Below are 57,671 nucleotides of genomic sequence, written 5' to 3' on the forward strand. Positions count from 1 at the left end.
GTGCTGCGAAGAGGCCATTTCAGCCGAAGATAATCTTTAGCCTTATCGGCCTCTTCGCAGCACAAGGCTGCTCCTACAGGGGTGAAGCGACAGACTGCGTGATGGTGCCGAAATCAGACGGTGGCCAGCACAGCCATGGCCTTCTCCAGCGCCATGCGCGCGCGCTGTTCACCGCTTATGCCTTGCTCCAGCAGCTGCCGTGTGGGGATTTCCAGGCTCAGCGGCACGGTGGGCGGCAGGCCGCGCAGCAGGCTGACCAGGTCGGCATCGCCGTCACCGGGGAAGCGCCGCTCGTTTCGCGCCTGGCGCAGGATCTCGTCCATGTCGGCGGGTACCGGGCCGGCGACGTCGCACAGCTGGGCGTAGCGCATGCGCTGCGGCGCCAGTTGTGCCAGGTCGTCCAGCGAAGACCGGGAGCGATTGAAGTGGAAGGCATCCACCAGTACGCAGCCATTGCTGCGGTCGGCGTTGGCCACCACCCGCATGGCCTGGCTCAGGTCGCGCACATCGGTCCAGGGCATGAACTCCAGATGCGGGTAAATGCCATACCCCGCTGCCAGGTCACACAACGCGGCGAAGCGCTCGGTCAGACGGGCTTCATCCGGGTCGTTGCCGGCCACCAGCAGCTCTGTGCCACCTAGCTCGGCGCCTACCGCCAGAATCGGTTCGAAATCGGCCACGCAGGTTTCGGGCTTCAGGCGCAGTATTTCCAGGTCGAGCACCTTGATACCGGTGTCGCGCAGGCGCGCCTGGGTTTGCCGCCGCAGGTCGGCGTCGGCCACAAGCGGGAAGTGCTGCTCCTGCTCGGTGGCCGGCACCAGGCGCAGGCCAACGTGGCTGTAACCGGCGCGGGCAGCTGCCTCGACCATGTCCGGCGGGGACAGTTCGAGCACCGTCAGGGCGGCGAGGGAGAAAATTCGATCAGTCATTGTTCGTCACCCAAAATAAGTCAAGGTCGGCTTAGGCAATCTGCTCGGGGGCACAGGCCCGGCCGCTTTGCGCCGCCTGGCGGATGGCTTCGATCAGCGCCAGCGTGCGGCCACCGTCGGCAGCGTCGATCAGCGGCGCCTGCTCACCGCGGGCAACCCGCACGAAATGCTGCAACTGCAGGGTCAATGCCTCGCCATCAGGAATGGTTTCTTCGCTCTGCAGCAGCGGCGTGTGCCAGCCAGCCCCCACCTCGGCGTAGTGCCAGCGCTTGAGCTGGGGAATACTCAGCGCCCCTTGGGTGCCAGCCAGCAGGTAGCAAGGCTGGCCATCCTGGCGCGGGTAGATCGGGCTTTCGCCGGAGTCCAGCTCCCAGCTCCACGGCGCGGCCACCGCGTCGGAGCCGGTCAGGCTGCCCAATGCGCCGTTCGCGAACTGCAACAGCACCGCGGCGCTGTCTTCGTTGGCAAAACCGCGTACATCGTTACGGGTGAACGCCTGCACCTGCACCACCTCGCCGCACAGATGGCGCAGCAGGTCGAGGTCGTGGATCAGGTTGGTCAGCAAGAAGCCGGCCCCCGGCTCGCGACGCCATGGGGTGTCGAAGTAGCTGTCTGGCTTTTGCAGTTGCCACAGTGCGGTGACATTGATCAGCCGGCCCAGCTTGCCGTCGGCAATCACCTGGTGCGCCTTGGCGATCAGTGGATTGTGCCGCCGGTGATGGCCGACCAGCACTGGCACACCCCGGCTGCGCGAGGCCTCTACCAATGCACGAACTTCATCCAGGTGCACGCCCACCGGCTTCTCGACCAGCACTGGCACGCCGGCCTCGATGAAATCCAGCGCGGTAGCCACATGCAGGTTGTTCGGGTTGGCAACGATCACCGCCTCGGGGCGCACACGCTCCAGCATCTGCCGGTGGTCGGCAAAATAGGGCACGCCGCACTCGGCGGCAAAGGCCTCGGCCTGCGGGCCCGGGTCGGCCACCGCGCACAGTTGGGCTTGCGGCACGTTACGCAGGTGCTGATAGTGCTGGCGGCCCATGATGCCGGCGCCAATCAAGCCAATACGAAGGGGTGCATTCAACAGCCTGTCCTCTTGTCGTTGTTGTTGGGCAGATTCTGAAACCGCATTCCAGAATCAACACTCGATAATTTAGAACCAAGTTCAGCTTTTCAGAAGAACCGGTAGAACAGACTGTGCGGTAATCGACCAGTAATGTGCCTTCAGGCAAACAATTCGCTTGCCCGGCTGGCTGCGGACAGCTCCTGCGCCGCCGCCAGCAACAGCGGCGCCAGCTCTGCCAGGCGGCTTTGCGCCATCCGTGCGCTAGGCCCGGCGATGCTCAATACGCCAATCACCTCGTCCGTTTGCGGGCGACGCACCACCGCCGCCAGGGCCGAGGTACCGATGGCCGAGGTTTCCTCCACCCAGGCATATCCCTGCTCGCGGGCACGGTGCAGGTAGGCAAGCAGTTCCTCAGTGGAACGTGGTGCGTTGGGGCCGAACTGCGCAGGGTCGGCAATGCCCTGGCGCAACACCATCTGCAGCGCCTGTTCATCGTCCAGGCTGGCCAGCCAGGCATGCCCTGAAGCGGTGTAGAACAGTGGCGCATCGCGGCCCATGTCCGGGTCGTAGCGCAGCCCGGAGCGGGCGCCCTGGGACTTGGCGATCCAGGTCTGGCGGGTACCGTCGATCACGCCAAGGCGCACCAGTTCGCCGCTGTCCTGGGCCAGGCGGTCGAGAATCGGCTGGATGATGTCGGCACCGTTGCTGGACAGGTAACGAAAGCCCAGGGCCACCAGCTTGGCCGACAGCTGGTAACGGCTGTTGTCGCGGTTCTGTCGCACGTAGCCGAGCCGCACCAGCTCGGTGAGCATGCGGTGGGCCGCGCTTTTGGGGATGTCCAGGCGCTCGGCCAGGGTTTGCAAGGGCAGCCCCTGAGGTTCGCCGGTAAGGCTCTCTACAAGACTGAAGGCGCGTTCGATCTGACTACCAGCCATGACACAGTTCCCTGATTTTTTTGCGGATTCTAGAAGATGATTCCATATGAGCGGTAGAGCGCGCAGCCAGCCTCCCGTGAAATGTCCGGTTATCGCCCAGTAGTTGCCCTTCCAGGCTGCCAGGCCATTGCGGGCCGACCCACTGCGGATAAAAATATGGAACCTTGTTCTAATAACAAAACAGGAACGCCGCAATGCCTTCTGCTGCTCTCGATACCGAATACGATGTACTGGTCATAGGCTCTGGCGCCGCCGGGCTGGCTGCGGCCGTGACAGCTGCCTGGCACGGGCAGAAGGTGATCGTGCTTGAGAAGGAACCCGTGTTTGGCGGCGCCACCGCGTGGTCGGGCGGCTGGGCATGGGTGCCACGCAACCCGCTGGCCCAGCGGGCTGGCATTGTGGAAGACATCGAGCAGCCACGCACCTACCTGCGCAATGAACTGGGGGCGAATTACAACGCCGAGCGGGTGGATGCGTTCCTCGAAGCCTGCCCGCACATGGTGGCGTTCTTCGAAAAACACACAGCGCTGCAATTTGCCGACGGCAACGGCATCCCGGACATGCATGGCGACACACCCGGTGCGGCCCAGGGCGGCCACCAGGTAATTGCCGCGCCGTACGACGCCCGCCAGGTGGGCGCCTTGCTGCCGCGCCTGCGCAAGACCCTGCGCGAAACCTCATTCATGGGCATGCCGATCATGGCCGGCGCAGACCTGGCCGCCTTCCTCAACATGACCCGCTCGCCCAAGGCCTTGCTGCACGTGTGCAAGCGCTTTGGCCGCCACCTGTATCACCTGGCCCGGCATGGCCGGGCGATGCACCTGGTCAACGGCGTGGCATTGGTGGCGCGCCTGGCCAAGTCGGCACAAGACCTGGGCGTGCACCTGCAGGAGTCGGCGCCGGCCAAACGCCTGCTGGTCGAAGAAGGCCAGGTACGTGGGGTGCTGGTGGGCACACCGCAGGGCGACCGGCAGATCCGGGCCAAGGCCGTGGTACTCGCGGCGGGTGGATTCCCTAACGATAACGCCCGGCGCCGGCAGCTATTCCCGCGTGATGCCAGCGGCCACGACAACCTGGCCCTGCCGCCACAGGGTTGTTCCGGGGACGGGCTGCGCCTGGGCGAGTCGGCGGGTGGCGTGGTCGCTACCGACCTGAAATCGCCAGTGGCCTGGGCGCCGGTTTCGCAGGTGCCGCACCGTGATGGCAGCATCGGCCACTTCCCGCACATCATCGAGCGCGGCAAGCCCGGCATCATTGGCGTGCTGGCCAACGGCAAGCGCTTTGTCAACGAAGCGCATGGCTATTACGACTATGTGTCAGCCATGGTCGCAGCAGTGCCGCCGGATGAGGAAGTGTGCTCGTGGCTGGTTTGCGACCATCGCTTCCTGCGCCGCTATGGCCTGGGTTTCGCCCGCCCGGCACCGCTGCCGGTAGGGCCGCATGTGCGCAGCGGCTACCTCAAGCGCAGCGCCACGCTCGAACAACTCGCCCAGGCCTGTGGCATCGACCCGTCCGGGCTACGCGCCACGGTCGATGACTTCAACACCCACGCCCGCAACGGCCAGGACCCGGCGTTTGGCCGTGGTTCCACACCGTTCAACCGCAAGCAGGGCGACCCGCAGCACAAAGGGCCCAACCCTTGTGTAGCGCCCATCGAGCATGGGCCGTTCTATGCGGTGAAGGTGAAGCCTGGCTGCTTTGGCACCTTTGCCGGGCTGCGCACCGATGGCAGTGCCCGCGTGCTGGACGAGGCCGGGCAGCCGATCCCAGGGTTGTATGCTGCAGGTACCGACATGGCCAGCGTGTTTGGGGGCTGGTACCCGTCGGGTGGCATCAACCTGGGCCCGGCGCTGACCTTTGGTTATGTGGCCGGGCGGCACATTGCCGGGGTGCAAGGGTACGAGTGAGGTACGCCGAAAGGTTTGCAGCGCCTGTAAGATCGAGCGCCGCGCGGGCGGCGCTCGATCTTACAGGCGCTGAAACTGCTGCGGCGGACACCTGTCAGCCTTATCTGATGTTTTGTCGCCCGATGCTTGCATCAGGTGGCAGGCATTGCTGCGCTCGAAGCGGATATCTGCGCCAGCCAGTAAGGCACATCGACCTCGTCGATCTGCTCGGCGCGCAGGAAACGCACGGCATACTGGCGGTACACCCCGCTGCTCAAGAACAGGTGCAGCAGTTGCCCGTCGATGTGCCTGTCGCGGGCCATGAACACCAGGATTTTTACTGATTCGGACAGCGTCTTCGGTGGCTTGTACGGCCGGTCGGCTGCGGTCAGCGCTTCGAAGATGTCGGCAATCGCCATCACCCGTTCGGCAATGCCCAGGTCGTGCTCGCCCAGCCGGCGCGGGTAACCGCTGCCATCCATCTTCTCGTGGTGGTTGCCGGCAATGGCCGGTACCCTTTTCAGCTGGCGTGGAAACGGCAGCGCGCTGAGCATGATGATGGTCTGCACGATGTGCTCATTGATCTTGAAGCGTTCCTCGTCATTCAGCGTGCCGCGTCGAATCGACAGGTTGTACAGCTCGCCATGGTCGCTGGCATGGGCTGGCAGGCGCATGTCGAACCCCCAGTGGTTGCGCGGGTCGCCCTTGGCCACCGGTGGTTTGCGTTCACCCCAGGGCACGCGGTGCTCCGGCCGGTCGGCCAGCAGGGGTTCGTCTACCGGGAGTGCAGGTTGCGGCAAACCTGCAAAACGCTCCGCCTCGTCGCGGGAAATGCCCAGGCGGTTGTCGAAGTGGCGCTGCCAGCGGCGCTGGCCAATCTGCTGCAAACGCTCGATGTCGGCGTCCTGCATGAACTCGCCGCCGATGTTGGCCTGGGCGACGAAGGCGAACTCATTCTGCAGCCGATCCTGGCTTTGTACCAGGCTGGCTTGCAGCGCCCGCTGATCGGCACCGCTGGCCAGGCCCTGCCAGTACGCGAGCTCGGCATCGCGCCACAGCACTTCAAAGCGCATGCGCACCTCGTGAATGCGGTTGTGCAGGGTTTCCAGCTTTGTCGCCTTGTCCACCACATACTCGGGGCTGGTGACCTTGCCACAATCGTGCAGCCAGGCCGCCACGCGAAATTCATAGCGCTCGGCTTCGGTCATGTTGAAGCTGGCATAGGGACCGGTGTCGGCGGCTACTACCTGGTCCAGCAGCATCTGCGCCAGCTGCGGCACCCGCTCGCAATGGCCACCGGTATAAGGGCTTTTGGCGTCGATGGCGTCGGCCAGCAGCTTGATCATGGCATCCATCAGGCGTTGCTGGGCTTCGACCAGCTGGCGCGTCTCGATGGCCACAGCCACCACACCCGACAGCTCCTCGACAAACTGCCGGAACGGCTGGCCCAGCTGGTCGTCGTCCAGTTGCAGCACCAGGATGCCCAACAGCGCCTGGCTACGGTCTTTCAGCACCACAGCCAGGCTGCGCTCGTGCAGGCCGAGGGCTTGGTTAACGGCAGCGGGCAGCGTGGGCCGGGCAGCTTCATCCACGGCAAGCTCGGCCGGGTATTGCTCACCGCGGCAGGAGGCGGCCAGGCGCAGCAGCGCGTGCTCGGCGTCAAACAGGTACACCACACCAGCATCGGCCCCGGCGGCCTGCACCAGGTGGGTGAGTACGCCATCGAGCATGTGCTCGAGGTCGCGCTCGCGACTGAGCGCGAGGGTAATGGCCTGAAAGCTGCGGATGGTGCCAGACATGCGGCTCAGTACATGGCTCAGTTCGCGTACTTCGGTCACCCGCGACTTCACCCCCACTTCGCGGCTGAAGTCGAAGCCGGCCAAGCCTTGCACCTGGTCGGCCAGCACCTTCAACGGGCGACCGATGCGCCGCCCAAGTACCCCGCCAAGCACCAGCAGCACGGCCATCAGCGCAGCGGTCCAGAGCAACTGTTCGAACAGCACCTTGCGCGCACCGGCCAACAACTCATGGGCCGGCACGGCAATCAGCACCTGCAGGTCCTGCCCGGCCAGGTTGGTCAGCGGGATGCGCATGCCATACCAGGTCCGGCCCTGCACATGGTAGGGCTGTGCCCGGGTGCCTTGCTGCTGGTCAGCGTAAAGGTGTTGCAGGCTTGCAACGCCCAGTTCGCCGACACGCGACAGGCGCACGCCCTGCCCTTCATGCACGATTACCCGCTGCAGGTTCGGGTAGGCCACCACGCTGCCCTGGTCGTCGACCACAGCAATCTCGGTGCCGGGGGTGATGCGCAGCCCCTGGGTTTCGCTGGCCAGGTCGCTGACCGAAACATCCATGCCGATCACTGCACCACCGTCAACGCTGCGCTGCGCCATGGTCAGGCCGATCTCGCGGGTGGTGAAGAACACATAGGGCGGGGTTAGCGCGGTACCGGGCTGTGCGCTGGCTTCGGCGAACCACGGGCGCGTGCGTGGGTCGTAGCGGTATTCGGGTTTGGCCTGAGCCTGCAACAGGTTCAACGCCCTGTCGTAGTAGCGCCACTCGCCCTGTACCACCCCGCCTTCACCCCGGCTGACACTCTGCACCAGAAACGCCGTGCCCGCCGGCGCGGCAAAGCGCTGCAGCAGCTGTGGGTCCCGCAGCTGGCGCACCAGCAGGAAATCACCATTGGTGTAACCGATGTAGGCAGCACTGAGCATGCGGTTGGCATCCAGCGTCTCGACCAGCTGTGGCAGCCGTTCGAAGCGCTGTGCCTGGGTATGTGCAGCGGGGTTGTGGGCCAGCAGGCGGATACTGCTTTGTGCCGGGTCGATCAGGCGCCGGGCGCGTTCGTCGATGGTCTTGCCAACCTGCTGGGCGGCATCGCCGGCGGCGGCTACCAGGGTCTGGCGAATGCCGTAATAACCCTGCCAGGCCAGGGCGGCGCCGAGCAACAGCATGCCCAGCACGACGGCCAGCGCTACCAGCCATTGCAGCGAGATGCCACGCCCGGCTTTACCGGCAACACGGCCATTCGACACGCAGCCCATTCCAGGTACTCCATGTGTGGCAGTTTGAAGGAGCAGCCAGAACGATCATGCAGGCCAGGGCCATTCGCAGGCAGCGTGACGGGCCGAATGGTGGCAAGTAGCCCTGGTCCATCTTGGCAGCAGTGTAGAGCGCACGTGGGCTTTCTGCCGGGATGGCAAAAAAAAATTAACCTGGGCCAGTAAAAGCCGCACAGCCGTTACATAGGCTTCAAACCCGCTGTTCCAGCATGACCAACGCCCCGACAATCAGCGCCTGCATGCCCTCAAGCAACTCCACTTCCATCTCCGATTCTTCGCCAGCCCGGTCGGCCTCCAGCAGCGGCTCGCGCCCCGACACCGTGTACACCGTATCGGCCACGGCAAAGCAATGGAACGCCACCGTCGACAACAACCAGCGCGCCTGTTCCAGGCTCAGGCCGTAGGCCTGGGCGATGTGCGCCTGGTGGTCGTTGATCTTGTCGATCATCGCTTCTGTCGCTGCCAGCCTGCGGATCACATAGGGCGTCAGACCCGGGTGGGCCTTGACGAATGCCTGTACCGACATGGCAAAGCGCGTCAGGTAGGCCTGCAACCCTTCTACACAATCCCCGTCTGCCCTAGGGATTTGCCAGCGCTGAAAGATCTCCTCGGCCACCAGGCACTTGAGTGCTTCGATGTTCGGCACATGCTTGTACAGCGCCATGTGGCTTACCCCCAACGCAGCGGCCACGCCAACGAACGTGAGGTTGGGCAAGCCGATGGCGACGCTCACATCGGCAATCCGTTCACGGGTGATGGTGCGAGGGCGACCGCGTCCGGGGGTGCGTTGTGGTGGTTGCATCGGGTCCTCCAGGCATTGTGAAGACAGTCTTGTAGCTGTCTTGTCGGGTTTTCGCAAATTAGTTTATAGTCATGCAACTAATTCATTTGCAGCTTTCCAGGCCCGCTTCATGTCCGATTCATCAACGCCCCTTGACGATGCCGCCCCTTCAATAAACAACGCCCGCAGCCCGCTCGGCCGTGTGCTTTCCCCCATTCGCGGGCGGCTGGCGCTGTCGGCGGTGCTGGCTGCTGCGGGTTCGATGCTGGCTTTGGTACCGCTGGCAGGCATTGCGCACATCGCACATCTGGCGTTGAGCGAAACCGCCACATCGGGCGCCATTGGCCGGGCCATCGCAGCCAGCATCGCCAGCTTGTTCACTGGCATGGCCCTGATCACCGCAGCCGAAATGCTGGCGCACCAAGCCGACAACCACATCACCCATCACCTGCGTGTGGCGATCGGCCAGCGCCTGATGCAAGTGCCGCTCGGCTGGTTCAGCGAGCGGGCATCAAGCGAAGTGAAACGGGCCATGCAGGACGACATCGGCACACTGCACAGCCTTACCGCGCACTTTTTCACCACGCTGGGCCGCGCCGTGGGCGCCGTGCTGATCTCCGTGGCCTACCTGTTCGCCATGGACTGGCGCCTTGCCGTGGTCGTGCTGCTGCCCTTCCCGGCGTTCTTCCTGTTTCTGCACCGTGCCATCAAGGCCAGCGCAGCGCATATGGGTGATGTGGTTGCGGGCATGGGGCGCATCGACAACGCGGTGGTCGAGTTCGTCAATGGCATGCCGCTGGTCAAAGCATTCGGCGGGCGCGGCAACGCGCAGGACCGCTACCGTGCAGCGGTCGATACCTTTGCCGAAACTTTCACCGGTTTCACCCGCCCACTGGTTGCGGCGATGGCACGGGCCAATGCCTTGATCGCCCCGGTGACAGTACTGGGGGTGGTGCTGCTGGCAGGCATGCTGTTCGTGGCGTTGGGCTGGATCGAGCCGCTGCAGATCCTGCCTTTTGCCCTGGTCACACCCGGGTTGTGCGCGCCGCTGCAGCTGTTGCATTACATAACCCACGACCTCAATAACGCCGTGGCGGCGGCCCAACGGGTGCAGGCCCTGCTGGACACCCCGGTGCTGCCGGCCCCTGCCGCTGGCGCCCTGCCCAACGGCAGCGACATACGCGTGGAGCAACTGAGCCATGCCTACGCCCCCGGCAACAACGTGCTCGATGACGTCAGCTTCACCTTGGCCCCCGGCACCACCACCGCCATCGTCGGCCCCTCTGGCGCCGGCAAGTCGACCCTGGCGCGCCTGCTGCTGCGGTTCTTCGACCCCGATGCCGGGCGCATCACCCTGGGCGGCATCGACCTGCGGCAGATCGAGAGCCGCGAACTGTACCGGCGCATAGGTTTCGTGCTGCAGGAGGTGCGGCTGATCCACGCAAGCGTGGCCGACAACATCGCCCTGGGTAAACCGACTGCAACCCGCGAGCAAGTCGAAGCGGCTGCGCGCCTGGCCAACATTCACACACGCATCCTGCAACTGCCGCGTGGCTATGACTCGGTGGTGGGCGAAGACGCGCAATTGTCCGGGGGCGAACAGCAGCGCCTGAGCATTGCCCGCGCCGTGCTGCTCGACCCGCCCGTGCTGGTACTGGACGAGGCCACCGCAGCCGCCGACGCCGAGAGCGAGGCGGCGATCCAGGATGCCCTGTCGCGTTTCGCCCGGGGTCGCACCCTACTGATCATCGCCCACAGGCTGGACACGGTGATGCATGCCGACCAGATCCTGGTGCTGGACCAAGGCGCCCTGTGTGAACAAGGGCGCCACAGCGAATTGCTCACCCGCCAAGGCCTTTATGCACGGCTGTGGGCGCAGGGTGGTTATCAGAACACCGTGAAAAAGGCGCTGCCAGCATGCTGAAAACCTTCGTTCGACTGCTGGGCGAAAGCGCACCGGCATGGCGCCGTTACCTGCTGATGACCGTGCTGTACGGGGTATTCAGTGGCCTGACCATCAGTACCCTGGCGCCGCTCATGCTGCACCTGCTTAACAGCGAAATACGCGCTGCCAGTGCCTGGTTGGCCGTTCTCGCCGCCGGCATGACGCTGTGCTGGGCCTGGCGACGCCAGGTGGAACAGGCCGGCATAAGTTTGGCGGTAGCGGTGCTGCAAGGCGGCCGTCAGCACATTGGCGCCCAGGTGGCACAGCTGCCACTGGGTTGGTTCACCCCCGACAACACCGCACGGCTCGGGCATGTGATTACCCAGGGCATGATGGCCGTGGCCCAACTGCCGGCCCATGTGCTCACGCCCTTGATCAGTGGTAGCGTCACGCCGCTGGTGCTGTTGGTAGCGCTGTTCACCCTGCACCCACCGCTGGGGCTTGTCGCCCTGCTAGCGCTGCCGGCGCTGGCCGCGTTGCTGCTGTTCAGCGCACGCCTGGGGCGCCGCGCCGATCAGGCCTTTCACCAGTACTTCGCCGCCGCCAGCCAGCGTATGGTGGAGTTCGCCCAGGCACAGTCGGTGCTGCGGGCCTTCAGTGGGGAGGGTGGTGGCACACGGTTGCTGGCGCAAAGCCTGGAGCGTCAGCGCAGCAGCGGCATGGGCCTGATCATTCGTGCTTCGCTGTCAGCACTGCTCAACAGTTGGGCCGTGCAGGCTACATTTGCCGCGCTGTTGGTGACCGCCGGCCTGTGGTTCGGCGATCAGGCGGGTGGCCAGGCGCAGGACGCAGTGGCGGTGATCGTGGCACTGGTGCTGGTGTGCCGCTTCATCGATCCGCTGCAGGACGTGGCCAGCCATGTCGAGATCCTGCGCGGGGCCCATGGCCAGCTGCAGGAAATAGAACGGATCCTGGCAGCCAAGCCATTGCCAGAACCCGCCTCGCCCCAGCGGCCGGTGGGCGGCGCAATCAACCTGCAAGGGGTGAGCTTGCGCTACAACCCCACCGGGCCCGACGTGCTGCAAAACGTGAACCTGCACATCCCGGCAGGCAGCATGACCGCCGTCATCGGCGCCTCGGGCTCAGGCAAGACATCACTGATGCGCCTGATTGCACGGTTCTTCGATGCCACCGAAGGCAGTGTGCGCATTGGCGGTGTCGACGTGCGGCAAATGGCCCGCACCAGCCTGACCGACACGGTCAGCCAAGTACTGCAGGACACCTGGCTGTTCCAGGGCAGCATCGCCGACAACATCCGTATCGGCAAACCCGATGCCAGCGACGCCGAGGTACGGCAAGCGGCGCACATGGCCGGCTTGGCACACACCCTCGAACGGCTGCGCGGGGGCCTCGATACGCTCGTGGGCGAAGGGGGTGCGCGGCTTTCCGGTGGCGAACGCCAGCGTGTGAGCATTGCCCGTGCGCTGATCAGGCAAGCACCAGTACTGCTGGTGGACGAAGCCACCGCCGCTCTTGATGCCGAGAACCAGGCCGTGATTGCCCATACGCTGCACAGCCTGCATGGGCGTTGCACCTTGGTGGTCATCGCACACCAGCTCAGCACCGTGGCCATGGCCGACCATATCGTGGTGCTGGACGCCGGCCAGGTTGTCGAGCAAGGCACACCGGCCACTCTGCACGCCAATGGCGGGCACTATGCACGCATGCTCGAACAGCGCCGCGCCGCCAAAGGCTGGCGCATCGGGGCACCGAGGGTGGGACACGACTGATGCGTGTTGCATGGCTCATCCTGTTCCTGCTGTTGTGCGCCGCCTCACTGGCGCTCGGCGTTCGTGAGCTGGCCTGGTCTCAGTTGCTCACCCTGCAAGGCGACGCCTGGCTGACCTTGACCGCAAGCCGCCTGCCACGGCTGGCGGCCTTGATACTGGTGGGTGTCGGGCTGGCGGTATGCGGTGTGATACTGCAGCAGATCGTGCGCAACCGTTTCGTCGAGCCCGGCACCACCGGCGGGCTCGATGCCGCGCGCCTGGGCATCCTGCTGTCGCTGGGCCTGGCGCCCGCGGCCGGGGCAGTGCTGCGCATGCTGTTCGCACTGGCCGTGTGCTTTGCCGCCAGCCTGCTGTTCGTCGCCATCATTCGACGCATACGCGCCCGCAACGCGGTGCTGGTGCCGGTCATCGGCCTGATGTACGGCGGCGTGCTGAGTGCGCTGGCCGAGTTCTACGCCTACCGCTTCAACCTGCTGCAAAGCATGCAAGGCTGGTTGCTGGGTGATTTTTCCAAGGTGGTGCAGGGCCGCTACGAAATCCTCTACCTGATTGTACCGATCGTGTTACTCACCTACCTGTACGCACAGCGCTTCACCGTGCTGGGCATGGGCGAAGGCATGGCCACCAGCCTGGGCCTGAACTACACCACCAACGTGACGTTGGGCCTGCTGCTGGTAGCAGTGACGGTGTCGGCCAGCGTGATCATCGTCGGCGCCATCCCCTTCGTCGGCCTGGTGGTGCCCAATCTGATCGCCCTGCGCCATGGCGACAACCTGCGCCGCACCCTGCCACTGGTGGCGCTGGGCGGTGCGGCCTTGCTGCTGGTCTGCGACCTGCTCGGGCGGTTGCTGATCTACCCGTTCGAAGTGCCCATCGGCCTGACGGCAGGCGGCCTGGGTGGGCTGATCTTCCTCGGGCTGATCATCTGGAGGCAGAGATGAAAGGCCAACACTGCATGTGGCTGGCCGTGGTCGCCCTGGCCACGCTGTTCGTGTTCGTCAACGCCGGGGCGGATTTCGCCTACCTCATCCCCAAGCGCCTTGTGCGCCTGGCGGCCATGGTGATCGGTGGCGTGTGCGTGGCCTGCTCCGCCATCGCCTTCCAGACCCTTTCCGGCAATCGCATCCTCACCCCAGCGATCATGGGTTATGAGGCCGTTTACCTGCTGCTACAGGCGCTGCTGGTGCTGGGCATGGGCGTGCAGGGGCTGATCATGCTCGGCAGTGACGGCAATTTCCTGCTCTCGGTGCTACTGATGCTCGGCTACTCCTGGGCCCTGCACCGCTGGCTGTTTCGTGACGGCAAAAACAACGTGTACTTCCTGCTGCTGGTCGGCCTGGTGCTGACCATGGTCATGGCCACGTTCACCCAGTTCGTCCAGTTGAAAGTCAGCCCCGGCGAGTTCTCGATGCTACTGGGCTACACCCAGGCTTCGTTCAACCGGGCTGCGCCGCAGTTGCTGCTGTATTCGGCCCTGCTGGTGGCAAGCGTGTGTGTGCTGCTGGCCCGGGCCGTACCGGTGCTGGACGTGCTGGCACTCGGGCGCGACCAGGCCATTTCGCTGGGCGTGGACTACCGGCGCAACGTGCGCCTGGTGCTGGCGCTGATCGCCGCGCTGGTCGCGGTGTCGACCAGCCTGTTGGGGCCCACGGCATTCATGGGCGTGTTCGTCGCCAATATCACCTATGCGATGGCCGGTACCTTCCGCCACCGGGTCACCCTGGCCCTCGGCAGCGCCGTGGCCATTACCGTGTTCATTGCCGCCCAGTTGCTGGTCGAGCATGTCTTCAACTACAGGACCACCGTCGGCATCCTCGTGAACCTGGTGTGTGGCACCTACTTCCTCGTCCTGATGGTGCGCAACCGGGGAGCCGCATGATTACTGTCCACGATCTGCACAAAACCTATGGCAGCAAGGCGGTGTTGAGCGGGGTAAGCGCCAGCTTCCCGCGCGGGCAGTTAACCTCGCTGATCGGCCCCAATGGCGCCGGCAAGTCCACCTTGCTGATGATGCTGGCCCGGCTGCTGGCGCCTGCCAGCGGTGACATACGCCTGGACGGGCAAAGCATCGACAGCATCGCTATCGACGACTACGCCCGGCGCGTGGCCACCCTGCGCCAGTCGGTCGACTTCAACCTGCGCCTGACCGTCGACGAACTGGTCGCGTTCGGCCGCTTCCCGTACAGCCGTGGTGCGCTCACCGCTGCAGACCGTCGGGCCATCGACCAGGCCATTGCCTTTCTGTCCCTGGAGCCGCTGCGCCAGGCTTACCTCGATGAACTCAGCGGCGGCCAGCGGCAAATGGCCTTTCTGGCCATGACCATCGCCCAACAGACCGACTATCTGCTGCTGGACGAGCCGTTGAACAACCTCGACATGCGCCACGCCGTGAAGATCATGCGCGCCCTGCGCCGGCTGTGCGACGAGTTCGGCCGCACGGTGATTTTGGTGGTGCACGACATCAACTTCGCCGCCGCCTACTCCGACTGCATCGTCGCCATGCAGGGTGGCCGTGTGCATTGCAGCGGCAGCGTCGAGCAGGTTGTGACCGAGCAACAGCTGCACGCGCTATACGGGCTGGATTTCGACATCACCCACAGCGCGCTCGGTCGCCTGTGCAACTACTTCAACCCACCCGGAGAACAGCAATGAACCGCAACCACCCCGCCAGCGGCTGGCCATTGGCGCTACTGCTAGGCGTCACCCTCGCCCTGCACGGCTGCAATGAGCCCACGGCAGCCACAGCGGCACCGGCGAACACCACGCGTCATGGCGACTACACGCCGGTAACCGTGCAGCACAAGCTGGGCGCCACGTTGATCAGTCAACTGCCACAGCGCACGGTGGCACTGGACATGAACGAAGTGGACTTCCTCGACCAGTTGGGCGTGCCCGTGGCGGGCATGCCGAAGGACTTCGTGCCGGACTTTCTTGCACGCTACAAGGATGCCGGGGAAACGGCAGATGTCGGCTCGATCGTGCAGCCCAACCTGGAGCGGGTGCATGCGGCGCGGCCTGACCTGATCCTGATCACCTCGCTGCAGGCCAACCACTATGGCGAACTGAGCGAAATGGCGCCGACCCTGCACTTCGATGTGGACTATCGCGACAGCGAAACCGGGCATGTTGCCATGATCAAGCAGCACCTTGTCAGCCTGGGCCAGGTGTTCGGCAAGCAGGACCTGGCCCAGCGCCAGGTTGACGCCCTGGAGGCCAGGCTGGCCCAGGCGCGCAGCGTCACCCGTGACCGCCCGGAGCGGGCCCTGGTGGTGCTGCACAACAACGGCGCCTTCAGTGCCTTCGGCGTGCAGTCGCGCTACGGCTTTATCTTCAACGACCTGGGCGTAAAGCCGGCCACCACCACCCTGGATACCGGCCTGCATGGCCAGCCGATTTCCAGTGAGTTCATCCAGCAGGCCAACCCCGACATCCTCTATGTGGTGGATCGCACCGCCGTCATGGAGCACCGCCCGCTGATGACGGCTGAAACGCTGGGCAACCCGCTGCTGCGCCAGACCAACGCGTGGAAGCACGGCCGCGTGGTGTTCGTCGACCCGCAGGCCTGGTACGTCACGGCCGCCAGCCCGACCTCACTGGCCTTGATCGCGGCTGACGTGATCAGGGGCTATCAGGACTAGGCACTGCCTTTATGCAAATACCTGTCACTGCGTTAGCGCGTGATTCTCATTTGCCTTACGTCTTCGCTTTTTAAATGCAAAAACACAACCCGCCATCTGTCCCTCTGGAGCCATCGCGTGTCCATCCGTACCTTGCACACACTCTCGTCCCCTACCCTGGCATTGCCTGCGCTGCCGCGAACCCCGCTGGCACATGCCGTATTCATTGGCCTGGCCCTTGGTAGCTGCACACTGGCGCCAACCGCCGCACACGCCGACGCAGCCAACCCCCGCCCCCACGAGGCCGCTGAAGAAAAACCCGCCGCCCCGGAATTGCCTGCCACCCTGATCGACGCCCAGGCCAGCGCTGTCGATCCATTGCCACCGGTGTATGCCGGCGGCCAGGTGGCAACCGGCGGGCGCGTAGGCCTGCTGGGCAACAAAGACTTCATGGAAACGCCGTTCAGCACCGTCAGCTACACCGACACCTACATTCAGGATCTGCAAGCCCGGGACATCACCGACGTCATCGCCGCCACCGACCCGTCGGTGTTCAGCAACGGCCTGACCGGCACCTACAGCGAGAACTACTCGATCCGCGGCTTCCAGACCAGCGTCAGTGACATGACTGTCGATGGCCTGTTCGGCATGGCCCCCTACTACCGCGCCTCACCCGAAATGTACGAACGCATCGAAGTACTCAAAGGCCCGTCAGCGCTGCTTAACGGCATGCCGCCCGGCGGCTCGGTGGGCGGTGTCGTCAACCTGATTCCAAAGCGCGCTGGCGACACGCCGCTGACCCGGCTGACCGCCACCTACGCTTCCGATGCCCAGCTTGGCGGCCATGTCGACGTTGGCCGGCGCTTCGGTGAGGGCAACCAGTTTGGCGTGCGATTCAACGGCATGTACCGCGACGGCGACACTGCCATCGACGATCAACGCCAGCGCAACGTGCTGTCTTCTCTGGCCCTGGACTGGCGTGGCGAACGTGGCAAGCTGTCGCTCGACCTGTTCGATTCCGACGACCACATCAGCGGCCAGAACCGCGGCATGGGCCTGGCCGCTGGCGTACCAGTGCCCAAACCGCCAAAAAATGACACGCTGCTCAACCCCGACTGGGCCTATGTGGAAACCAAGGACAAAGGCGTCATCCTGCGCGGCGAGTACGAGCTGAACGAGCAGTTGCTGGCCTATGGCGCGGTCGGCACCAGCAAGACGGACTATCGCTACAGCGGCGCACTCACAGCCACGGTGAACAACAGCGCCGGTGATTTCACCACCGCGATGGGCCAGTTGCAGATGGAGATCCACAAGACCTCTGCCGAGGTCGGGCTGCGTGGCCATTTCGACACCTTCGGCATCGGCCACCAATGGTCGGTCAACGCCACCCAGTACAGCGACAAGCAAAAGGACTTCGGCCGCCGCGCCGCCGGCTCGAACTGGACGACCAATATCTACAACCCGGTCTGGGGCCCGAAAGTGTCAGAGGCCTGGCCACTGATTGCCCACACGGAAAACGACCTGAAAAGTTATGGCATCGCCGACACCCTGTCAGTGCTGGACGACCGCGTGCAACTGACCCTCGGCGTACGTCGCCAGGAAGTGGTCACCGACACTTACAACACCAATACCGGTGCGCGCAACAAACCAGGCTATGACACCCACGCCACCACCCCCGCCGGGGCCATCCTGTTCAAGCTGACCGATGAGCTGTCGCTGTACGCCAACTATATCGAAGGCCTGAGCAAAGGCGCGGCCGCACCGATTACCGCTGCCAACTATGGCGACGTGTTCGCGCCGTACAAATCAAAACAGAAGGAAATCGGCCTCAAGCTCGACCTGGGCACGTTCAGCCACACCTTGGCGCTGTATGAAATCAAGCGCCCGGGCAGCTACACCGACCCGGTCACCAACATCTTTTCGTTCGGTGGCGAGCAGCGTAACCGGGGCGTGGAATGGAGCTTCTTCGGTGCCCCTCTGCCCGACGTACGCCTGATGGGGGGCGTGGCGTATGTCGACCCCAAGCTGACCAAGACCGCAGGCGGTTCCAACAATGGCAAAACCGCCACGGCCTACCCCAAGGTGCAGGGCAAGCTGGGCATGGAGTGGGACATCCCCGGCCTGGATGGGCTGACCCTGACCGGCAACGTGACCTCACAGTCCAAGCAATACATCAATGCCGAGAACAGCCTGTCGATTCCGGGTTACACGATCTTCGACGTTGGCGCCCGCTTTGTGACCTTGGTCGCCAACAAGCCGGTCACCTTGCGAGCGAACATCGCCAACCTGGGGGACAAGGACTACTGGGGTGTGCCACTGACCCAGACCCTGGGGTTGGGGGCGCCGCGGACCTATCAGCTGTCGGCTAGCGTGGACTTCTAACCGACAATTGTGCGGTGCCTGTGGGGGCCTCTTCGCGGGTGAACCCGCTCCCACAGGTACTGCACCGGCCTCAGGTGCAGTGCGATACCTGTGGGAGCGGGTTTACCCGCGAAGAATGTGACGCGGTAATGGGTGGTGATATCAGCCGCGCAGCTGGTACCAGGTGGTCTTGAGCTGCGAATACTTATCGAACGAATGCAACGACAGGTCGCGCCCGAACCCCGACTGCTTGCCACCGCCGAACGGCACCGTCACATCCAGCGCATCGACCGTGTTCACCGACACAGTACCGGCCTTCAACGCCCGCGCTACCCGGTGCACCTGGTTGAAGTCATCGCTCCACACCGAGGCCGCCAGGCCATAGATACTGTCGTTGGCCAGGCGCACCGCTTCTTCTTCCGTGTCGAAGGCGCTGATTGCCAGCACCGGCCCGAACACTTCCTCCCGCGCCAGGCTCATGCGGCCATGGACACCGGCAAAAATGGTCGGCTCGATGTAGTTGTCCGACCCTTCGATGGTCAGGCGCCGACCGCCACACACCAACCGTGCGCCCTCTTGCCCGGCGCGCACAATGGCGGCTTCGATGCGGCCGGTTTGTTCGGCATCGACAATGGCACCAGCACGGCTCGCCGGGTCCAGCGGGTTGCCCGGCAACCACTGGCGGGCTTTGGCTTGCAGGCGCTCGACAAATTCGTCATGGATGGAGCGCTGCACGTACAGCCGCGAGTTGGCCGAACACACCTCGCCCTGGTTGAAGAAAATACCGAATGCGGCCTTTTCCGCCGCCAGGTCCAGGTCCTGGCAGTTTTCGAACACCAGGTTGGGGCTCTTGCCGCCACACTCCAGCCACACCTGCTTGAGGTTGGACTGCGCCGAGTACTGCATGAAGTACTTGCCCACCTGGGTGGAGCCGGTGAACACCAGGCAATCCACATCCGGGTGCAGGCCCAGCGCCTGCCCAGCCTGCTCGCCCAAGCCAGGCACCACGTTCAGCACGCCTTCCGGCACACCGGCTTCCAGCGCCAGCTGGGCCAGGCGCAGGGCCGAGAACGGTGACTGTTCGGCAGGTTTGAGCACCACGCTGTTACCGGCAGCCAGCGCCGGGGCGAGCTTCCAGGCGGCCATGTCGAGCGGGAAGTTCCATGGCACCACGGCAGCGACCACGCCAAGGGCTTCACGGGTGATGGTGGCCAGTGCATTGGGCGCAGTGGGCGCCACCTGGTCGTACAGCTTGTCCAGCGCCTCGCCGTACCAGGCGAACACATGGGCAGAGCCCGGCACGTCGATGTTGTAGGCGTCCATCACCGGCTTGCCCATGTTCAGCGAGTCCAGCAGGGCCAGCTCCTCGCGATGGGCCATGATCAGCTCGGCCAGGCGCAGCAGCACTCTCTTGCGCTCGCCTGGGGCCATGCGCGCCCAAGGGCCTTGTTCGAAGGCCCGACGTGCGCTGGCCACGGCAAGGTCGACCTCGGCCTGGCCGCAGGCAGCGACCTGGGCCAGTACGCTGTTGGTGGCGGGGTTGATGGCGGCGAACGTGGCGCCATCCTGTGCGTTGACGGGTTTGCCGTTGATCAGCGCCTGGGATGGCAGGTACAGGTCCGAGGCGCGTTGTTGCCAGAATTCGAGGGTGTACATTTGTACTCCAGGCGACCGCCATCGCGGTCTCTGTTGCTCGTAAGTGCAGTGCCGTAGAGCCCTGTAGGAGCGGGTTCACCGAGGCGTCGGACCGCCGCGAACACCGGCAAAGCCTGTGCCATGCACCGCGTCGCATTCTTCGCGGGTGAACCCGCTCCCACAGGGGTGGGCGGTGGGCTTGGAGGTGGTTAGAGCTTGCCGACCAGCCGCGCGGTGCGGTCCACGGCAATGCGGGTTTTCTCCACCAGCTCATCCAGCTCGCTGTGGTTGGCGATCAAGGCCGGTGCCATGATCATCCGGCCCAGGGTCGAGCGAATGATCACGCCTTCCTCGAAACCAAAGGTGCGGCATTGCCAGGCCAGGTCGTTCTCGTTGGCAAAGCGTTTGCGCGTCGGCTTGTGCTCGGCGAACTGCAACGCTGCCACCAACCCGGCGCCCTGCACCTGGCCGATCAACGGGTGGTCGGCGAACACCTCGCGCAGGATGCATTGCAGGTACGGTCCGGTGTCATCCTTAACCTGGGTCACGATGCCTTCGTCGCGCAGCGCCTTCAGGTTGGCGATGGCCACCGCCGCCGCCACCGGGTGGCCGGAATAGGTCAGGCCGTGGGCAAACACCCCGCCACGTTCCACCAGCGCCTCGGCAATGCGCTTGCTCAGCACCAGGCCACCCATGGGCACGTAGCCGCTGGTCAGGCCCTTGGCAATCGACAGGGTGTCGGGCTCGAAGCCGAAGTATTCATGGGCAAACCACTCGCCGGTGCGGCCAAAGCCACCAATCACCTCATCGGCGCACAACAGCACGTCGTACTGGCGGCAGATGCGCTGGATTTCCGGCCAGTAGCTTTCCGGCGGGAAGATCATGCCGCCTGCGCCCTGGAACGGCTCGGCGATAAAGCCGGCAACGTTCTCGGCGCCCAGTTCCAGGATCTTTTCCTCCAGCTGCAAGGCGCAGCGGCGGCCGAACTCGGCCGGCGTCAGCTCGCCCCCCTCAGCGTACCAGTACGGCTCATCGATGTGCGCAACATCCGGGATCAGCCCGCCCATTTCGTGCATGAACTTCATGCCGCCCAGCGCCGTGGCCGCCAGGGTCGAGCCGTGGTAACCGTTCCAGCGGCCAATCATGACCTTCTTGTTCGGCTGGCCGACCACTTGCCAATAGCGGCGTACGGTACGGATCAGCACTTCGTTGGCTTCAGAGCCGGAGTTGGTGTAGATCGCGTGGCTGTAGTGGCCGGGCAGCAGGCTGAACAGCAGCTCGGACAGTTCGATCACCGCCGGGTGGGTGGTGTGGAAAAACATGTTGTAGTAGGCCAGCTGGTCCATCTGCGTGGCGGCAGCGACAGTCAGGTCGCGGCGCCCGTAGCCGAGCTGGGTGCACCACAGGCCAGACATGCCATCCAGGTAGCGCTTGCCCTCGCTGTCCCACAGGTGCAGGCGTTCGCCACCGACGATCACCCGCGGCCCTTCGGCATTCAGCGCCTTCTGGTCGAGGAAGGCATGGATATGGTGCGCGGCATCGGCTGCCTGGTAGTCGCGGGTCTGGCGTTGCGGGGCGAAAGGCGCATTCATTGTTGGTTTTCCTTTGCGGTGGGGTTGCAGGGTGGCTGGCGCTCAGCGCAGCTTGCCCATGTAGCTTTCCAGCGGGTCCTTGCCCAGCACGCCCTGGGCATTGGCCAGCGCGTCGATGAACAGGGAAAACAGCTCGGACTGGGTGCCGATGTCGAGCTTGGCGTAGACGTTCTTGCGGTGCGACTTGATGGTGTCTTCCGACACGCCCAGGCGCTCGGCCAGCGACTTGGTCGAGTGGCCACGCAGGATCAACTGGGCGATACGGCATTCACGCTCGGTCAGCAGCGAGCTGCCGAAGTTGTTCAGCGCGGCGTGGATGCGTTGTTCGAGGATGTTCTCGAAGCGCGCGGCGCGGCTGTCCAGCCCGGCGAAGTGCTTGCTCAGCACCGCCAGCACCCAAGGCGTGATGCGCCCGTACAGCTCGCGGGTGTGTGCATCCAGCTTGTCGGTGAACGCCAGCGACACCGCCAGGCTCTGCCCCGGCGCAACCTGCAGGATGTAGTTGAGCTCATCCTCCAGGTGCGAGTGCCGGTAGAACGACTGGTAGTACTCGCTGACCTCGAAATGGTCGGGTGCCACTTCGAACAACCCATAGCACCCCGACGCTACCTGCTCCACACAGGCACCGTAGAACGGGTCGAGCAGGTAGAAGCCGGACAAGTAGCGGCTGACATTGCCCTCAGGCTGCCAGGGCGCCTTGTCGTCCTGCTCGAACAACGCACAAGGCATGCCGTCGTGCGGGTACAGGTACACCGTGGTCGCCTGGATCGGCCGGATAACGCCAAGTGCGGCAAACAGGTTGGCGGCAAAGCCCGGTCGGCCGATTGCCTCGGTGACCTTGGCCAGGTGCTCGAACCACTGTTCTGAAAGCAATTGATTAGTCACTGTGGGCCTGCCGTTTCTATTCAGTGGCACCGCCGCCAGTGCGGTGCGTTGTTGACCAGATACTCCCACGCCACCGCAGACGCCGAAATCACCCTTTGGGGTGAGCCGGGCAAGGCTGTACCCGCTCACCCCAAAGGGTGATTCCGGGTACCTGCAGGGTGTGGGAGCATCAACCCGCCCCAGCGCTGCGAGCCTTCCGCTCGACCTCCTTGCACTTCACCCACCGGTAACGAGCCTGCTCGCGTACCGCGGTGTCTTGCATCCCCTTCCAGGAGTTAGCAATGCATACAACAACAAGTACAGCCCATAGCCCCTCACATGACACCGCCGCGCACCCCAGCGCCAACACCGGCCGCTTCCGCAAGTCCATGGGGCTGACTGCCCTGGTCCTGTTCGGCCTGGCCTACATGGTGCCCCTGGCCGTATTCACCACCTACGGGCTGGTCACCCAGATGACCAAAGGGCACCTGCCCACCGCCTACCTGCTCACCCTCGCCGCCATGCTGCTGACTGCCTACAGCTACGGCCGCATGGTCCAGGCCCACCCCTACTCCGGCTCGGTCTACACCTATACGCGCAAGGCCTTCGGCAGCCACATCGGCTTTATTACCGGCTGGACACTGCTGCTCGACTACATCTTCCTGCCGCTGCTCAGCTACCTGCTGATCGGCATCTACATGTCGGAATACTTCCCTGCCATCCACGCCTGGGTGTGGGTGGCAGGCTCCATTGCCCTGGTCACCTTCCTCAACCTGATCGGCATCGAGTCCATCACCCGGGTCAACTGGATTCTGGTGGTGGTGCAGCTGGTGTTCATCATCGTCTTCGTCGCCCTGTCCGTGCTCAAGCTCAGCGGCCAGGCGGAGCCGGTGTCGCTGCTGGCGCCCTTCCACCACGAAGGCTTCAGCGTGCCGCTGATCATGACCGGCGCCGCTGTGCTGTGCCTGTCCTTCCTGGGGTTTGATGCCGTCTCGACCATGGCCGAAGAAACGACCAACCCGACCTACCGCATTCCGGTGGCGATCCTGGCGGTTTCGCTGATCGGCGGTTTGCTGTTTCTGGTGGTGTCGTACTGCGCGCAGATGGTGTTCCCCGACTGGGGCAGCTTCGTCGACCCGGATTCGGCCTCGGTGGATGTGATGCGCCGTGTCGGCGGCGAACTGCTGGTAACGGCCTTCACTGCCACCTACGTGGCCGGCTGCTTCGCCTCGGCCATGGTGTCCCAGGCTAGCGTGTCGCGCGTGCTGTTCGCCATGGGCCGCGACGGCGCGTTACCGCGGGCGTTCGGCCAACTGGTGACGAAAAAACGCGTGCCAGCCACTGCCATCCTGGTGGTCAGTCTGCTGTCGCTGATCGCCCTGGTGATCACCCTCGACACCGTGGCCAACATGATCAGCTTCGGTGCGCTGTTCGCCTTTTCGGCGGTGAACCTGGCGGTGGTCAAGCACTATCTTGTAGACCAGAAACTGCGCGGTGGCCGCAACTACCTGCTGTACGGCGCCATCCCCGGCCTGGGCTTTCTCAGCACGCTGTGGCTGTGGAGCAGCCTGACCAGCCTGTCGTTCACCATCGGCCTGTGCTGGATGGGCATGGGCCTGGTAGTGCTGATGGGGCTGACGCGCGCGTTTCGGGTGAAGCTGCCGGAATTGCAGATGGCGGAGTGACGCTACACGCTGGGTGATAACTGGTCGTTATCACCCGATCCGCATTAATCATTATTCAGCCCCCCGTTCGCCCCCTACAGTCTCAGCGCAACGACTGTCATTGCCAACGGGAAACGAAATGTCCATCGAACATCGCCTGAACCATATCGCCGGCCAACTCAGCGGCAACGGTGACGTGCTGCTGAACAGCGTCGACGCCCACACCGGCGAGCCGCTGCCTTACGCCTTCCACCAAGCGACCGGCGACGAAGTAGAGGCTGCCGTGCAGGCCGCCGATGCCGCCTACCCCGCCTACCGCAGCACCAGCCCGGCCCAGCGTGCCGCTTTCCTCGACGCCATTGCCAACGAGCTGGACGCACTGGGTGACGACTTCATCCAGCATGTGATGCGCGAAACCGCACTGCCCGAAGCCCGCATCCGTGGCGAACGCAGCCGTACCAGCAACCAGCTGCGCCTGTTTGCCGAGGTGGTACGCCGTGGCGATTTCTACGCCGCACGCATCGACCGTGCCCTGCCCCAGCGTACGCCGCTGCCGCGCCCGGACCTGCGCCAGTACCGCATCGGCGTGGGCCCGGTGGCCGTGTTCGGTGCCAGCAACTTCCCGCTGGCCTTCTCCACTGCTGGCGGGGACACCGCCTCGGCGCTGGCCGCTGGCTGCCCGGTGGTGTTCAAGGCGCACAGCGGGCACATGCTCACTGCCGCCCATGTGGCTGGCGCCATTGACCGCGCGGTGGCCAGCAGCGGCATGCCCGCAGGCGTCTTCAACCTGATCTACGGTGCCGGCGTGGGCGAGGCGCTGGTCAAGCACCCGGCCATCCAGGCGGTCGGTTTTACCGGCTCGCTGCGCGGTGGCCGCGCCCTGTGCGACATGGCGGCAGCACGCCCGCAGCCAATCCCCGTATTTGCCGAAATGAGCAGCATCAACCCGGTGATCGTCCTGCCCCAGGCGCTGCAAGCCCGTGGCGAGCAGGTAGCCGGCGAACTGGCTGCCTCGGTGGTGATGGGTTGCGGCCAGTTCTGCACCAACCCTGGCCTGGTGGTGGGCATCCAGTCGCCGCAATTCGAGCATTTCGTGCAAACGCTGGTGGCACGCATGGCCGACCAGGGCCCGCAGACCATGCTGAACGCCGGCACCCTGCGCAGCTACCAGAACGGTGTGCAGCACCTGCTGGCGCACCCGGGTATCCAGCACCTGGCCGGCCAGCCACACACGGGCAACCAGGCCCAGCCACAGCTGTTCAAGGCAGACGTAAGCCTGCTGCTGAACGGCGACCCGCTGCTGCAGGAAGAAGTATTCGGCCCGACCACCGTAGTGGTGGAGGTGGCCGACGCCGAGCAACTGGCTGAAGCGCTGCGCCACCTGCAAGGGCAACTGACCGCCACGCTGATTGCCGAGCCTGATGACCTGCGCGCCTTCGCCTCCCTGGTGCCGTTGCTGGAGCGCAAGGCCGGGCGCCTGCTGCTCAACGGCTACCCGACCGGTGTGGAGGTTTCCGATGCAATGGTGCATGGCGGGCCTTACCCGGCCACCTCCGACGCACGCGGCACCTCGGTCGGTACCTTGGCCATCGACCGCTTCCTGCGCCCGGTGTGCTTCCAGAACTACCCTGATGCACTGCTGCCGGATGCGTTGAAAAACACGAACCCGCTTGGGATTGCGCGGTTGCTCGATGGCGTGAACAGCCGCGAGGCGGTGTGATACGGCGCATGTTGAGCAGGCACGGTGCAGCTTAGCCGTGCCAGGCTTGCAGGCAACGCTGAAACGACGCAATTACCTGGCTGCTCTGCCGATCAGCCAGGCAATACAGGTAAGTCTCTGTGTACACCGGGTCCTGCGCGATGCGGATCACCTTCAAGCGCGGATCGCCAATGTATTCCGCCTCGGACACCGCGCCAATGCCGATGCCACGGATGACAGCCTCGCGCAGCGCCTCGCGGCTGCCGATTTCCATGGCGATGCGCGGTGTCACCTGCGCCGCTTCCAGCGCATTGTCCAGCGCCAGCCGTGTAGTCGAACCCTGCTCACGGCGCAGCAACGGCTGCCCCTGCAGGGCTTGCAGCGGCACCTGATCGTGGCGGGCGAAAGGGTGATCGGCGCGGGCGAACAGGATCACCGGGTGCCTGGCATAACGTTGTGCGACAAACGCCGGGTCATGGTGCAGCCCCGCCAACACACCGATGTCTGTCACATAGCCCTGCAGATCGGCCAGCACTGACGCCGAGTTGCCCACGCGGATGGACACATCGATCTGTGGGTACGCCTGCCGATACCGGTCGACCATCTCGATCACATGAAACGGTCCCACTGCACCGATCTTCAGCTCACCCCGGTTAAGCTGGCCACTGTCGCGCAGCAGGCTGGTCGCCTCGGCTTCGAGCATCGACATCTGCTGGGCAATGGGCAGCAAGGCGCGGCCAACGGCGGTCAGCTCGATGCGCCGACCGCGGCGGTGAAACAGCTCGACGTTGAATTCGCGTTCCAGCCCCTGGATCTGGTTGGTCGCGGTCGGCTGGCTGAGGCCGATGGCCCTGGCCCCGGCGCTGAAGCTGGCGTGCCGGGCCACGGCAAGGAAGGTGCGCAGGCGAGCGGTAGACATCCATAGATCCTTTGAATGGTTGGCTGGCCAAACGCATATTGAATTGATGCTGTGACTGTCACATGACAGCCCTAGCTTTGGCGCTACCGACAACAACCACTCCGGTATTGCCATGACACCCCTCCCGAAACTGTTGCGCTGTGCCCGCCTCGCCCTGCTGCCACTGCTGCTCGCCCCCGCCGTGCAGGCACAGCAGGTGCTTACTGTCGGCCTGATCCCGTCGGAAGACTCCCAGGCCATGATCAAGAGCAGCCAGCAGGTGCTCGACCAGTTGCAAGCGCGCCTGGGCATGCCGGTCAAGCCATTCGTCGCGACTGACTACAACGGGGTGATCGAAGCCCTGCGCGCCGGCAAGCTGGACGTGGCCTATCTCGGCCCGTTTTCCTACGTACTGGCCAACCAGATCGCCGGTGCCGAAGCCTTTGCCGTGGCGGTGACCAAAAAGACCGCCAGCAGCGCCTACCACAGCCTGATCATCGCCCGCCGGGATAGCGGCATTCGTACGCTCGACGACCTCAAGGGCCACACCTTCGCCTTCGTCGACCCCAGCTCGGCCTCTGGCCATCTGTTCCCCAAGGCCGGCCTGGAGCACGCAGGCCATGACCCGAAAACCCTGTTCTCACGGGTGATCTTCTCCGGCTCGCACGATGCCAGCATTCTTGCCGTGGCAAACCGCAAGGTTGATGCAGCGGCCGTGGCCGACCGTATCCTGGCCGGGGCTGTGAACAACGGACAGGTTCAGCAGCAGGACTTCCAGGTGGTGTGGACCTCCCCGGATATTCCCGAATCACCAATGGTCTGGCGCAACAACCTTGACCCCGAACTGCAGGCCAGGCTGCGCACTGCGTTTGCCGGGATCAAGGACGTGCCATGGGGCGATCAGGGCATGCTCAATGGCTTCCAGCCGACCACTGACGCGGCCTACAACGTGGTTCGTGACACCGCCAAAGTGCTCGACCTCGACCTGCGGAGCCTGAAATGATCCGTATCCGCCAACTGACCAAGGGCTACGCCGACAACCCGGTACTGCGCGGCATCGACCTGGATGTTCAGGCCGGTGAATTCGTGGTGATCCTCGGCCAGTCCGGCGCCGGCAAATCGACCCTGCTGCGCTGCATGAACCGGCTGGCCCAGGCCGATACCGGCGAGCTGCAGGTGGCCGGGGTTAACGCCATGCGTGCAGCCGACCAACGCGCACTGCGCCGGCAGGTCGCGATGATCTTCCAGCATCACAACGTGGTACCGCGGCTGTCGGTGCTTAAGAACGTGCTGACCGGCCGTCTCGGCCACTGCAGCACGCTCGCCTCGCTGCTACAGCTGTTCCGCCGCGACGACGTGACACTGGCCCGTGACTGCCTGCGCCGGGTCGAGCTGGAGCACAAGGCCGGGTCGCGCACCGATGCGCTGTCTGGCGGGCAGATGCAGCGGGTGGGTATCGCCCGTGCGCTGGCCCAGCGACCACAGGTGATCCTGGCCGACGAACCGGTGGCCAGCCTCGACCCGAACACCGCGCATGTGGTCATGCAGTACCTGCGCGAAGCCAGCCGCACCCTCGGCATCACCGTGGTGTGCAACCTGCACCAGGTGGAACTGGCGCGGGCATTCGCCGACCGCATCGTCGGCCTGGCCAACGGGCGCCTGGTGTTCGACGGCCAACCCGGTCAACTCGACGAAGCCGCGCTGCAGCGCATCTATCACAACCCATCTGCCAATGAGCCTGGGCAGGCAATGGCTGCACCACGGCCAATGCTGGCCACTGGCACAGGAGCCTCGGCATGACCCCGCAGAGCCACCAATGGCTGGTCAAAACACCCACTCGCGCCCGCAGCTGGCTGGGCACTGGCGCGCTGTTGCTGGCGATCGTCCTGGTACTGCAGTGGAGCGCCGAAGGGGCACAGCTGAGCTGGGGCGAACTGGCCAACGGGCTGCCACAGATCGGCGACTTCCTTGGCCGCTCGCTACCGCCAGACCTGAGCATAATGCCCAGTTTGTGGCGCCCGGCCCTGGAAACCCTGCAAATCGCGCTATGGGGCACCCTGCTGGGGATCGTTCTCGCCGTGCCGCTGGGCTTTCTGGCCGCGCGCAACTTGCATGGCAACCGCTGGCTATACCAGGCCACCCGGCAGCTGCTGAACGTGATCCGCAGCATCAACGAGCTGATCCTGGCCTTGGTGTTCGTCTCGGCGGTAGGGCTGGGGCCCTTCCCTGGCGTGCTGGCCCTGGCGCTGCATGGCGTGGGCATGCTCGGCAAGTTCTTTGCCGAAACCATCGAGGAAATCGACCAGGGGCCCATTGAAGCGCTGCGGGCCACCGGTGCCCGGCCACTGCAGGTGATTGCCTTCGGCGTGCTGCCGCAGGTGATCACCGCCTGGATCGCCGTGGTGCTGTACCGCTTCGAGGTGAACCTGCGTTCGGCCACGGTGCTGGGCATGGTCGGTGCCGGTGGCCTGGGCTTCGAGCTGGTCAGCAGCCTGAAGCTGTTCAAGTACCAGGAAACCGCCACCTGCATCCTGGTGATCACTGTGATGGTGGTGCTTGCCGACCTGGTCTCCAACCGCCTGCGGCACGCCATTCAGGGCAACGCCCGCCACTGATTGCCGCCCATCCAACCCCTTGCCACGTGCGCCCGGTGGGCGCGCGACGGGCAGACCATGCCTGGAGTTCAAGCCCATGCACTTTGTGTCCGTTATCGGCTCAGCCGATAGCACCCTGCAATCAATCGATTGGATCGAAACCCGCCAGCCGACGAGCATGGCTGCACCTTCCAACAACAATAAGGAACTGCCCATGCCTGCCTGCTTCCACAACCCGGTTACCACCGTTTTCGGCGGTGGCAGCCTGGACCAGATCGCCCAACACTGCCCCGGCAAAGTCGCCCTGGTCACCTTCCCTGAGGCCGAACAGCTCGGCCTGGTTGCGCGGGTACGCAGCCTGCTGGGCGAGCGACTGGTGTGCGTGATCGACAATGTGCAACCCAACCCCGATGTCGCCTGGCTGCGGGGTGTGCATGAAGCGTTCTGGGCAGGGCACGGCGACTGCGATACGGTGCTGGCGCTAGGCGGTGGCAGCGCCATCGATACCGCAAAGGCGCTGATCGTCGGTACCGCTTCTGGCCATTTCGATGAACTGCTCGAGCTGCTGGCCAGCGGCAAACCGTTTACCCCGGCCCGACGCAAGACACTGGTGGCCGCGCCGACCACGGCAGGCACCGGCAGCGAGGTGACGCCATGGGCCACCCTGTGGGACGCTGGCCAGCAGAAGAAGTATTCACTGCACCTGAGCTGTACCTGGCCCAGCGTGGCGCTTATCGACCCGGAACTGATGCTCAGCGTGCCGGCCGGGGTGACGGTATCCACCGGGCTGGATGCCTTGTCCCACGCGCTGGAATCAATCTGGAACCACAACGCCAATCCGCTCTCCGATACCTTCGCACTGTCGGCCATCGACGACATTCTCGACTGCCTGCCACGCCTGCAGCAGGACCTGGGCAACCGCGAGCTGCGGGCACGCATGGCGTTGGCTGCACTGAAGGCCGGGCTGGCCTTTTCCAACACCAAGACTGCCCTGGCCCACTCCATTTCCTACGAAATGACCTTGCGCCACGGCCTGCCCCACGGCATCGCCTGCTCCTTCACCCTGCCGCTGGTGCTGGGCCTGGCCTGGGGCCGTGATGCCGGGCGTGACCAGATCCTGCAGAAAGCCTTCGGCCGCGACCTTGCAGCCGCCCAACAGCGCTTGCGAGCATTTCTCCATCAGCTGGGCGTGCGCACCGAATTCGCAGACTACGGCGTGACAGCCGCCGAGGCCCAGGCGATGATCGACGCCGCCATGCAGGGCGCCCGTGGGCGCAATTTCATCGGCGCGCAAGCCGCCTGACATTCCGCGTTTTTCCTGTAGCACCTTTCAAGAGTGCCGACTCGCCGTGCCCCTTGGGCCGGCGCCAGAGAACAAAAGGAAACCGTCATGAACCGTGCACAAACCCTGACTGGCGCGCTGCCCAGCACAATGCCGTTTCGCCTCGCGCAATGGCGCATGCTGCTGGCCGCGATGTTCTGCTACCTGTTCTTCTACACCGGGCGACAAACCTTCGGTTTCGCCATCCCCGGGATCCAGGCCGAGTTCGGCCTGAGCAAGGAAACCCTCGGCTGGGCCTCCACCGCCATGCTGTGGATGTATGCCATTGGCCAGGCCATCAATGGCAACCTCGCCGACAAGTTCGGCGGCCGGCGCATCATGAGCATCGGCGCCGTGTTGTCGTGCGGCGCCAACTGGGTCACCAGCTTTGCCGGCGGTTTTCTCAGCCTGATCCTGCCGTGGGGCGTCAACGGCTACTTCCAGGCCCTGGGCTGGGCGCCCGGCAGCCGCCTGCTGTCAAACTGGTGGGGTACTGCCGAGCGCGGCAAGGTCTATGGCTTCTATGTGTTCGCCGCCGGCTGCGCTTCGGTGCTGTCGTATGTCACCTCGGTAGTGGTGATCGATGTACTGCACCTGGAGTGGCGCTGGATCTTCCGCCTGCCGGTGCTGCTGATGCTGGCCGGTGGCATCGTTTTTTACCTGGTTGCCCGGGAACGCCCGCAGGACATGGGCTACCCCGCGCTGGACGACACCGGCGTAGCCAACGCCGAAGACAGCGCCAACGCGGCTACTCAGGGCGGCGAAGAAACCTCGCGCCAGCGTTACCTTGCCGTTCTGAAAAACCCGCGCCTGCTGGTGGCCGCAGTGTCGCTGGGCTTCCAGAACGCTGCGCGCTACGGGCTGATCGTCTGGGTGCCGGTGCATTTCCTGGGCGCCAACTGGCAGAAAGGCGACAGTTTCATCGACCCGAAGTGGATCACCATCGCCTTGCCGGTGGGCATGGCCGTGGGTGCGCTGAGCAACGGCTGGGTGTCGGACAAGCTGTTCGGTAGCAAGCGCTACAAGGCAATCATGCTGTACATGGTGTTGGGCGCGCTCACCAGCCTGTGGATGTGGAGCCTGCCGGCACACAGTGCGGTGGGCCTGCTGGCGCTGTTCCTCTGCGGTTTCTTTGTCTATGGCCCTGCATCGAGCTTCTGGGCGTTGTGCCCGGACCTGGTCGGCGCGCGCCGCGCCGGCACCGCCACAGGGATCATGAATTTCGCCTCGTACCTGTTCGCCGGGCTGGCGGAGCCGCTGATCGGACGTATGCTCGATACCACCGGCAACACGTCGCTGATCTTCGTCGTGGTCACCACAGCCTGCGCCTGCAGTGCCCTGGTGGCCCTGTTCGTGCGCCGCTGAGGTTGCCTGCCATGTCGTCCGTGCCATTGCCAGAGAGGTGTCATGTACCAGTACCACAAGTGGTTGCGCTCCTTTCATGCCGTGGCGCGGACCGGCAGTTTCACCCAGGCCGCCGAGCTGCTGAGCATCGGCCAGCCGACTGTCAGCGAGCAGGTCAGCGGCCTGGAAAAACGCTTTTGCGTGGAACTGCTCCACCGCCGCGGGCGCTTTGTCGAGCTGAGCCCGGCAGGCCGCCAGCTCTACGAAATCACCCAGGGCCTGTTCGGCCAGGAGGACGAAGCGTTGCAACTGCTGCACAGCTTCCAGCAACGCAAGCAAGGCATGCTACGCATCGGCGCGGTGTCGCCGCCAATCGCCATGAGCCTGACGTACGAGCTGATGCAGCGCTACCCGCAGATCGAACTGGAAACCTCGTTCAGCAGCGAAGCCGGGACACTCGAGAGGCTGTACAACTTCGACATCGACCTGGCCATCCTCGCCCTGTCGGAGTTCGACCAGCGCCTGAGCACCCGGCTGTACCGCACCTGCCCGATTCTGGCGGTGGTGCGCGACGACCATCCCTGGGCCGGGCAGACGAGTGTCAGCGTGAAGGACATTGCCGGTCAGCGCGTGGTGCTGCGCGAAGCGGCATCGCGCACCCGCCAGCTTGTGGAGGAAGGCTGCCGCCGGCATGGCGTAACACTGGATTGCGCGATGCAGTTGAACAGCCGCGAGGCCATTGTGCATGCGGTGGTACACGGCATCGGCGTGGGCTTTGTCTCGGCGGTGGAGTATGCCGACCGGCCCGGCACGCGCTCTGTCGCCTTTATCGAAGACCCGTTCCACATCAGCTACTTCCTGTGCTGCCTGGGCATCCGCCGTAACCGGGCGATCATCGCCGAACTGTTCGACGCGCTCAACGCGCACTGATGCACCACTGACCAGCGCGAGCCTGCCAATGCGTCGGGCGGGCCGCGCGCACCCTGAGTTTTTACCCACTGGAGCTTTGCCATGCACTATCAGCACCCCAAGCAACTGCAGGCCGCCATTCTTGACTGGGCCGGCACCGTGGTGGATTTCGGCTCGTTCGCCCCCACCCAGATCTTCGTCGAGGCCTTTGCCGAGTTCGGCGTGCAGGTCAGCCTGGAGGAAGCCCGCGGGCCCATGGGCATGGGCAAGTGGGACCATATACGCACCCTTTGCGATGTGCCCGCCATTGCCGCGCGCTACCAGGCCGCATTCGGCCATACGCCAAGCGACGATGATGTAACAGCCATCTACGAGCGCTTCATGCCCTTGCAGATCGAGAAGATCGCCGACCATTCGGCGCTGATTCCCGGGGCCCTGGAGGTCATCGCCCAGTTGCGCCGGCAAGGGCTGAAAATCGGCTCCTGCTCAGGCTACCCTGCAGTGGTGATGGAAAAGGTGGTGGCCCTTGCCTTGAGCAACGGTTACAGCGCCGACCACGTGGTGGCTACCGACGAGGTACCGAACGGTCGCCCCTACCCGGCGCAGGCACTGGCCAACGTGATAGCCCTGGGCGTCAGCGATGTAGCGGCTTGCGTCAAGGTCGACGACACTTGGCCGGGCATTCTCGAGGGCCGCAGCGCGGGAATGTGGACCGTGGCCCTGACGTGCTCGGGCAACGCTCTCGGGCTGACCTACGCGCAATACAAGGATTTGCCCGAAGCGGAACTGGAACAGCAACGCCGGCGCATTGGCAGCCTGTTCGAAGGTGCGCGACCGCATTACCTGATCGACACCATCGCCGAACTGCCTGGCGTCATCGCCGATATCAATGCCCGCCTGGCGCGTGGAGAAATGCCGCAAGGCTGTTGAACCTGACGGTATGGCCCGGTTTGTCTGCGAACAACGCGTCATCCGTTTCGCGGGCAAACCCGCTTCTGCGCGAAGGGCTGATACACACGTACGCCATTGATGAAATTTCATTATCAGCATTCACTATGCTCCACTGACAATGGAACTCAATTCATCAACAAGGCCAGCCATGTACTCCTCCGAACGCCTTAAAGGCATCGACGTATTCGTTGCCGTCGCTGATCTGGGCAGCTTCACGGCAGCCGCAGAGCGGCTCAACCTCACCAGCTCGGCCATCAGCAAGAGCGTTGCCCGGCTGGAGGCCCGCCTGGGCGCACGGCTGTTCAACCGCACCACACGCACCTTGTCGCTCAGCGAGGCTGGCGTCATCTTCTACCGTACCTGCACCTCGGTCCTGGCCGACCTGGAAGAGGTCGAGCACGCACTGGTCGCCAGCAACAACGAACCCCATGGCAAGGTCCGGATAGAACTGCCAGCCTCCTACGGCCGCCTGCATGTGCTGCCCTTGATTCTGGACTTCATCCGCCTGCACCCATTGCTGCAACCGCACGTGTCTTTCTCCGACCGTTTTGTCGACCCGGTGCACGAAGGTATCGACATCGTGGTGCGAATCGGTGGCCCGGATGCCTGGCCGGCCGCACTTGGCCACCAGTACTTCGGTGCCCAGCGCCTGATGTTCTGTGCCGCACCCGCCTACCTGGAAAAGCACGGCGTGCCACAAGACGAACGCGACCTGGAAAACCACCACTGCGTCGGCTATGGCCATACCGATGGCATGGTCAGCCCCTGGCTGTTCAAGGGCCGCCAACCTGGCGAAATGGAACGACGCAGCGTACAACCCCGCATCGCGGTGGGGGACGGTGAAGGGGAAGTTGCAGCAGTGCTGGCCGGTCATGGTATCGGCCAGCTACCTACCTGGCTGACCCAGCAACACCTTGATCAAGGGCGGCTGGTCGAAGTGTTGCCCGCGCTGGCCACCGACGGCCTGCCAATGAATCTGGTGTGGCTCAAAAGCCGCGAGGGGCTACCCAAGGTCCGCGCCCTGCTCGACTACCTGCTGCCGCGGCTGGCGCCTCATGGTACCCGGGCCAGCGATGCGCGCTGATGCGCAAGGCCGCCGACAAGCGGCACAAGCCCCAGCGCCACCACCGCCACGCCTGCGGCTACGTAGCCCAGGTATTCGATACCCAGCCCAGGGATGGTCAAGCCACCGAGGACGGCGCCCAGGCCAATCCCCGCATTGGCTGCCGACACATTGGTGCTACCGGCCAACGCCTGGGCATGCGTCACAGAACCCATCACCCGTACCTGGCTGATGGGGTATAGCGCGGTGTTGGCCACACCCCACACCCCCAGTGCCAGGCAGAACACCAGGCCTGCATGGGCCAGCGGCACGATCGCCGCCATGCCGATGGCCAGCAGCAGCAGAAACAGCGCCGTCGCCCTGAGCGGTGAACGGTCCACGACCCGTCCACCGATCCAGTTGCCGAGCAGGCCTACCGCGCCAAAGCCCATCAGCCACCAACCGGTATGCGCGGGTGGTACACCCGCAACCCGCTGCAGCAGCTCGGCCAGGTAGCTGTAGCCTGTGAACATCGCGGTGAACACCACCACCGAAAGCAGGACATTGGCGAGGAAATAGCGCTCTTTGAAAATGCGTGCCTGCTGCATGAAGTCGACTTTTGCCGCGCGGGCAACGTGCGGCATCCACACCCACATGGCCAGCGCCATCAGCAACGACAGCGCGGCCAGTATCCAGAATGCACCACGCCAACCCACGGCGTTGGACGCCACGGTGCCCAGCGGAATACCCAGCAACATCGCCGCCGAGATGCCCAGGTACACCTTGGAGATCGCTTGCCCTGCTTTATCAGGCCCGGCCAACTGGCCGGCCGTTTCACTGGCCGTTCCCCAGAACACCGGCAACGCCAGTGCCGGGACGACCCGCGCAATGGCCAGCACCCAGAAACTGGTCGAGGCCGCAGCCAATGCATTGGCTGCGGCAAATACCAGCAGAATGGTGATGAATAAACGCTTGCGATCCAGGTGCGCCAATGCCGCTGTCAAGAACGGGCCGGCAAGCATCACAGTAAAGGCAAACAGCGTGACCAACTGCCCCGCCATCGAAATGGAAACCCCCAGGTCCTGGCTGAGCGCGGGCAACAAGCCGACAATCAGGAATTCGGTGGTCACGATCAAAAAGGCCGAAAAGGCAAGGACCGCAACGCTGATTGCAGCAATACGGCCGGTGGGGGTAGCCCCAAGGCGGGGTTCGAAAGCAGACATCAAGACAGGCTCCGGAAAAGATGCTGCCAGTCTATTGGTAAATAAAATTCCTATTTTTGGTTATTTTTCATGAATTGAATGAAGCCAAATCATTAATTTCACTTGAATGTATACAACTTGCAGCGTTCCTGATTACATTATCCCTCGCCTACGACCTCGGTAATCGCCAAGGCGTATTGCAACGGGCTTAAGCCATGTTATCTGCAACCGGTAAGAAAACCCTCCTCGTCAAAAACGCTGCACTTCTGGTCACCATGGACGGCGAACGCCGCGAGATCAAAAACGGCGGCCTGTACATCGAAGACAACCTGATCACACAGGTCGGCCCAACCGATACCCTGCCCCAACAGGCCGACGTCATCCTCGACATGGCCGGCAAAGTGGTCATCCCAGGCCTGGTCAACACCCACCACCACATGTACCAGAGCCTCACCCGCGTGGTGCCGGCAGCCCAGGACGGCGAGCTGTTCAACTGGCTGACCAACCTGTACCCGATCTGGGCACGCCTGACCCCCGAAATGATCGCGGTGTCGACCCAGACCGCCATGGCCGAGCTGATCCTGTCCGGCTGCACCACCTCCAGCGACCACCTGTACATCTACCCCAACGGCTGCAAGCTCGACGACAGCATCCACGCTGCCGCCGAGATCGGCATGCGCTTCCACGCCGCGCGCGGCAGCATGAGCGTGGGCCAGAGCCAGGGCGGCCTGCCGCCTGATTCGGTGGTGGAGAAGGAAGCTGACATCCTCAAGGAGTCCCAGCGCCTGATCGAGGATTACCACGATGCCAGCCACGGCTCGATGCGCCGCATCGTGGTAGCGCCGTGCTCGCCCTTCTCGGTCAGCCGCGACTTGATGCGCGAAGCCGCCGTGCTGGCGCGCCAGTACGGGGTGTCGCTGCACACCCACTTGGCCGAGAACGTCAACGACATCGCCTACAGCCGCGAGAAGTTTGGCATGACCCCTGCCGAGTACGCCGAGGACCTCGGCTGGGTCGGCCACGACGTATGGCATGCCCACTGCGTGCAGCTTGACCAGCACGGCATCGAGCTGTTCGCCCGTACCGGCACCGGCGTCGCCCACTGCCCATGCTCGAACATGCGCCTGGCCTCGGGCATTGCCCCGATACGCAAGATGCGCGACCACGGCGTACCGGTGGGCCTTGGGGTCGACGGCTCTGCCTCCAACGACGGCGCCAGCATGATCGGTGAAGTGCGCCAGGCCCTGCTGCTGCAGCGGGTAGGCTTCGGCCCCGACGCCATGACCGCGCGCGAAGCACTGGAAATCGCCACACTCGGCGGCGCCAAGGTGCTCAACCGCAATGACATCGGCGCCCTGGCGCCGGGCATGGTCGCCGACTTCGTCGCCTTCGACCTCGGCCACGTCGCCTATGCCGGTGGCCACCACGACCCGCTGGCGGCACTGGTGTTCTGCACCCCGACCCAGGTGCACACCAGCGTGATCAACGGCCGCGTCGTGGTGAAGGACGGCCAGTTGGCCACCGTCGACCTGCCACGCGTGCTGGAGCGCCACAACCAGTTGGCACATCAGCTGGTGAGCGGCAACTGATGTACCCGGGCTGCTGCGGCCAAGGCCGGTTGCAGTAGCCCACACCTCCCATTCAAAACTCAATGAATGCGACTGAGACCGTGCTGTTAGACGCATAAAATAACAAAGCGAGCTACTCACCATGACTTCTCCCGCTTCACCTCGTCCGGAAGACGAGAACCTCGGCGTGGGCGCCAACCTGGCCTATGGCCTGCAACATGTACTGACTATGTACGGCGGCATGATCGCCGTACCGCTGATCATCGGCCAGGCCGCAGGCCTCAGCGCTGGCGATGTCGGCCTGCTGATTGCTGCCTCGCTGTTCGCAGGGGGCCTGGCAACATTGCTGCAAACCTTGGGCATTCCCTTCTTCGGCTGCCGCTTGCCGCTAGTGCAGGGGGTTTCCTTTGCCAGCGTCGCCACCATGGTGGCGATCATCGGCAATGACGGCACCGGCGGCATGCAGGTGGTGTTCGGCGCAGTTATCGTGTCGTCATTGGTCGGCCTGCTGATCACCCCGCTGTTCTCGCGCATCATCAAGTACTTCCCGCCCTTGGTGACAGGCATCGTCATCACCACCATCGGCCTGACCCTGATGCCGGTTACCGCCCGCTGGGCCATGGGCGGCAACAGCCAGGCCGCTGATTTTGGCAGCCCGGCGAACATTGGCCTGGCGGCGTTCACCCTGGCCTCGGTACTGCTGCTGAGCAAGCTGGGCAGTGCCAGCCTGTCGCGCCTGTCGATCTTGCTGGCAATCGTGATCGGCACGCTGGCTGCGATGGCCACCGGCATGGCCGATTTCTCCCAGGCGCTGCAAGGGCCGTGGGTGGCCATGCCCGAGGTGCTGCACTTTGGCGCACCGCAGTTCCAGGTGGCGGCGATCCTGTCGATGCTTATCGTCATCGTGGTGACCATGGTCGAGACTTCGGCAGACATCCTGGCCGTCGGTGAAATCATCGGTACCCCGGTCGACTCCAAGCGACTGGGCAATGGCCTGCGGGCCGACATGATCTCAAGCGCCTTGGCGCCGTTGTTCGGCTCGTTCACGCAAAGTGCCTTCGCGCAGAACGTCGGCCTGGTCGCCGTGACAGGGGTGAAGAGCCGCTACGTGGTGGCCAGCGCCGGCCTGATCCTGGTCACGCTGGGGCTGCTGCCGATGATGGGCAGGCTGGTCGCCGCGGTGCCTACCGCCGTGCTCGGCGGTGCCGGCCTGGTGCTGTTCGGCACGGTCGCAGCCAGTGGCATCCGCACCCTGGCCCAGGTGGACTACCGCAACAACATGAACCTGATCATTGTCGCCACCTCGATCGGCTTTGGCATGATCCCGATCGCGGCGCCGGGTTTCTATCACCACTTCCCGACCTGGTTCGAGACCATTTTCCACTCCGGCATCAGCTCGGCGGCGATCATGGCGATTCTGCTCAACCTGCTGTTCAACCACCTGCGCGCCGGCAACTCCGACCAGCAGTCGGTGTTCGTCGCCGCCAGCGAGCGCACCCTGCGCTACCGGGATATCGCCGGGCTGAATGAAGGTGATGTGTTCCGTGATGGCAAGCTGTATGACCGCGATGGCAACGAGGTGCCGATCATGGAGCCTGATGAGGGGCATTTGAAACTGGCCAAGGTGCCTGCTATGCACTGACACCTACTCCCAAAGGCTGACGCGCACCCTGTGGGAGCGGCCTTGCGTCGCGATAGGGCCGCAAAGCGGCCCCGGCAATCTATGCTGCGTCGCTGAACTTGTGGGGCTGCTGCGCAGCCCTATCGCGACACAAGGCCGCTCCCACAAAAACGGCGACAGACCGCGGGCCCTGGCTTACTGCTGCTGCCGGGTAGCGCACACCACGATTTCGCGGATGCACACGGACTGCGGCTGGCCATAGGCAAAGCCGATGGTCTCGGCAATGGTCTCGGCCGTGAGTACCCCGCCCATCTCCTGCTTCCAGTCGTTGTACCCCGCCTTGATGGCGTCATCGGTCGTGTGGCTGAGCAGTTCGGTATCGACTGCACCCGGCTCGATGGTGATCACCCGCACATTGCTCGGTGCCAGCTCTTCTCGCAGGTTTTCCGACAGGCCGGTAACAGCAAACTTGGTACCGACGTAGGCGACGTGGTTGGGAAAGGCCTTGCGACCGGCCACCGAACTCACGTTGATGATAGTGCCCTGCCTGCGTTCGACCATGCCGCTGGCGACCGCATGAATGCCGTTGAGCAGGCCACGCACGTTCACGTCGAGCATGCGGTCCCACTGTTCCGGGTCCTGGGTGGCGATACTGCCCAGCAGCATCACGCCAGCATTGTTGATGATCGCGTCTACCGGGCCAAACCGTGCTTCGGCCTCAGCGACGGCTGCCAGCACGGCAGCGCGGTCGGTGATATCGACCGCCAGTGCCAGGGTATTGGGCAGCTGCAGTTGCTGCATCGGCGCCAGGCGCCGGGACAGCAGCAACAGGGCGTGGCCACGGCTGGACAGCAGCTTGGCGGTGGCCAGGCCGATACCGGAGCTGGCACCGGTAATGACTACCAAAGGTTTAAGGGTGTTGGTCATGGTCACCATCCTGTTATCCGATTTGCCTATGGGTAAGAAGTAGAGCGAGTATAGAAGCTGGTTTTTCTTGCGAAAAACGGGAAATTCTTTTCGCAGCCATCGGCATCACTTATGGGTAACCCATGGATTATCGCCAGCTTCGCGCCTTCATCGCTGTGTTCGAAGAGCGCAACATCACTGCCGCCGCGCGTTCGATACACCTTAGCCAACCGGCGCTTTCCGGCAGCATCCGGGCACTGGAGCAGGCCTTGGGCACCACGCTGTTCGTGCGCCAGGCCCGCGGCGTCGAGGTGACCGAGGATGCCCGCGCGCTCTACCCCGAAGCGCAGCGCATGGTCGCCGACGCCAATCGCCTGCTCGGCCGCTTCAAGGGGGATCGTGAGCGCGCGCCGTTGCAGATCGGCGTGGAGCAGGATGTGAGTGCGGCGGTACTGGGCAAAGTAGTGCTGGCAGCCGCTGCCATCCAGCCCCCGGTGCGCCTGCAACTGGCGACCGGCTGCATGGGCGCGGTGCGGCTGGCCAGCGAAGAACTGCGCTGTGAGGATGAGTTGTTTCTGCCGCTGCACAGCGACCCGTTCGTGCTGGCGGTTGCGCAGCAGGCAACCAGCGAAGCGCGCTGGATCACCTGCCCGTCACAGCCCAGCCATCAGCGCCTGCAACCTTTCTACAGCGGTATTCTGGTGGCAGAGGCAGACACCTTTGCCCTGGCCCTGGAGCTGGTTGCGGCGGGCCTGGGCGCCGCGATCGTGCCAGAATCGCTGGCCACCGAGCACCCCGGCGTGCGCATCGAGCCCATGCCACAACTCGACCTGCGCCGGCGTATCGGCCTGTGCTACTCGGCGCAGGCGCTGGCGCTTGATGGCGTCGTTCATCTGCGCGATGCCTTGCAGAGTTGAATTGCCTGTACCGGCCCTGTCACCGGCCAGATTTAGCACGGGCTATGTGGGAGCTGGCTTGCCGGCGATGGGGTGCGAAGCAGCCCCAGGTTTCAGGTGCGCAGAACTTGCTCCCCGGCATTGCTCGGCAAACGAATGGCATCCGCCAACGCCACACAGGCAATCAAGGCAACGCCAATCAACGCCCAGTGGAAGTCGCTGACGGTCATCTCGCTTTCGCCGCCCCGCACCATCATCGCCACGCGCAACAGCAGTGCCACCACCGCCACACCCAACGCCATCGCCAGCTGGAAGCACATGCTGAACAGCGTCGAAGCCTCGCCCATCTGCTGCTTGGGCACATCGGCAAAGCCCACAGCGTTGTACGTGGTGAACTGCATCGAGCGCGAAAGCCCGCCCACGAACAACACCACGGCCATCCAGTACCACGGCATGCCTTGCTGCAAGCCCAGGCAGGCCAGAATGCAACCAACGCCAATCAGCCCGTTGACCAGCAACACGCGGCGGAAACCATAGCGGCTCAGCAACCCGGTGGTAAACGGCTTCATCGCCAGGTTGCCGGCGAAGATCGCCAGTACCAGCAGCCCGGCATCCACCGGCGACAAGCCGAAACCAATCTGCAGCAGCAACGGGATCAGGAACGGCAAGGCGCTGATCGACAGGCGGAACAAGGTACCGCCAACGATGCTGACCCTGAACGTGGGGATAGAGAGGGTATTCAGTGGCAATAGCGGCGAAGGATGGCGCCGGCAATGACGAATTGCCAACCAGGTCAGCAAGCCGCCCAGCGACACCAGTGCCAGCCCGGCGCCCAGGCTGCCACCCGCCAGCGAGCCGAGCATTTCCAGGCCGACCAGCCATGCCGCACAAGACGATGCCAGAAAAACGAACCCCAGCGTGTCAAAACGGCGTTTTTCATCTGACCGCGCATTCGGAATCAGCACCCAGGCTGCCGCAATGGCCAGCAACCCGAGGGGGATGTTCAGGTAGAAGATCCAGGGCCATGACCAATGCGTGACGATCAGGCCGCCGAGTGGCGGGCCCAATACTGGTGCCACCAGGCCGGGCCAGGTGATCACTGCGAGCATTTTCACCAGGTCCTTCTTCTCGGTCGTGCGCAGCACCACCAGCCGGCCCACCGGTACCATCAGGGCACCGCCAATGCCCTGAAGCACCCGGGCGGCGACGAAGGTTTCCAGGGTCGGGGCCATGCCGCACAGCAACGACGCCACGGTGAACAGGCCGATGGCCCCGGCAAATACCTGTCGCGGGCCGAAACGGTCGGCCACCCAGCCACTGAGCGGAATGAATACCGCAACTGCCAGCAAGTAGGCACTGATGCCGATGTTCAGGCTGACAGCGCTTTCACCGAAGTCACTGGCCATTTGCGGCAGGGCCGTGGCAATCACGGTGGCGTCGAGGTTTTCCATGAAGAAGGTAATAGCCACCAGCAGGGCGATGCAGGTGGTTTGGCGGGAGGTGTAGACGGCTGCCGGGTTGGCCAAAGCTTCAGGTCCTTCTGATAGGTGAGTGCGGCTCAAGCAAGCCAAGGTTTCAGAGGACCATGATCATCTCATGCCAGGCCATGCCGCCATGATCCGACGGCGACGGTTTCACGTACTGATACCCCATCTTCTGGTACAGCGCCACATGCTGCTGCTTGCACATCAGGTGAATGGTCTGCTTGCCCGAGGCCTTCATGCGGGCGATGAATTCGTCCATCAAGCGCTTGGCGTAACCTTTGCCCTGGTGCACCGGGTCCACCACCACCGACATGATCACCACGTTCGGTGCTGCCGGGTCATGGCCGATCAGTTCCTTGAAGTCTTCATCAGACATGACGACTTCGTGGGCGCAACCGCTATTGATGAAGCCAACGATCTCACCTGCGTTTTGCAGGATCAGGAAGCCTTGCGGATACTGCGCGATGCGGGTGCGGATCTTCTCCAGCGTGGCCGCTTCATCCCCTTCATAGGCGCCGATTTCAATGGCGTAGCAGCGCTCGGCGTCTGCAACAGTGGGGGTGCGGAACTGCGGGGTATTCATGGCTGACTCCTTGGAAACGTGAAAGCGTCAGGCATGGTAAACCAGTAGCGTTGTGCTTGCCGCCTACCTGGGATGGCACGCATCATTGGCGCATTGCCTACTCGCTCACGGACACGCCTATGACCGCTGCCCCACTCCCTCTCACAGCGCCAGGACGCTGCAAACGCCTGAAAGCGGCCAGCAGCAGCGACCATGACAACGTCGACGAACTGGTGATGGCGGCGCGGCCTTTCGAGAGCCGTGAGCGTTATGGCCACTTCCTGCAGGTACAACACCGCTTTCACGGCAGCCTGCTGGCGCTGTATCAGGACGATCAGCTGAACCGGTGGCTGCCGGGGCTGGTTGAGCTGTCGCGTTTTGCCGCAGTCGAGCAAGACTTGCTCGATCTGGGCCTGCCGCTGCCAACGTCTCCCCAGCCGGTCAGTGCCAGCCCCGCCCAGGCCTTGGGGTGGCTGTATTGCAGTGAAGGCTCCAACCTGGGCGCGGCGTTCCTGTTCAAGCACACTCAGCGCCTGGGGCTGGATGGAGAACAGGGCGCTCGACACCTGGCGCCGCACCCGGATGGTCGTGCACTGCACTGGCGCGAGTTCGTGGCCAGGCTTGATGGCCTGGCGCTGGATGAGGGGGAAGAAGCAGAAGTTGTGACGGGGGCGATTGCTGCGTTCGGCAGTTATCGGGCACATTTGCGTGAGGTATTCGCACAGATATAACGGAGTGGCATGGCACCGGCTGCGCCGGTGTTCGCGGCTGAAGCCGCTCCCACAGGTAATGCATAAGCCTGAAGCCAGTGCTGTACCTGCCGGCGCCGCGAAGGAGGTAACACAGGGCCTCACACCCTGTGCTACACACCAGACTTCAATGGTACCCTTCGCCGTCCTTGACCTTGCCGCGAAACACGTAATACGACCAGGCCGAATAGCCGAGGATGAACGGGATGATCAGCAGCGCACCGACCAGGGCGAAGCCCAGGCTCTGGGGCGGCGCTGCGGCTTCCCAGAGGGTGAGGCTGGGCGGCAGCACATACGGCCAGATGCTGATCACCAGACCGGTGAAGCCGAGGAACACCAGCAGCAGCGACCAGACGAAAGGCCCGGCATGCGGTGCGCCGCGCAACGACCTGAGGATCGCCCAGGTGGCCACCAGCACCAGCACCGGTACCGGCAGGAAGAACCAGAAGTTCGGCAGGCTGAACCAGCGCTCGAAAATGGCCGGGTGGGTCAGTGGCGTCCAGATGCTGACGATCAGCATCGCCGCCACCGTCACCAGGGTAATCGGTGAGCACGCGCGAATGATGCTGGCCTGCAACCGGCCTTCAGTCTTCAACACCAGCCAGGTGGCGCCCAGCAGCGCATACGCCACCACCACCCCGACCCCGCAGAACACGTTGAACGGTGTCAGCCAGCTCATCACGCCGTTGGTGGCCACGCCATCAACAATCGCGTGCCCTTCGATGAACGCCCCCAGCATCACCCCCTGGAAAAACGCCGCCGCGTAGGACCCGCCCGTGAACGCCTTGTCCCAGAACGGCTTGTGCGCCTCATCGGCCTTGAAGCGGAACTCGAACGACACACCACGCCAGATCAACCCGGCCAGCAGGCCGAGCGCGGGGATGTACAGCGCACTGAGCAAGATGGCGTAGACCTTGGGGAACGCCGCCATCAACCCTGCCCCACCCAGCACCAGCCAGGTTTCGTTGCCGTCCCACACCGGCGCCACGGTGTTGACCATGGTGTCGCGGTGGTCGCGGTCGGTGATGAACGGGAACAGGATGCCGATACCCAGGTCGAAACCGTCCATGATGACGTACATCATCACGCCAAAGCCGATGATCAGAAACCAGATCAGCGGAAGATCAATACCCATGACAACGTCTCCGGTCAGTCAGTGTGATTGGGCGAATTTGGATACAGCGGGTCGTCCACTGCCGACAACGGGCGGGCGGGCCGCTGGTTGGCCGTCACCGGCTGCTCGTGGTCGTCGTGCGGTTGCGGCCCCTTGCCCACCAGGCGCAGCATGTAGGCGACGCCAGTGCCGAATACCCCGATGTACATCACCACCAGAACCACCAGGCCCACCGACAAGGTCAGCGCCGAATGGTCTGAAACTGCGTCCTTGGTACGCATCAGGCCGTACACCACCCAGGGCTGGCGGCCGATCTCGGTGACGTACCAGCCGGCCAGCAAGGCCACCAGGCCCGAGGGCCCCATCCACAGGGCAAACCGGGCCAGCCCCCGTGACGCGTACAACCGTCCACGCCAGCGCTGCCAGGTGCCATACAGGCCAAGCACGACCATCAGCAGCCCCAGGCCGACCATGACCCGGAAGCACCAGAACAGGATGGTCGCGTTGGGCCGGTCCTCTTTCGGGAAGTCCTTCAGCGCAGGGATCTGCCCGTGCAGGCTGTGGGTCAGGATCAGGCTGGCCAGGTTAGGGATCTCGACCTTGTAGCGGGTGGTTTCGGCCTCCATGTCCGGGATGCCAAACAGGATCAGCGGCACGCCCTGCCCCGGGGTGTTGCTCCAGTGGCCTTCTACTGCGGCAATCTTCGCGGGCTGGTGCTTGAGCGTATTCAGGCCATGCACGTCACCGATCAGCACCTGCAACGGCGCAGTGAACAGCAGCATCCACAGGGCCATCGAGAACATCCGCCGCACCGCCGGGGTGTGGTTGCCGCGCAACAGGTGCCACGCTGCCGAAGCCCCGACGAACAACGCGGTTGACAGCATTGCAGCCGTGACCATATGGGCCAGGCGGTACGGGAACGATGGATTGAAAATGATGGCGAACCAATCCACCGGCACCACCACGCCATTGATCACTTCATGCCCTTGCGGTGTCTGCATCCAGCTGTTCGATGCCAGGATCCAGGTGGCGGAGATCATCGTGCCCACGGCCACCATGACGGTGGCGAAAAAGTGCAAGCCCCGGCCGACCTTGTGCCAGCCGAACAGCATCACCCCGAGGAAGCCCGCTTCAAGGAAGAAGGCCGTCAGCACCTCGTAGGTCAGCAACGGGCCGGTGATGCTGCCAGCGAACTGCGAGTAGAAGCTCCAGTTGGTGCCGAACTGGTACGCCATGACCAGCCCCGAGACCACGCCCATGGCGAAGTTGACGGCGAAGATCTTCGACCAGAAGTGGTACAGGTCGAGGTAGGCGTTGTCTTTCTTCCACAGCCACAAACCTTCCAGAACCGCCAGGAATGCCGCAAGGCCAATGGTGATGGCTGGGAAGATGATGTGAAAAGTAATGGTGAAACCGAACTGTATACGCGCCAGCTCCAGGGCTGTAAGGCTGAACATGGCTATGCCTCGCTCCGTTGGGAAAGACGTTGCAGCAGGGTGCGTGGACGGGCCTGGTGATGGGCGGCCGCGGCGTCCTGCCAGCGCTGCGCCGGCACGCTGGCCGGAACCCGTACGCTGGTGAACCCGCACTGCAACAACATGGCGAACTGGTCGGGCAGCAAAGGCCCGGTAGCGCGCAGGTCACCGCTGAAGCCGTGGCGCTCGCGCAGCAGCCTGGCAAGGGTGAAGCCGCGGCCATCACGTGACTTGGCGAACTCGACCACGATCAAGGTCAGGTGGCCGAGCAACGGCAGCACCTGCACCGGGTCCTGGTCGGCGGCCAGCCACAGGCCTTCAGCCGGTTGGCCAAAACGCATGTGGTAGTCATCCCACTGCTGCGGCTGCAGCACGGTTTGCGGGGCGTAGGTCGGCAGCGTTTCACCCTCCAGGTAGCGCCAGCTGTCGGGCTGAACCCGGCCATCACGATCAACGAGCATCACGCAACACCTCCTTGAACGGCTCGATACCGACGCGGCGATAGGTATCAAGGAAGCGCTCCCCGTCCTCGCGCAATTGCAGGTAGATGCCAACGATCCCCTCGACGATGTCGGGCACCTCCTCGAAGGGCACCGAACGGCCCAGGATGGTCCCGACCGCAGCGTCCTCTTCGGCGCTGCCGCCCAGGGTGATCTGGTAGTTTTCGTGGCCGGCCTTGTCCAGACCGAGGATGCCGATATGCGCCACATGGTGGTGGGCGCAGGCATTGATGCAGCCGGAGACATTGAGTTTCAGTTCGCCGATGTCCTGTTGCCGGGCCGCGTCGAAACGCAAGGCGATGCGTTGGGCAACCGGCACTGAACGGGCAGTGGCCAGGCTGCAGTAATCCATGCCCGGGCAGGCGATGGCGTCGGACAACAAACCGATATTGCTGGTCGCGAGCCCCGCCTGGCGCAAGGCCTGCCATACGCTGTACAGGTCGCCCTGGCGGATGTGCGGCAGCACCAGGTTCTGCTCGTGCGACACGCGAATCTCGTTCAGCGAGTAGGCCTCGGCCAAATCGGCCAAGGTGAGCATTTCCTCGGCGCTGATATCGCCGGGGATGCCACCTGGTGGCTTCAGCGAGATGACCGCGCTGATGTAGCCACGCTGTTTGTGCGGGTGGGTATTGGTGCGTACCCAGCTGGCGAACGCGTTGTCGTCGGCCCGCGCGTGCAGGAAGCTGTCACACAACCCGGGCCGCGCCTCGAAGGCCGGCTGCACGAAGCGGGCACGGATACCTTGGACGATGGCCGGCTCCAGGTACTGGTGATCCGCCGGCAGGCTGGCGAACTCGTGCTCGATCATTTCAATGAAACGGCCGGGCTTAAGCTCGCGCACCAGTATCTTGATGCGCGCCTTGTACAGGTTGTCGCGCCTGCCCAGGGCGTTGTAAACCCGCAGGATGGCTTCGACATAACGCAGCAGTTCGCGCTCGGGTAACCACTCCCGCACTCGGGTGCCAACAATCGGCGTACGCCCCAGGCCGCCCCCGGCATACACCTGGAAGCCCACTTCACCCTGCCCATTGCGCTGCGCCAGGATGCCGATGTCCTGGAAGCGCACAGCGGCACGGTCTTTGGGGCTGCCGGTAATGGCGATCTTGAACTTGCGTGGCAGGTAGGTGAACTCCGGGTGGTCGGTGGACCACTGGCGCAGGATCTCGGCATGCACACGAGGGTCCAGCACTTCATCCTCGGCAGCCCCGGCAAAGTGGTCGGTGGTAACGTTGCGGATGCAGTTGCCGCTGGTCTGGATGCAATGCAGGTCGGCATCGGCCAGTACCGACAGGATTTCTGGCGTATCCGCCAGGCGCGGCCAGTTGAACTGGATGTTCTGCCGGGTGGTGAGGTGGCCGTAGCCCTTGTCATAGGTGCGGGCCACATAGGCCAGCTGGCGCAGCTGCACTGCGCTCAAGGTGCCATAGGGGATGGCCACGCGCAGCATGTAGCCGTGCAATTGCAGGTACAGGCCGTTCATCAGCCGGTACACCTTGAACGCCTCTTCGTCCAGCTCGCCGCTCAGGCGGCGGGCAACCTGCTGCTCGAACTGGCGGGCGCGGTCCTTGAGGAACTCACGCTCGAACGGGTCGTATCGGTACACCCCCGCCTGCCCCGCCGCCACCGGCAGCAGCGGGCGCTCGCCCTTGCCACCTAGCGGCGACGTGCCTGCGGCCTGCTTGCCGAGGTCGCTGCGTACTGACGGGCCACGCGAGCGCAACCGTTCACGCAGGCTTTTCGGCTCTGGCAGGCCATCCACCAGCCAGGCTGCACAAGGCGTCGGCGCAACCACCTGGTTGGCCCTCACGGCAGCCTCGGCGGCGAGGGTTGCCGGTACCAGCGTCTGCGTATCGAAGGCGCCGGCCTGTTGCAGTGTCTCTACCCATTCGTGCCTGGCATCAAGCCAGACCACAGCCCCATCGTCGAGGCGATTGGCGCAGATCAGATGACAGTCATCCATCAAACATCTCCATGACTGGCAGCCCGGAAGCGCTTATCGTTGCAACCCTGCCGCGCCGTTCCGGTGCACATCAAATAAACCATACGCTTTCCTTATTGTATGGATTTGTTAACAACCGTATGTCATGATATTCATATGTGTATGGACTGACAACCGGGAGGAATACCTATGCCTCTTGCCGAAACACCAAGAGAAGCTGCTCAAATGCGCTGGACAAAGCCTTTCAAGCCCAAAGCAGGCCCGAGATACATACAGATTGCAGACATGCTCGCAGAATCCATACAGTCTGGAATTTTGCAGGACGGCGAACAAATTCCGCCGCAACGTGCACTGGCTGCGCACCTTGGGGTCGACCTGACCACAGTGACCCGGGCTTATGCCGAGGCTCGCGACCGTGGGCTGATTGCCTCTTACAGTGGCCGCGGCTCGTTCATCCTGGGCGCCCGCGAAACCATGACGCCGGCAGCCATCGACCTGACCATGAACATCCCGCCGCAGCCGGCCAATGGCTCGATGGCACAACTGGTGAGCGCCGGGCTTGAGCAGGTGCTGCAACGCAACCGCATCGAAGCACTGTCGCCCTACCAGGACGAACCGACCACCCGTTCACTGCTGCAGGCGGCACAGGGTTGGCTGAAACCGGCATTGGGTGACCTGGACAGCCGCGGCCTTGCCCTCTGCTCGGGTTCGCAAGCGGCCATCTTTGCCATCCTCAGCACTCACACCCGCGCGGGCGATGCCATTCTCTGCGACCCACTCACCTACCCCGGCCTGCTGCTGGCCGCCCGGCAACTGGGGCTGCGCATTGTCGCGGTGGCCAGTGATGCCGACGGCATGCGCCCCGACTGCCTGGAGCAGGCCTGCCAGCAAAGCGACGCGCACCTGCTGTACCTCAACCCCACGTTCCACAACCCCACCGCGCACACCATGCCCGCGGCCCGGCGCCAGGCAATTGCCGAGGTGTTGATCAAGCGCGGTATCACGCTGATCGAGGATGATCCTTACCGTTATCTGCTCGACGACGCGCCGGCGCCCATCGCCTGCCTGACCGGGGGCGCCAATACGTATTACCTGGCGTCGCTTTCCAAGTGCCTGTGGCCAAGCCTGCGCACAGCCTTTGTGCTGCCACCGCGTGGCGACGACGGGCAAAGCCTGCTCAATGGCTTGCGCGCATCGAGCATGGGCTGCTCGGCCTTGCTGCTGGCGCTGGTCGAACAGTGGATCCGCAGTGGCACCGCCAGGGAGCTGGTCCAGGAAATCCAGCGCGAAGCCCGCGCCCGCCAGCATCTGGCACGCACGCTGTTGAGCCATGAGTTCCAGGCCCACCCCACCGGGCTGCACCTGTGGTTGCAGCTGCCAGCGCACTGGCACCAGGAACGGTTTACCCAGGCCCTGGAGGATGTGGGGGTGAGCGTGGCTGGTGCGGACTCGTTCAGCGTGGTAACGCAGGGGCCGGATGCCGTGCGCATCTCGCTGGGCGGGGCACCGGACCAGGCCCTGCTGGGGCAGGCGTTGCGCAAGGTGGAGGGGTTGCTGAAGGAAGACCGCCGCCGTGGCGGGCGGGCGTTTGTGTAAAGGGGTGATCAGGCGTCAAAAGTTCTACAAGTTGTTGCTGCAGCGAACTTTTTCCCGTTTACCGGTCTATGTGGGAGGCACAGAAAGGTCGCGGCACGCGAGAAGAGGTTCGCCCCACACCTGCTGGCCAGATGGCTCAATTGTTATCAGAGGTTGGCTTCGCTCATGAAAATACATGTCGCAAGGTTGGTGCTGCTCGGCCTGTTCTCGTTCGCGGCGGTGGGCATGGCATCAGCAACACAAATGAAAGCACCGGTGGCGCCGGCACCGGCCGTTCAGTCACCATTGCAGCCTGCCGGCAACCCCTGGTCGAGGGTGGCCAGCGTGGCCGATGCACAGCCGGCCACGCTGCTGGCGCACGACGACGATCGCTGGCATGACCACAGAAGCGACTGGCGCCGTGAGCAGTGGCGGCGCGAGCAAGCCCGGCGGGACTGGGAGCGGCGGCGGGACTGGGAACGGCGCCGTGATTGGGAGCGCCGCCATGAGCGTGCCCTGCACCAACGTCACCATGACGAGCACCGTTACTACCGCCGTTGAAGCCTACACGATCCCTGTAGGAGCGGCCTTGTGTCGCGATCGGGACGCAAAGCGGCCCCACAATTTCGATATTGATGCATAGATCGCACGGGCCGCTCTGCGGCCCGACCGCGACACAAGGCGCTCCTACACGGTCTGTTTCAATCGGCCAGCTGAGGAGTATCCCCCGACGCCTCGGCCTCCATCTTCAAGCGGTCAGCCTTGCAGATGTACTTGGGCTTGCGCGGTGCCAGTTTGGCATTGGCCTTTTTGGCATGCGCCTCCAATAGCTGCTTGATCTTCTTGCGACGGTTCATAATCCACAGGGCCTTTCAGTGCAGTTTTGCTGACCACATCATACCCGTGTGGCCTGCGCATTGCGCCAGTAAACATGGCGCCGGTTTACCCGCCGGCCCCTATTCCTCGCCACCTTGACGTTATTTTCACACGCCGCAGATTAGCGTCACGCCCTTTCCGGTCACGGGCACATCCGCTGGCCGCCAAGGTACGACGAGGCATACGTGTCACACACTACATCCCCCGCCGCGCACACGCGCGTGGACTGGGCCGGCCTGGGCTGGCTTTTGCTGTTCTTCTGGTACTTCTCCGGCGTTACCCAAGCGCTGCTGCTGTTCAGCGGGACTACCGGCTTTGCCGGTTTTCGCGATGCGTTCTTCCTCAGTAGCCTGTGGCTGGCCCCGGTGCTGCTGCTGCCCCGCTTCACCCGCGCCACGGCGGCCGTCATCGGCCTGGTGCTTTGGGCTGCATCGTTGGTGGGCTTGAGCTACTTCGGCATCTATCGCCAGGAGTTCTCGCAAAGCGTCATCTTCGTGATGTTCGAGTCCAACACCGCCGAAGCCGGTGAGTACTTCAGCCAGTACTTCAGCGTGTGGCTGGGCCTGGCGCTGCTGCTGTACACGCTGGTGGCGGTGCTGCTGTGGAAGCGCGTGCGCCCGGTCAGCCTGCCCCTGCGCAGCCGCCTGCCGGTGGTGGCCCTGTTGCTGGTCGCCAACCTGGTGTACCCGTTCTACAAGCAGATGGTGACGCAGGAGCGCAACTTCGCCGATGCCGCCGAAAAGGTGCAGCAGCGCATGGAGCCAGCAGTGCCCTGGCAACTGCTGGTCGGCTACCGTCAGTACCTTCAGCAACTGGACAACATGCAGAAGTTGCTGGCGCAGAACGCCGCGTTGCCGCCCCTGCAAAACCTGCGTGACAGCAGCGGTACGGCGCCACGCACCTTGGTGCTGGTGCTGGGCGAGTCCACGACCCGCGAGCACATGCACCTGTATGGCTACAACCGCGACACCACCCCCAACCTCGACGCGCTGGTCGCCAGCGACAAGGGCCTTACAGTGTTCCGCGACGTGGTATCGCCACGCCCGTACACCATCGAAGTAATGCAGCAGATCCTCACCTTTGGCAACGAGCAAAACCCGGACCGTTTCCTCACCGACCCGTCGCTGATCAACCTGATGAAACAGGCAGGCTACAAGACGTTCTGGATCACCAACCAGCAGACCATGACCAAGCGCAACACCATGCTGACCACGTTCTCGCAGCAGACCGATGCGCCGGTATACCTGAACAACCAGCGCAACCAGAACGCCAGCCAGTACGATGATGTGGTGCTGGCGCCGTTCGAGAAGGCCCTGCAAGACCCTGCGCCGAACAAGTTCATCATCGTGCACCTGCTGGGCACGCACATGGACTATCGCTTCCGCTACCCGAACGACTACGCGCACTTCACCGACAGCCAGGGCGTACCGAAAGAGCTGACGCCAGACCAGGTAGAAACCTACAACTTCTACGACAACGCGGTGCGCTACAACGACTACGTGGTATCGAGCCTGATCAAGCGTTACTCGGCAGGCAGCCCCAATGGCTTCCTGCTGTACCTGTCCGACCATGGCGAAGACGTGTACAGCTCCGGCAACCACGACCGCCTGGGGCGCAACGAAGGTGCGCCGACCCGGCCGATGTACACCATCCCGTTCCTGCTGTGGACCTCGCCCAGCTGGCAGGCCGAGCACCCACGTGATTTGCAGGCCATGGCCAACCGCCCTTACAGCAGCTCGCACCTGATCCATACCCTGTCCGACCTGGCCGGGCTGAGCTATGACCGCTTCGAGCCGGCCAAGAGCCTGGTGAGCCCGCAATTTGTGGTGGCACCGCGCTGGATCGGCGACCCGTACCGCAAGGATGGCTTGCGCGAGTTCGACCACCTGCCGCTGGACAAGCCCGAGCGGGTCCAGGAAACAGCCAGTAATCACCCGTAGATCGTCACGTGTAGGAGCAGCCTTGTGCTGCGAAGAGGCCGGTATTGGAGGCATACGGGTGTGTGGCCTGTACCGGCCGCTTCGCAGCAAAAGGCTGCTCCTGCAAGAATCGCGATAGGCCGTTTGCCGTATAAATTAAATTTAAATTGATTTTAAATTAAGACTCGACCACGCTCTGCCCATATTCCTGGTTTGCAGAGTACCCACCATGTCCGCAGCCCCCCGCGAACCCCGCAAGGACGGCGCCGTCACCCGTACGCGCATCCTCGAAGCCGCCGGCGAGCTGTTCGCCGCGCTCGGCTATGCCGAAACCAGCAACAAGGCCGTCGCGGCCAAGGCCGAAGTCGACCTGGCCTCGATCAATTACCACTTCGGCAGCCGCAACGGCCTGTACCTGGCCGTGCTCGACGAGGCCCGCAAACGCTTCCTCGACCTCAGCGACCTGCAGCGCATCACTCAAGGCAACCACGCGCCAGCCGAAAAGCTGCGCGTGCTGGTGGAACTGGTGGTGCACAAGGCCACTCAGGCCCGGGACAACTGGCATTTGCGGGTTCTGGCCGCAGAAATCCTCGCGCCCAGCCCTCACGGCCAGGCGCATCTGCAGGCCGCCGCGCCACTGCGCCTGTCACTGCTCAAGGGGCTGTTCAGCGAGGTCAGCACCATCCCCGTCGACGAACCGGCCCTGACCCGCTGCATCCTGTGCGTCACAGCGCCGTGGGCAATGCTGCTGATCGGCCCGCGCGGCGGCTCCGGGGCGCTGCACGAGATTCTGCAGATGCCCAGCGAGGCCGTTGCAGCGCAGCTTTACCGCTTTGCCCTTGCAGGCCTGCAAGACGCTGGCCAGCAGCATGCCCAGGCCAACGCCACCCCCAGCTGAGGTAAGCACTGTGCAACCTGTATCCACTGATACCTCCCCCGCCGCAACGGATGCGCAAACCTCCATTCCACTGCTGCTGGCAGCGCTGATGTTGGTGATGTTCCTGGCCGCCCTCGACCAGACCATTGTCTCGACCGCACTGCCAACCATCGTCAGCGACCTCGGTGGGCTGCGCTGGCTGTCGTGGGTGGTCACCGCTTACCTGCTGGCCTCCACGGTAGTGGTACCGCTGTATGGCAAGTTCGGTGACCAGTTCGGCCGCAAGCGTGTGCTGCAGGTGGCCATCGTGCTGTTCCTGCTGGGCTCGGCCTTGTGTGGCGCAGCACAGGACATGGCCCAGCTGATCGCCTTCCGCACCCTGCAAGGGCTGGGTGGCGGCGGCTTGATGGTGGTGGCGATGGCCGCCATCGGCGATGTCATCCCGCCTGCCGAACGTGGCCGCTACCAGGGCCTGTTCGGTGGCGTGTTCGGCCTGGCCACCGTGGTAGGGCCGCTGATCGGCGGTTTTCTGGTCGAGCAGCTGTCGTGGCACTGGATCTTCTACATCAACCTGCCCCTGGGCCTGCTGGCGCTGCTGGTGATCGGCAGCGTGTTCCGCCCGCACGTGGCTTTGGTACGGCATACGGTGGACTACATCGGCGCGTTCTTCCTTACCGTGGCATTGGCTGCCCTGGTGCTCATCACCAGCCTCGGCGGCAGCCTGCTGGCGTGGCAGTCGCTGGACATGCTGTGCCTTGCGCTGTTCGCCCTGATCGGCCTGGTCGGCTTCGTCCTGGAACAACGCCGCGCCGTCGAGCCAATCATGCCGCTGCACCTGTTCCGTCACCGGACCTTCGTGCTTGCCGGGCTGATCGGTTTCATCGTCGGGGTGTCGCTGTTCGGCGCCGTCACCTTCCTGCCGTTGTACATGCAGGTGGTGAAGAACGCCACGCCCACCAGTGCCGGGCTGCAGATGCTGCCACTGATGGGTGGCCTGCTGGTGGTGTCGGCGGTTACCGGGCGGCTGATCAGCCGCTGGGGGCGTTACCGGGTGTTCCCGATCATCGGCACCCTGCTGCAAGTGATTGCCCTGGGCCTGCTCAGCCGGCTACAGCTGGACACGCCCATGGCGCTGATGAACCTGTACATGGGCTTGCTGGGGGGCGGCCTGGGTATGGTCATGCAGGTGCTGATCCTGGCCGTGCAGAACAGCGTCGAATTGCGCCACATGGGCGTGGCCACCTCCGGGGCCACCTTGTTCCGCTCGATTGGCGGCGCCATCGGTGTGTCGCTGTTCGGCGCCTTGTTCTCGCACAGCTTGCTGGGCGGCCTGGGCAGTGACTTCGCCGCCAGTGCCGGGGGTGCCGCGAGCCTATCGCCGGCCGCCGTGCATGCCCTGCCCACGGCCCTGCAGCACAGTTACCTGCAGGCGTTTTCCGGGGCAATGCATGGTGTGTTCCTGCTGGCCGGGGTGATCACCAGCGTGGCTTTCGCACTGTCCTGGCTGCTGCGCGAGGTGCCGCTGCGCAAGGCCACGCAGGCGTGAACACAGGTCGACAGGCCTTCAGGCAGATGGCGAGCAGCGACCCCGAGCGGCACTGCCCCGCACTGCCTCGGCCAGTTTGCGCAGGTTGGCCTGGTGCGCATTTACCAGGCTGGTGATGCTGTTGTCAGCGGCAGTCTGCACCGAGGTGCGGCAGGTCAGCTCAGCCTGCCCCACCAGCTTCAGGCGCCACACGGTTTCCAGCGAGGCATAGCGCCCCGGCACCGTATCGAAGCGTTGTACGTCCACCCGCACTGCCGCCTTGGCGTCACCCGCCGGCCCACCCAGCTGGTCCTGCAAGGCGCTGCGAAACTCATCCACCAGGTTGGCACCCCACCATTCCGTCTCCAGAATGGCCAGGCCACTCTGCCCTTGCCGCACCACCAGTTGCGGGCGATCCACCTGGGGCGGCACGACCACCCGGGTCACCCGGATGTGCTGCCCGCTGTCACGCATCGGCTCGTTCGGCACCAGCGTGTGGTAGTTGTTCGGCGTACTGCTGCAGCCCCCGAGCCACACCAGCAGGCTGGCCACACACACATTGCGCAGTCGTTGCATCGGCTGTCTCCTCAGGGTTCAAGCTCTGCGGCCCCGGCCGCTTTCGGCCGCCCGCGAATCAGCGACTCGGGGTGCCGGCCCAGGTAGTCGGCAAGGTCGCGCAGCGACCGCGACATGCGCTCCAGTTCGTCCAGTGTTTCGCCCATCCGCTCGCGCTGCGGGGAGTCCTCGGAAATGGCCGCATTGGCCGTGCGCAGGGTCTTGTGCACTTCGTCCAGCGCCACCTTCACATCCGGCAACGTCTGGCCATTGAACTGCTTGAGGCTGGCGCGCAGCTCACGCAGGCTACCATCCAGGTTGCTGGCAATGCTTTCCAGCGGCAGCTTGGCTATGCGCTCGACCACGCGCTGCAACTGCTCCTGCAACTGTTCCAGGCTGCCCGGCAAGGTGGGGATGGTGATGGGGTTGGCGGCCATGTCGAAGGCCACCTTGGGAGCACCCGGGTAAAAGTCCAGGGATATGAACATCTGCCCGGTTATGAGGTTGCCGCTACGCGCCTGCGCCCGCAGCCCGTGCTCGACGAAGGTGCCGATCAGCCGCCGCGCCCCATCCACATCGCCCTCGGTGTGCTTGAACACTGCCAGCATCTTGCGGTGCACCGGCCCCAGCCGCTGTGGGTACACCACCGCATCGACCACCACCGGGAAGGACTGCCGCTCGGCATCGTAGTCAAGCTTGATCGAGGTGACCCTGCCAAACTCCACGCCCTTGAACTCCACCGGCGCACCCACCGACAGGCCGCGCATGGCCTGGTCGAAGCGCAACTGCAGGTATTGTGCCTGGCCATTGGGCGGGGCCAAGGCGGAGTCCCGGTCGGCAAACAGCTGGAAGCGGGCCTGATCGGCAGCAGGCTCGGCCTGCGGGGCAAAATCGGGCGAGCCAAAGGCCAGCCCGCCCACCAGGATCGATGACAGCGATTCGGTATCGACTTTCAGGCCATTGGCGCCAATCTGCATGTCGACGCCACTGGCATTCCAGAATCGGCTGTCAGCGGTGACGAAACTGTCGTAGGGGGCCTGCACGAACACGCCAATCTCCACCCCTTTGCCATCGTCCTGCAGGGCAAAGGACACCACCTCGCCCACCGGGATCTTGCGGTAATAGATCGACGAGCCGACATCCAGCGAACCCAGGTCGCTGGCGGTGAGGAAGAAACGCTTGCCCTTTTCGTCGAAGGTAATAGGCGGCGGCAGTTCCAGGCCGACAAAGGACTTTTCCGGTACTTTCGATTCGCCGGAATCAGCCCCGATGAAACTGCCCGACAGCAACGTATCCACCCCGGAGATTCCGCCCACGCCAATGCGCGGGCGCACCACCCAGAAGCGCGCGCCCTGAGTGGCGAACGCGCGGGCATCATCGGTCAACTGCACCTTGGCGACCACGCTTTTCTTGTCATCGGCCAAGTCCACCGTCGTGACTTCGCCAATCACCACGCTGCGGTACTTGACCTGGGTCTTGCCGGCCACCAGCCCCTCCCCC

The 57,671-nt window shown here is 64.1% G+C and carries 47 protein-coding genes (1 of these 47 running past the window's edge); 27 read left to right on the forward strand and 20 right to left on the reverse strand.

The window, feature by feature from the left end; all coding sequences use genetic code 11:
• Nucleotides 1–113 precede the first annotated feature (113 nt).
• The 3 genes from ACN6NG_RS18195 to ACN6NG_RS18205 all read right to left on the reverse strand — a co-directional run bounded on the left by ACN6NG_RS18195 (nt 114) and on the right by ACN6NG_RS18205 (nt 2,930).
• Nucleotides 114–929, reverse strand: coding sequence for a sugar phosphate isomerase/epimerase family protein (locus ACN6NG_RS18195; protein WP_063422953.1), 816 nt, complete (start codon nt 927–929; stop codon nt 114–116).
• Nucleotides 930–960: 31 nt separating this feature from the next.
• On the reverse strand, nt 961–2,013 hold the full coding sequence (locus tag ACN6NG_RS18200) for a Gfo/Idh/MocA family protein (protein WP_474315339.1): 1,053 nt from the start codon (nt 2,011–2,013) through the stop codon (nt 961–963).
• A gap of 140 nt (nt 2,014–2,153) precedes the next feature.
• Entirely contained in the window at nt 2,154–2,930 is a 777-nt protein-coding gene (locus ACN6NG_RS18205) for an IclR family transcriptional regulator (RefSeq protein ID WP_016500307.1), read from the reverse strand.
• Between the two features lie 194 nt (nt 2,931–3,124).
• On the opposite strand from ACN6NG_RS18205, the gene ACN6NG_RS18210 reads away from it, so the two are divergent.
• The gene (locus tag ACN6NG_RS18210; RefSeq protein WP_474315342.1) at nt 3,125–4,837 is read left to right on the forward strand and encodes an FAD-dependent oxidoreductase; all 1,713 of its coding nucleotides are present in this window, start codon (nt 3,125–3,127) and stop codon (nt 4,835–4,837) included.
• Nucleotides 4,838–4,968: 131 nt separating this feature from the next.
• Here the strand turns inward: ACN6NG_RS18210 and ACN6NG_RS18215 are convergent, their stop codons facing one another.
• Complete coding sequence (locus ACN6NG_RS18215; RefSeq protein ID WP_474315345.1) at nt 4,969–7,863, reverse strand: HD domain-containing phosphohydrolase; 2,895 nt, start codon at nt 7,861–7,863, stop codon at nt 4,969–4,971.
• Nucleotides 7,864–8,071: 208 nt separating this feature from the next.
• Entirely contained in the window at nt 8,072–8,683 is a 612-nt protein-coding gene (locus ACN6NG_RS18220) for a TetR/AcrR family transcriptional regulator (RefSeq protein ID WP_049274811.1), read from the reverse strand.
• Nucleotides 8,684–8,792: 109 nt separating this feature from the next.
• Between ACN6NG_RS18220 and ACN6NG_RS18225 the strand changes: the two genes are divergently transcribed.
• The 7 genes from ACN6NG_RS18225 to ACN6NG_RS18255 all read left to right on the forward strand — a co-directional run bounded on the left by ACN6NG_RS18225 (nt 8,793) and on the right by ACN6NG_RS18255 (nt 18,336).
• Nucleotides 8,793–10,586 (forward strand): ABC transporter ATP-binding protein, encoded by a 1,794-nt coding sequence (locus ACN6NG_RS18225; protein ID WP_474315348.1) that lies wholly within the window; start codon nt 8,793–8,795, stop codon nt 10,584–10,586.
• On the forward strand, nt 10,580–12,337 hold the full coding sequence (locus tag ACN6NG_RS18230; RefSeq protein WP_474315350.1) for an ABC transporter ATP-binding protein: 1,758 nt from the start codon (nt 10,580–10,582) through the stop codon (nt 12,335–12,337). The genes ACN6NG_RS18225 and ACN6NG_RS18230 overlap by 7 nt, the downstream gene beginning before the upstream one ends.
• A complete protein-coding gene (locus tag ACN6NG_RS18235) occupies nt 12,337–13,278 on the forward strand; it encodes an ABC transporter permease (RefSeq protein ID WP_353455197.1) in 942 nt (313 codons plus the stop codon). The genes ACN6NG_RS18230 and ACN6NG_RS18235 overlap by 1 nt, the downstream gene beginning before the upstream one ends.
• Complete coding sequence (locus ACN6NG_RS18240) at nt 13,275–14,216, forward strand: iron chelate uptake ABC transporter family permease subunit (RefSeq protein WP_474315353.1); 942 nt, start codon at nt 13,275–13,277, stop codon at nt 14,214–14,216. Before ACN6NG_RS18235 ends, ACN6NG_RS18240 begins: the two co-directional genes overlap by 4 nt.
• On the forward strand, nt 14,213–14,989 hold the full coding sequence (locus tag ACN6NG_RS18245; RefSeq protein WP_063422945.1) for an iron ABC transporter ATP-binding protein: 777 nt from the start codon (nt 14,213–14,215) through the stop codon (nt 14,987–14,989). Before ACN6NG_RS18240 ends, ACN6NG_RS18245 begins: the two co-directional genes overlap by 4 nt.
• The gene (locus tag ACN6NG_RS18250) at nt 14,986–15,975 is read left to right on the forward strand and encodes a siderophore ABC transporter substrate-binding protein (RefSeq protein ID WP_474315356.1); all 990 of its coding nucleotides are present in this window, start codon (nt 14,986–14,988) and stop codon (nt 15,973–15,975) included. The genes ACN6NG_RS18245 and ACN6NG_RS18250 overlap by 4 nt, the downstream gene beginning before the upstream one ends.
• A gap of 117 nt (nt 15,976–16,092) precedes the next feature.
• Nucleotides 16,093–18,336 carry a TonB-dependent receptor gene (locus tag ACN6NG_RS18255; RefSeq protein ID WP_474315359.1) on the forward strand — a complete coding sequence of 748 codons (2,244 nt, stop codon included), beginning with the start codon at nt 16,093–16,095 and terminating at the stop codon, nt 18,334–18,336.
• 141 nt (nt 18,337–18,477) lie between these two features.
• On the opposite strand, the gene ACN6NG_RS18260 is transcribed toward ACN6NG_RS18255, so the two are convergent.
• From ACN6NG_RS18260 to ACN6NG_RS18270, 3 genes are all read right to left on the reverse strand, one after another.
• On the reverse strand, nt 18,478–19,971 hold the full coding sequence (locus ACN6NG_RS18260) for an aldehyde dehydrogenase (RefSeq protein ID WP_353455189.1): 1,494 nt from the start codon (nt 19,969–19,971) through the stop codon (nt 18,478–18,480).
• Nucleotides 19,972–20,159: 188 nt separating this feature from the next.
• A complete protein-coding gene (locus ACN6NG_RS18265; protein WP_474315362.1) occupies nt 20,160–21,542 on the reverse strand; it encodes an aspartate aminotransferase family protein in 1,383 nt (460 codons plus the stop codon).
• A 42-nt stretch (nt 21,543–21,584) separates the two neighbouring features.
• Complete coding sequence (locus tag ACN6NG_RS18270) at nt 21,585–22,427, reverse strand: helix-turn-helix transcriptional regulator (protein ID WP_049274798.1); 843 nt, start codon at nt 22,425–22,427, stop codon at nt 21,585–21,587.
• 281 nt (nt 22,428–22,708) lie between these two features.
• Here ACN6NG_RS18270 and ACN6NG_RS18275 point away from each other — a divergent pair, with 281 nt between their 5' ends.
• Together ACN6NG_RS18275 and ACN6NG_RS18280 are read left to right on the forward strand one after the other, a co-directional pair.
• A complete protein-coding gene (locus ACN6NG_RS18275; RefSeq protein WP_353455186.1) occupies nt 22,709–24,091 on the forward strand; it encodes an APC family permease in 1,383 nt (460 codons plus the stop codon).
• A 118-nt stretch (nt 24,092–24,209) separates the two neighbouring features.
• Nucleotides 24,210–25,790, forward strand: a complete 1,581-nt coding sequence (locus ACN6NG_RS18280) for an aldehyde dehydrogenase (NADP(+)) (protein ID WP_474315365.1) — start codon at nt 24,210–24,212, stop codon at nt 25,788–25,790.
• Between the two features lie 31 nt (nt 25,791–25,821).
• On the opposite strand, the gene ACN6NG_RS18285 is transcribed toward ACN6NG_RS18280, so the two are convergent.
• Nucleotides 25,822–26,688 carry a LysR substrate-binding domain-containing protein gene (locus ACN6NG_RS18285; protein WP_063422939.1) on the reverse strand — a complete coding sequence of 289 codons (867 nt, stop codon included), beginning with the start codon at nt 26,686–26,688 and terminating at the stop codon, nt 25,822–25,824.
• Nucleotides 26,689–26,800: 112 nt separating this feature from the next.
• Here ACN6NG_RS18285 and phnD point away from each other — a divergent pair, with 112 nt between their 5' ends.
• The 8 genes from phnD to ACN6NG_RS18325 all read left to right on the forward strand — a co-directional run bounded on the left by phnD (nt 26,801) and on the right by ACN6NG_RS18325 (nt 34,870).
• On the forward strand, nt 26,801–27,670 hold the full coding sequence (gene phnD, locus ACN6NG_RS18290) for a phosphonate ABC transporter substrate-binding protein (RefSeq protein WP_197897978.1): 870 nt from the start codon (nt 26,801–26,803) through the stop codon (nt 27,668–27,670).
• A complete protein-coding gene (phnC, locus tag ACN6NG_RS18295) occupies nt 27,667–28,467 on the forward strand; it encodes a phosphonate ABC transporter ATP-binding protein (protein WP_063422937.1) in 801 nt (266 codons plus the stop codon). Before phnD ends, phnC begins: the two co-directional genes overlap by 4 nt.
• Nucleotides 28,464–29,282 carry a phosphonate ABC transporter, permease protein PhnE gene (gene phnE / locus ACN6NG_RS18300; RefSeq protein ID WP_063422936.1) on the forward strand — a complete coding sequence of 273 codons (819 nt, stop codon included), beginning with the start codon at nt 28,464–28,466 and terminating at the stop codon, nt 29,280–29,282. Before phnC ends, phnE begins: the two co-directional genes overlap by 4 nt.
• Before the next feature lie 193 nt (nt 29,283–29,475).
• Nucleotides 29,476–30,564 (forward strand): iron-containing alcohol dehydrogenase PsrA, encoded by a 1,089-nt coding sequence (gene psrA, locus ACN6NG_RS18305; protein ID WP_197897981.1) that lies wholly within the window; start codon nt 29,476–29,478, stop codon nt 30,562–30,564.
• Nucleotides 30,565–30,651: 87 nt separating this feature from the next.
• Complete coding sequence (locus ACN6NG_RS18310; protein ID WP_474315368.1) at nt 30,652–31,947, forward strand: MFS transporter; 1,296 nt, start codon at nt 30,652–30,654, stop codon at nt 31,945–31,947.
• A gap of 42 nt (nt 31,948–31,989) precedes the next feature.
• A complete protein-coding gene (locus ACN6NG_RS18315; RefSeq protein WP_474315371.1) occupies nt 31,990–32,856 on the forward strand; it encodes a LysR substrate-binding domain-containing protein in 867 nt (288 codons plus the stop codon).
• An 81-nt stretch (nt 32,857–32,937) separates the two neighbouring features.
• Nucleotides 32,938–33,765: a phosphonoacetaldehyde hydrolase gene (phnX, locus tag ACN6NG_RS18320; RefSeq protein WP_474315374.1), complete on the forward strand. Its 828-nt coding sequence runs from the start codon at nt 32,938–32,940 to the stop codon at nt 33,763–33,765.
• 169 nt (nt 33,766–33,934) lie between these two features.
• Nucleotides 33,935–34,870, forward strand: coding sequence for a LysR family transcriptional regulator (locus ACN6NG_RS18325; RefSeq protein WP_353455179.1), 936 nt, complete (start codon nt 33,935–33,937; stop codon nt 34,868–34,870).
• Here ACN6NG_RS18325 and ACN6NG_RS18330 read toward each other — a convergent pair.
• Entirely contained in the window at nt 34,840–36,051 is a 1,212-nt protein-coding gene (locus ACN6NG_RS18330; protein WP_474315378.1) for an MFS transporter, read from the reverse strand. The two genes, ACN6NG_RS18325 and ACN6NG_RS18330, sit on opposite strands and share 31 nt — an antisense overlap.
• 194 nt (nt 36,052–36,245) lie before the next feature.
• On the opposite strand from ACN6NG_RS18330, the gene ACN6NG_RS18335 reads away from it, so the two are divergent.
• Together ACN6NG_RS18335 and ACN6NG_RS18340 are read left to right on the forward strand one after the other, a co-directional pair.
• Complete coding sequence (locus tag ACN6NG_RS18335) at nt 36,246–37,619, forward strand: 8-oxoguanine deaminase (RefSeq protein ID WP_197897986.1); 1,374 nt, start codon at nt 36,246–36,248, stop codon at nt 37,617–37,619.
• Between the two features lie 121 nt (nt 37,620–37,740).
• Nucleotides 37,741–39,240 (forward strand): nucleobase:cation symporter-2 family protein, encoded by a 1,500-nt coding sequence (locus ACN6NG_RS18340; protein ID WP_063422929.1) that lies wholly within the window; start codon nt 37,741–37,743, stop codon nt 39,238–39,240.
• 174 nt (nt 39,241–39,414) lie between these two features.
• On the opposite strand, the gene ACN6NG_RS18345 is transcribed toward ACN6NG_RS18340, so the two are convergent.
• A complete protein-coding gene (locus ACN6NG_RS18345; protein ID WP_063422928.1) occupies nt 39,415–40,146 on the reverse strand; it encodes an SDR family oxidoreductase in 732 nt (243 codons plus the stop codon).
• 122 nt (nt 40,147–40,268) lie between these two features.
• Between ACN6NG_RS18345 and ACN6NG_RS18350 the strand changes: the two genes are divergently transcribed.
• On the forward strand, nt 40,269–41,042 hold the full coding sequence (locus ACN6NG_RS18350) for a LysR family transcriptional regulator (RefSeq protein ID WP_474315381.1): 774 nt from the start codon (nt 40,269–40,271) through the stop codon (nt 41,040–41,042).
• 92 nt (nt 41,043–41,134) lie between these two features.
• Here ACN6NG_RS18350 and ACN6NG_RS18355 read toward each other — a convergent pair whose 3' ends face one another.
• Together ACN6NG_RS18355 and ACN6NG_RS18360 are read right to left on the reverse strand one after the other, a co-directional pair.
• A complete protein-coding gene (locus tag ACN6NG_RS18355; RefSeq protein WP_474315384.1) occupies nt 41,135–42,547 on the reverse strand; it encodes an MFS transporter in 1,413 nt (470 codons plus the stop codon).
• A gap of 49 nt (nt 42,548–42,596) precedes the next feature.
• Nucleotides 42,597–43,088, reverse strand: coding sequence for a GNAT family N-acetyltransferase (locus tag ACN6NG_RS18360; RefSeq protein ID WP_063422926.1), 492 nt, complete (start codon nt 43,086–43,088; stop codon nt 42,597–42,599).
• 119 nt (nt 43,089–43,207) lie between these two features.
• Between ACN6NG_RS18360 and ACN6NG_RS18365 the strand changes: the two genes are divergently transcribed.
• Nucleotides 43,208–43,798, forward strand: a complete 591-nt coding sequence (locus tag ACN6NG_RS18365) for a biliverdin-producing heme oxygenase (protein ID WP_063422925.1) — start codon at nt 43,208–43,210, stop codon at nt 43,796–43,798.
• 145 nt (nt 43,799–43,943) lie between these two features.
• Here the strand turns inward: ACN6NG_RS18365 and cydB are convergent, their stop codons facing one another.
• Genes cydB through ACN6NG_RS18385 form a run of 4 tightly spaced genes read right to left on the reverse strand, consistent with a single transcriptional unit; the run spans nt 43,944 to nt 48,865 of the window.
• Nucleotides 43,944–44,951, reverse strand: coding sequence for a cytochrome d ubiquinol oxidase subunit II (gene cydB, locus ACN6NG_RS18370; RefSeq protein ID WP_474315386.1), 1,008 nt, complete (start codon nt 44,949–44,951; stop codon nt 43,944–43,946).
• 14 nt (nt 44,952–44,965) lie between these two features.
• Entirely contained in the window at nt 44,966–46,387 is a 1,422-nt protein-coding gene (locus ACN6NG_RS18375) for a cytochrome ubiquinol oxidase subunit I (RefSeq protein WP_474315388.1), read from the reverse strand.
• A 2-nt stretch (nt 46,388–46,389) separates the two neighbouring features.
• The gene (locus ACN6NG_RS18380) at nt 46,390–46,866 is read right to left on the reverse strand and encodes a DUF934 domain-containing protein (RefSeq protein WP_474315391.1); all 477 of its coding nucleotides are present in this window, start codon (nt 46,864–46,866) and stop codon (nt 46,390–46,392) included.
• Nucleotides 46,856–48,865, reverse strand: coding sequence for a DUF2849 domain-containing protein (locus ACN6NG_RS18385; protein ID WP_474315394.1), 2,010 nt, complete (start codon nt 48,863–48,865; stop codon nt 46,856–46,858). Before ACN6NG_RS18385 ends, ACN6NG_RS18380 begins: the two co-directional genes overlap by 11 nt.
• Nucleotides 48,866–49,069: 204 nt before the next feature.
• Here ACN6NG_RS18385 and ACN6NG_RS18390 point away from each other — a divergent pair, with 204 nt between their 5' ends.
• Both ACN6NG_RS18390 and ACN6NG_RS18395 read left to right on the forward strand, forming a co-directional pair.
• Nucleotides 49,070–50,440, forward strand: a complete 1,371-nt coding sequence (locus ACN6NG_RS18390) for an aminotransferase-like domain-containing protein (protein ID WP_474315396.1) — start codon at nt 49,070–49,072, stop codon at nt 50,438–50,440.
• 165 nt (nt 50,441–50,605) lie between these two features.
• Nucleotides 50,606–50,980: a hypothetical protein gene (locus tag ACN6NG_RS18395; RefSeq protein ID WP_197897994.1), complete on the forward strand. Its 375-nt coding sequence runs from the start codon at nt 50,606–50,608 to the stop codon at nt 50,978–50,980.
• Between the two features lie 140 nt (nt 50,981–51,120).
• On the opposite strand, the gene ACN6NG_RS18400 is transcribed toward ACN6NG_RS18395, so the two are convergent.
• Nucleotides 51,121–51,276, reverse strand: coding sequence for a DUF2986 domain-containing protein (locus tag ACN6NG_RS18400; protein ID WP_016500341.1), 156 nt, complete (start codon nt 51,274–51,276; stop codon nt 51,121–51,123).
• Nucleotides 51,277–51,480: 204 nt separating this feature from the next.
• Between ACN6NG_RS18400 and ACN6NG_RS18405 the strand changes: the two genes are divergently transcribed.
• The 3 genes from ACN6NG_RS18405 to ACN6NG_RS18415 all read left to right on the forward strand — a co-directional run bounded on the left by ACN6NG_RS18405 (nt 51,481) and on the right by ACN6NG_RS18415 (nt 55,637).
• Nucleotides 51,481–53,235, forward strand: a complete 1,755-nt coding sequence (locus tag ACN6NG_RS18405) for a phosphoethanolamine transferase CptA (protein WP_474315400.1) — start codon at nt 51,481–51,483, stop codon at nt 53,233–53,235.
• A gap of 208 nt (nt 53,236–53,443) precedes the next feature.
• Nucleotides 53,444–54,112, forward strand: a complete 669-nt coding sequence (locus ACN6NG_RS18410) for a TetR/AcrR family transcriptional regulator (RefSeq protein WP_063422917.1) — start codon at nt 53,444–53,446, stop codon at nt 54,110–54,112.
• Between the two features lie 10 nt (nt 54,113–54,122).
• Entirely contained in the window at nt 54,123–55,637 is a 1,515-nt protein-coding gene (locus tag ACN6NG_RS18415) for an MDR family MFS transporter (protein ID WP_063422916.1), read from the forward strand.
• An 18-nt stretch (nt 55,638–55,655) separates the two neighbouring features.
• Here the strand turns inward: ACN6NG_RS18415 and ACN6NG_RS18420 are convergent, their stop codons facing one another.
• Nucleotides 55,656–56,192 carry a PqiC family protein gene (locus ACN6NG_RS18420; protein WP_063422915.1) on the reverse strand — a complete coding sequence of 179 codons (537 nt, stop codon included), beginning with the start codon at nt 56,190–56,192 and terminating at the stop codon, nt 55,656–55,658.
• A gap of 11 nt (nt 56,193–56,203) precedes the next feature.
• A protein-coding gene (locus ACN6NG_RS18425) for a PqiB family protein (RefSeq protein ID WP_063422914.1) crosses the window boundary here: on the reverse strand, nt 56,204–57,671 show its 3' portion. The gene runs 173 nt beyond the window's last position; 1,468 of the gene's 1,641 nt are visible here — the last part of the coding sequence; the start codon falls outside the window, past its right edge; it ends in the stop codon at nt 56,204–56,206.

This window comes from Pseudomonas sp. TSO6 (genome assembly GCF_056098905.1).

Coding starts and splice junctions, on each gene's coding strand:
- ACN6NG_RS18195 (WP_063422953.1), bottom strand. CDS start 929: ATGACTGATCGAATTTTCTCCCTCGCCGCCCTGACGGTGCTCGAACTG.
- ACN6NG_RS18205 (WP_016500307.1), bottom strand. CDS start 2,930: ATGGCTGGTAGTCAGATCGAACGCGCCTTCAGTCTTGTAGAGAGCCTT.
- ACN6NG_RS18210 (WP_474315342.1), top strand. CDS start 3,125: ATGCCTTCTGCTGCTCTCGATACCGAATACGATGTACTGGTCATAGGC.
- ACN6NG_RS18215 (WP_474315345.1), bottom strand. CDS start 7,863: ATGGGCTGCGTGTCGAATGGCCGTGTTGCCGGTAAAGCCGGGCGTGGC.
- ACN6NG_RS18220 (WP_049274811.1), bottom strand. CDS start 8,683: ATGCAACCACCACAACGCACCCCCGGACGCGGTCGCCCTCGCACCATC.
- ACN6NG_RS18225 (WP_474315348.1), top strand. CDS start 8,793: ATGTCCGATTCATCAACGCCCCTTGACGATGCCGCCCCTTCAATAAAC.
- ACN6NG_RS18230 (WP_474315350.1), top strand. CDS start 10,580: ATGCTGAAAACCTTCGTTCGACTGCTGGGCGAAAGCGCACCGGCATGG.
- ACN6NG_RS18235 (WP_353455197.1), top strand. CDS start 12,337: ATGCGTGTTGCATGGCTCATCCTGTTCCTGCTGTTGTGCGCCGCCTCA.
- ACN6NG_RS18240 (WP_474315353.1), top strand. CDS start 13,275: ATGAAAGGCCAACACTGCATGTGGCTGGCCGTGGTCGCCCTGGCCACG.
- ACN6NG_RS18245 (WP_063422945.1), top strand. CDS start 14,213: ATGATTACTGTCCACGATCTGCACAAAACCTATGGCAGCAAGGCGGTG.
- ACN6NG_RS18250 (WP_474315356.1), top strand. CDS start 14,986: ATGAACCGCAACCACCCCGCCAGCGGCTGGCCATTGGCGCTACTGCTA.
- ACN6NG_RS18260 (WP_353455189.1), bottom strand. CDS start 19,971: ATGTACACCCTCGAATTCTGGCAACAACGCGCCTCGGACCTGTACCTG.
- ACN6NG_RS18265 (WP_474315362.1), bottom strand. CDS start 21,542: ATGAATGCGCCTTTCGCCCCGCAACGCCAGACCCGCGACTACCAGGCA.
- ACN6NG_RS18275 (WP_353455186.1), top strand. CDS start 22,709: ATGCATACAACAACAAGTACAGCCCATAGCCCCTCACATGACACCGCC.
- ACN6NG_RS18280 (WP_474315365.1), top strand. CDS start 24,210: ATGTCCATCGAACATCGCCTGAACCATATCGCCGGCCAACTCAGCGGC.
- ACN6NG_RS18285 (WP_063422939.1), bottom strand. CDS start 26,688: ATGTCTACCGCTCGCCTGCGCACCTTCCTTGCCGTGGCCCGGCACGCC.
- phnD (WP_197897978.1), top strand. CDS start 26,801: ATGACACCCCTCCCGAAACTGTTGCGCTGTGCCCGCCTCGCCCTGCTG.
- phnC (WP_063422937.1), top strand. CDS start 27,667: ATGATCCGTATCCGCCAACTGACCAAGGGCTACGCCGACAACCCGGTA.
- phnE (WP_063422936.1), top strand. CDS start 28,464: ATGACCCCGCAGAGCCACCAATGGCTGGTCAAAACACCCACTCGCGCC.
- psrA (WP_197897981.1), top strand. CDS start 29,476: ATGCCTGCCTGCTTCCACAACCCGGTTACCACCGTTTTCGGCGGTGGC.
- ACN6NG_RS18310 (WP_474315368.1), top strand. CDS start 30,652: ATGAACCGTGCACAAACCCTGACTGGCGCGCTGCCCAGCACAATGCCG.
- ACN6NG_RS18315 (WP_474315371.1), top strand. CDS start 31,990: ATGTACCAGTACCACAAGTGGTTGCGCTCCTTTCATGCCGTGGCGCGG.
- phnX (WP_474315374.1), top strand. CDS start 32,938: ATGCACTATCAGCACCCCAAGCAACTGCAGGCCGCCATTCTTGACTGG.
- ACN6NG_RS18325 (WP_353455179.1), top strand. CDS start 33,935: ATGTACTCCTCCGAACGCCTTAAAGGCATCGACGTATTCGTTGCCGTC.
- ACN6NG_RS18330 (WP_474315378.1), bottom strand. CDS start 36,051: ATGTCTGCTTTCGAACCCCGCCTTGGGGCTACCCCCACCGGCCGTATT.
- ACN6NG_RS18335 (WP_197897986.1), top strand. CDS start 36,246: ATGTTATCTGCAACCGGTAAGAAAACCCTCCTCGTCAAAAACGCTGCA.
- ACN6NG_RS18340 (WP_063422929.1), top strand. CDS start 37,741: ATGACTTCTCCCGCTTCACCTCGTCCGGAAGACGAGAACCTCGGCGTG.
- ACN6NG_RS18345 (WP_063422928.1), bottom strand. CDS start 40,146: ATGACCAACACCCTTAAACCTTTGGTAGTCATTACCGGTGCCAGCTCC.
- ACN6NG_RS18350 (WP_474315381.1), top strand. CDS start 40,269: ATGGATTATCGCCAGCTTCGCGCCTTCATCGCTGTGTTCGAAGAGCGC.
- ACN6NG_RS18360 (WP_063422926.1), bottom strand. CDS start 43,088: ATGAATACCCCGCAGTTCCGCACCCCCACTGTTGCAGACGCCGAGCGC.
- ACN6NG_RS18365 (WP_063422925.1), top strand. CDS start 43,208: ATGACCGCTGCCCCACTCCCTCTCACAGCGCCAGGACGCTGCAAACGC.
- cydB (WP_474315386.1), bottom strand. CDS start 44,951: ATGGGTATTGATCTTCCGCTGATCTGGTTTCTGATCATCGGCTTTGGC.
- ACN6NG_RS18375 (WP_474315388.1), bottom strand. CDS start 46,387: ATGTTCAGCCTTACAGCCCTGGAGCTGGCGCGTATACAGTTCGGTTTC.
- ACN6NG_RS18380 (WP_474315391.1), bottom strand. CDS start 46,866: ATGCTCGTTGATCGTGATGGCCGGGTTCAGCCCGACAGCTGGCGCTAC.
- ACN6NG_RS18385 (WP_474315394.1), bottom strand. CDS start 48,865: ATGGATGACTGTCATCTGATCTGCGCCAATCGCCTCGACGATGGGGCT.
- ACN6NG_RS18390 (WP_474315396.1), top strand. CDS start 49,070: ATGCGCTGGACAAAGCCTTTCAAGCCCAAAGCAGGCCCGAGATACATA.
- ACN6NG_RS18395 (WP_197897994.1), top strand. CDS start 50,606: ATGAAAATACATGTCGCAAGGTTGGTGCTGCTCGGCCTGTTCTCGTTC.
- ACN6NG_RS18400 (WP_016500341.1), bottom strand. CDS start 51,276: ATGAACCGTCGCAAGAAGATCAAGCAGCTATTGGAGGCGCATGCCAAA.
- ACN6NG_RS18410 (WP_063422917.1), top strand. CDS start 53,444: ATGTCCGCAGCCCCCCGCGAACCCCGCAAGGACGGCGCCGTCACCCGT.
- ACN6NG_RS18420 (WP_063422915.1), bottom strand. CDS start 56,192: ATGCAACGACTGCGCAATGTGTGTGTGGCCAGCCTGCTGGTGTGGCTC.